Here is a 57,671-nt window from a genome sequence, read left to right as displayed (position 1 = left end):
GGGCGATCGGGCTGGCCGAGGTGCCCGGCGGCGGCACCGCCCTGCTCGTCCACGCCGACGATGCCCGGCTGCGCCGCCTCGCCGTGCTGGACGCCGTCATCAACAACAGCGACCGCAAGGGCGGCCACCTGCTGACCAGCGCCGACGGCCGCCTCCACGGCATCGACCACGGCGTCACCTTCCACACCGAGGACAAGCTGCGCACCCTGCTCTGGGGCTGGGCCGGCGAACCGCTCCCCGAGGAGGCGGTGGCCGCTCTCGGCCGCCTCGCCGCCGCCCTCGGCGAGGACGCCCCGCTCACCACCCGGCTGGCCGCCCTTCTCACCCCGGCCGAAGTGGCGGCGCTGCGCGACCGGGTGGCCGCCCTGCTGGCCTCCGGCACCCACCCCGTACCCGGCGGGGAGTGGCCCGCGATCCCCTGGCCGCCGGTCTGAGGACGCCGCGACCCGCACAGCGGGGCGGGCCGCGCAAGAGGGCACTCCCGGCCAATCAGCCCCGATCCGGTTCGTATCCGGATGCCACGTCCGGTTAGGCTCAGTCCCATGCATGCCTGGCCCGCTTCCGAGGTCCCCGCCCTTCCCGGCAAGGGTCGCGACCTGAGGATTCACGACACCGTGACCGGGGGGCCGAAGACCCTCACCCCCGGCCCCGTCGCCCGTCTCTACGTCTGCGGCATCACGCCGTACGACGCGACCCACATGGGTCACGCGGCGACCTACAACGCGTTCGACCTCGTTCAGCGCGTGTGGCTCGACACCAAGCGTCAGGTGCACTACGTCCAGAACGTCACGGACGTGGACGACCCCCTCCTGGAGCGCGCCGTGCGCGACGGGGTGGAGTGGACCGGGCTCGCCGAGCGCGAGACGGCCCTCTTCCGCGAGGACATGACCGCGCTCCGGATGATCCCGCCCCGCGACTACATCGGCGCCGTCGAGGCCATACCCCGCATCATCCCGCTGGTCGAGCGGCTGCGGGACGCCGGCGCCGCCTACGAGCTCGAAGGCGACCTCTACTTCTCCGTCGAGGCCGACCCGCACTTCGGCGAGGTCTCCCACCTCGACGCCACCGCCATGCGCCTGCTCTCCGCCGAACGCGGCGGCGACCCCGAGCGCCCGGGCAAGAAGAACCCCCTCGACCCGATGCTGTGGATGGCCGCCCGCGAGGGCGAGCCCAGCTGGGACGGCGGCAGCCTCGGACAGGGCCGCCCCGGCTGGCACATCGAGTGCGTCGCCATCGCCCTGGACCACCTCGGCATGGGCTTCGACCTCCAGGGCGGCGGCTCCGACCTGGTCTTCCCGCACCACGAGATGGGCGCCTCGCACGCCCACGCCGCCACCGGCGAGTACCCCTTCGCGCACTCCTACGTGCACGCCGGGATGGTCGCCCTGGACGGCGAGAAGATGTCCAAGTCCAAGGGGAACCTGGTCTTCGTCTCCGCGCTGCGCCGCGCCGGCGTCGACCCGGCCGCGATCCGCCTCGCCCTCCACGCCCACCACTACCGGGCCGACTGGGAGTGGACCGACGCCACCCTCCAGGAGGCCACCCGGCGCCTCGCCCGCTGGCGCGCCGCCGTCTCCCGCCCCGACGGCCCGGACGCCTCCGCCGTCGTCGAGCAGGTCCGCGCGGCCCTCGCCGACGACCTCGACGCCCCCGCCGCCCTGCGCGCCGTCGACGCCTGGGCCCGGCTCCAGGAGACCGAGGGCGGCACCGACGAGGGCGCCCCGGGCGTCGTCTCCCGCACCGTCGACGCGCTCCTGGGCGTCGCGCTCTGAGCCCACCCGGACGGACGAAGGGCCCCGCCGCGATCACCGTGGCGGGGCCCTTCCGTCTCTTCCGGGTCAGTCCTCGGAGCCGGAGGAGGAGCCCGGCGCCGGGCCGTCCTCGTCCCCGGCGCCCTCGTCCCCGGCGTCCTCGCCGTCGGCCCTGCCGTCCCCGGGGCCGCTCCCCGGGTCCTCGTCCGCAGGCCGGGGCATCTCCCGGCCCAGCGGGCCGTCGGGGGCCGTGCCCGGGAGGGGGCCGGTGCGCTTGGGGTGCGGCGGGCGGGAGCGGTCGGTGCCCTCGCGGAGGAAGGGGCCTTCGCCCTCGGCCGCGCGGCCGCCGTCGGTGGCGTGGCCGGGCGGGCCGCCGCCGTCGCGGCGGCGCAGGTACCGCTCGAACTCGCGGGCGATGGCCTCGCCGGACGCCTCGGGCAGCTCCGCGGTGTCCCGCGCCTCCTCCAGCGACTGGACGTACTCGGCGACCTCGCTGTCCTCGGCGGCCAGCTGGTCCACCCCCAGCTGCCAGGCCCGCGCGTCCTCCGCCAGGTCGCCCAGCGGGATGCGCAGGTCGAGCACGTCCTCCAGGCGGTTCAGCAGGGCCAGCGTCGCCTTCGGGTTGGGCGGCTGCGAGACGTAGTGCGGGACCGCCGCCCACAGGCTCACCGCCGGGATGCCCGCGTGCGTGCACGCCTCCTGGAGGATGCCGACGATGCCGGTGGGGCCCTCGTAGCGGCTCTCCTCCAGGTTCATCGTGCGGGCCAGGTCCGGGTCGGAGGTGACGCCGCTGACCGGGACCGGGCGGGTGTGCGGGGTGTCGCCGAGCAGGGCGCCGAGGACGACGACCATCTCGACGCCGAGTTCGTGGGCGAAGCCCAGGATCTCGTTGCAGAACGAGCGCCAGCGCATGCTGGGCTCGATGCCGCGCACCAGCACCAGGTCGCGCGGCTTCTCGCCGCCGATGCGGATCACCGACAGCCGGGTCGTCGGCCAGGTCACCTTGCGGACCCCGCCGTCCATCCACACCGTGGGGCGGTTGACCTGGAAGTCGTAGTAGTCCTCGGCGTCCAGCGCCGCGAACACCTCGCCCTTCCACTCCTGCTCCAGGTGCGCGACCGCGGTGGAGGCGGCGTCGCCGGCGTCGTTCCAGCCTTCGAACGCGGCCACCATGACCGGGTCGACCAGCTCGGGTACCCCCTCGAGCTCGATCACCCAGCGCCTCCTTCCGACGTGCCCTCGCGTACCGGCCCAACCTTACGGCGTCCGCGGGGGCCTCCCGCAGCCCCCTTGTGGGGCCGCGACGCTCGGAAGACTGCCCCGGACCGGGGCCGCGCACTCCCCCCGTACGGGTCCGAACGCCCGGCCCCGCTCAGCCCCAGAGCGTCGTCGGCGCCTCCCGGCGCACCACCGGCGCGATCTCCTCGGCGAACCGCTCCAGCTGGGCCAGTTGCTCGGCGCGCTCCAGGCCGAACCCGTCGACCGTCACCGACTGGAGGTCGTGGCCGTAGACCGCGTGGTAGCCGAGCAGCTTGTCGATGATCCGTTCGGGGGAGCCGATGAGCTGCGGCCCGTCCGCCATCGCCTCCTCGATCGTGCGGTACGGCGTGTTGTACCCCGCCCGGCCCGCCAGCGCGGGCTTGAAGCTCTGCCGCACCTGCGCCTCGTAGACCTCCTTGTACCGGGCCACCGCCTCCGCGTCGGTGTCGGCGATCAGCAGCCCGCCCGAGCCCGCGCCCACATAGGCACCGGCCGGGTCGTGGCCGTGCGCCTCGAACCGCTCCCGGTACAGGTCGACCAGGGCCGCGTACGCCGCCCTGGGCTGGATGGCGTTGGCGGTGAAGAGGGGGTCGCCGTGGAGCGCGGCCAGTTCGGGGGAGCGGGGGCTGGTGGCCGAGCCGTGCCAGACCCGGGGCGGGCCGGCGTAGGGGCGCGGCACCGTCGTCACGTCCTTCAGCGGCGTGCGGAACTCGCCCGTCCAGTCGACGTGTTCCTCACGCCACAGCCGCCGCAGCAGTTCGTACTTCTCCCGCTGGAGGTCCCACTGCCGCTCCTCGTCCAGGCCGAAGAGGGCGAAGTGGGCGGCGTCCGCGCCCTTGCCGACGACCAGTTCGATCCGGCCGCCGGAGAGCTGGTCGAGGGTGGCGTAGTCCTCGGCGACCCGGACCGGGTCCAGCACGGAGAGGACGGTGACGCCGGTCAGCAGGCGGATGCGGGTGGTGCGGGCGGCGAGCGCGCCGAGGACGGCGACCGGGGCCGAGGAGAGGAACGGGCCGGCGTGCCGCTCGCCGACCGCGAACGCGTCCAGGCCGAGGCGTTCGGCCGCCTCGGCCTGGGCCAGCACGTCGCCGAAGCGGTCGGCGGGGGCGGGGGTCCGTCCGGTGAGCGGGTGCGGGCCGTGGCCGATGAGGGAGAGCACCTGGAATCTCATGGATTCCAGCCTGCGCCCCGGGTGTTGCGGCGGTGTGGCGGGCGTACGAAGCGCCCGCCACACCGGCGTCGGCCGGGTCAGCTCGGGCGGTCCGCCAGAAGCTTGGCCACGTCGTCGCGGACCTCGGTGGTGTCGAGCCCGCGCACGGTGAGCGTGGTGCGGCGGCGCAGCACGTCCTCGGCGGTCTCGGCCCACTCGCGGTCACGGGCGTAGACGATCTGCGCCCGGATCTCGGGCGCGTCCGGGTGGATGCGCTCGGCCAGCGACGGGTCCTCGTTGGCGAGGCGGGCGATGTCGAAGGCGAGCGAGCCGTAGTGGGTCGCCAGGTGGCGGGCGGTGTCCGGGGCCATCCGCGGGCCGGGGGCGGGCCCGTCGACCAGCAGCCGGTGCGCGACCGCCTGCGGGTTGGCGATGCCCGGCAGCGGCATCCGGGGCAGGCTGCGCATCGGCTCCATGTCCTCGGTCAGCGGGCGGCCGGGGAGCTTGGACAGCTTGTCGATGACGGTGCGGCCGATGTGCCGGAAGGTGGTCCACTTGCCGCCGGCCACCGAGAGCATCCCGCCGGGACCCTCGCTGACCACCGTCTCGCGCTTGGCCTTCGAGGTGTCGCCGGGGCCGCCGGGCAGCACCCGCAGCCCGGCGAACGAGTAGGTGATGAGGTCCCGGGAGAGCTGCTGGTCGCGTACGGAGAAGGCGGCCTCGTCGAGGATCTGCGTGACGTCGCTGTCGGTGACCGACACCTCGCGCGGGTCGCCCTCGTACTCCTCGTCGGTGGTGCCGAGCAGGAGCATGTCCTCCCAGGGCAGGGCGAAGGTGATGCGGTACTTGTCGATCGGGGTGGCGAGCGCCGCCTTCCACGGGGAGGTGCGGCGCAGCACCAGGTGGGCGCCCTTGGAGAGGCGGACCGAGGGGGCGGCGGCCTTGTCCTCCATGGCGCGCAGGTGGTCGGTCCACGGGCCGGTGGCGTTGAGGACGAGGCGGGCGTCGATGCCGAACTCGGTGCCGTCGAGGCGGTCGCGCAGTTCGGCGCCGGTGACCCGGCCGCGGGTGAAGCGCAGTCCGGTGACCTCGGCGTGGTTGAGCACCTCGGTACCGGCGTCGACGGCGGCGCGGACCGTCATCAGCGCCATCCGGGCGTCGTTCATCTGGTCGTCGCCGTAGACGGCGACCGCGCGCAGCCCGTCGGTGCGCAGCTCGGGCACGTCGCGGCGGGCCCGCTCGGGGCTGATCACGTGGCCGACGCCGTCGCCGAAGGCGGAGAGCGCGGAGTAGGCGAAGACGCCCGCGCCGAGCTTGGCGGCGCCGTGCGGGCCGCCCTTGTAGACGGGCAGGTAGAAGGTGAGCGGCCGGGCGAGGTGCGGGGCGACCTGCTTGGAGACGGCGCGCCGCTCGAAGTGGTTCTCCGCGACCAGCTTGACCGCGCCGGTCTGCAGGTAGCGCAGGCCGCCGTGGAGCAGCTTGGACGAGGCCGACGAGGTGGCTCCGGCGAAGTCCCCCGCGTCGACCAGGGCGACCCTGAGGCCGGACTGCGCGGCGTGCCAGGCGGTGGAGATGCCCAGGATGCCGCCGCCGATCACCAGGAGGTCGTAGGTCGCCCGGGACAGCTGGTCCCGGGTCTCGGCCCGGCCCGGGTTGGGGCCGGCTGCCGGGTGCGTCCCGAGGGCCGGGACGCTGTGCGGGGTGGTCATGACGTGCTCCTCATCGGTGGGTCCGGGGGGCCGCCGCGCTGGGCGGCCCCCCGGGGTGGTGCGTCAGTTCTCTTCGTCGTCGAGCCAGTCGAAGGTGCGCTCGACGGCCTTGAGCCACTTGCGGTACTCGTGGTCGCGGACCTCGGGGTCCATGTCCGGGGTCCACTCGGCGGCCCGGCGCCAGTTGGCGCGCAGGGTGTCGGTGTCGGGCCAGAAGCCGACGGCGAGGCCGGCCGCGTAGGCGGCGCCCAGGCAGGTGGTCTCGGCCACCATGGGGCGGACCACCGGGGCGTCGACGAAGTTGGCCATGGTCTGCATCAGCAGGTTGTTGGAGGTCATGCCGCCGTCGACCTTGAGCGAGGTCAGCTCGACGCCGGAGTCCTTGGTCATGGCGTCGGTGATCTCACGGGTCTGCCAGGCGGTGGCCTCCAGCACGGCACGGGCGATGTGCGCCTTGGTGACGTACCGGGTCAGCCCCGCGATGACCCCGCGGGCGTCCGGGCGCCAGTACGGGGCGAAGAGCCCGGAGAAGGCGGGGACGAAGTAGGCGCCGCCGTTGTCCTCGACCGAGGAGGCCAGCGTCTCGATCTCGGCGGCGGAGTTGATCAGCCCCATCTGGTCGCGCATCCACTGGACGAGCGAGCCGGTGACGGCGATCGACCCCTCCAGGGCGTAGACCGGGTCCTGGTCGCCGATCCGGTAGCCGACGGTGGTCAGCAGCCCCGAGTAGGAGTTGATGATCTTCTCGCCGGTGTTCATCAGCATGAAGGTGCCGGTGCCGTACGTCGACTTGGCCTCGCCCTCGGCGAAACAGGTCTGGCCGAAGAGGGCGGCCTGCTGGTCGCCGAGGGCCGAGGCGACCGGGATGCCGCCGAGCAGCTCGCCGAGGCGGCCGCCGCTGACCTCGCCGTAGACCTCGGCGGAGGAGCGGATCTCGGGCAGCACCTCGGTGGGGACGCCGATCGAGGCGCAGATCCGCTCGTCCCACTCCATGGTGTGCAGGTTCATCAGCATGGTGCGCGAGGCGTTGGTGACGTCGGTGACGTGGACGCCGCCCTCGGTGCCGCCGGTGAGGTTCCAGATGACCCAGGAGTCCATGGTGCCGAAGAGGATGTCCCCGGCCTCGGCGCGCTCGCGCAGCCCCTCGACGTTGTCGAGCAGCCAGCGGGCCTTGGGCCCGGCGAAGTACGAGGCCAGCGGGAGGCCGGTCTCGCGCCGGAAGCGGTCCTTGCCGACGTTGCGGCCGAGGTCGCGGCAGAGCGCGTCGGTACGGGTGTCCTGCCAGACGATGGCGTTGTGCACGGGCTCGCCGGTGTGCCGGTCCCAGAGCAGCGTCGTCTCGCGCTGGTTGGTGATGCCGATGGCCTTGATGTCCTCGCGGGTGATCCCGGCCTTGGTGACGGCGCCGGCGACCACCTCCTGGACGTTGGTCCAGATCTCGGCGGCATCGTGCTCCACCCAGCCCGGCTTGGGGAAGATCTGCTCGTGTTCCTTCTGGTCCACGGCGACGATCCGGCCGTCCCGGTCGAAGACGATGCAGCGGCTCGACGTGGTCCCCTGGTCGATCGCGGCGATGAACGGGCCTGCGGTGTGTGCGTCGGTCACGGTGTGCTCCTGCTCAGCGAAGTGCGGTGCGGGTCGGTGCGGGCGGCCCGGGCGGCGTGCGGGCCGCCCGGGCCCGCCGGTCAGGCGAACGCCAGCTGGTAGATGCCGCCGGCGAGGGCGCCGCCGATCAGCGGTCCGGCCACCGGAATCCAGGCATACTCCCAGGCGGAGCCGCCCTTGTTCGGCAGCGGCAGCGCCGCGTGCACCAGGCGGGGGCCGAGGTCGCGGACCGGGTTGATCGCGTACCCCGTGGGGCCACCGAGCGACAGGCCGATGCCGACCACGACCAGCGCGGTGATGAGCGCGCCGAGGACGCCGAGGCCGTTGCCCTCGTCGTTGAGCCCCTGGGTCAGGATCGCCAGCACCAGCACGGTGGTGGCGATGATCTCGGTGCCGAGGTTCTGCACGGTGTTGCGGATCTGCGCGGTGGTGGAGAAGACGCCGAGGACCGGGCCGGGCGCGTCCTTCGGGGCGGCGGCCGCCTCCGCGATCACTGCCTCGTCCTTGAGGTGCGCCTGGAAGTGGCCGTAGTACGCCACCCAGACCAGGGCGGCGCCGATCATCGCGCCGAGCAACTGCGAGCCGAGGTAGAGGGGCACGTCCGACCAGGAGGTGCCACCCTCTATCGCCAGGCCTATGGTCACGGCCGGGTTCAGGTGGGCGCCGGAGACGCCCGAGGCGAGGTAGGCGCCGGTGAGGACGGCGAAGCCCCAGCCGAAGGACACCACGAGCCAGCCGGCGTCCTTCGCCTTGGAGCCCTTGAGGGTGACGGCGGCACAGACGCCGACACCGAGCAGGATGAGTACGGCGGTACCGATCGTCTCGCCGATGAAGATGTGGGAGCTGGACACCCGCGACTCCTTCGTCCTTCGTCCAGATGGACACCGCGCGTGCCGCTCCGCCGGGTCCCAGCCGGCCGGACACGTCTGCGGTGCGGGGGCGTGTTCTGGTCGGCGTACTCACACCGTAACGCGTATTTGCCGTTAGGCGTTCGACAATGCCGACCGTGGAACGGCAGTGTTCCGCCCGCGTGCGCACTCAGTCAAGGTCTTGTGCCCGCAAAGCTCCCCACGATTCACCGGCCGGAACCGCGCCGGCGGGCATCAGGTGTGAGGTGGATCTCGCCGGGCGCGTGACAAAAGCCCGGCCGTGGGCGAGAACGCCACGAACCGGCCGGGCGGGAGGTGGTACGGGCGGTGGGGCCGGCCGGGGTTCAGAACCGCCCGGCGCCCAGGTCCCGCGAGACGGCGCGGGCGCAGTCGCGGACCGCCGTCACCAGCTCGGTGCGCGGGGCGCCGTCCGGGCAGAGCCGCTCCACGGGGCCGGTCACGCCGACCGCGCCCACCGGCATCCGCCGCCGGTCGTGGACGGGCGCCGCCAGCGAGGCCACGCCTTCCCAGGTCTCCTCCAGGTCCAGTGCCCAGCCCCGGGCCCGGGTCAGGTCCAGCACCTCCTCGAAGGCGGCCGCCTCGGTCACGGTGCGGCCGGTGAGGGACGCCCGGTCGCCCTCCAGCACCTCGCTGTGGGCCACCGGGTCGAAGGCGGAGATCACCTTGCCGAGCGCCGTGGAGTGCAGCGGGTGCATCGCGCCCACCTCCAGGACCTGCCGCGAGTCGTCCGGCCGGAAGACGTGATGCACGATCAGGACGCCCTGCTGGTGCAGGACTCCGAGGTAGGCCGCCTCCCCGCTGGAGCGGGCGAGGTCGTCCGTCCAGACCAGCGCCCGGGCCCGCAGCTCGTGCACGTCCAGGTAGCTGTTGCCCAGGCGCAGCAGTTCGGCGCCGAGCTGATAGCGGCCCGAGGCCGGTTCCTGCTCGACGAAGCCCTCCGCCTGGAGGGTGCGCAGGATGCCGTGGGCCGTGCCCTTGGCGAGGCCGAGCGTCGAGGCGATGTCGGAGAGCCCGAGCCGCCGCTCACCCCCCGCCAGCAGCCGCAGCATCGCCGCGGCCCGCTCCAGCGACTGGATGTTCCGTGCCATCCGTGGTCCCTTCCTGAGGCCGTGTGCCGATGCGGCCATTCGACAATGCTGAACACTAGCGGCCTTGGCCGACCGTGAGCCAACGTACGGACGCCATGACCACGCTTGCCCCCGGCGATTTTCCGCCATGCCCCGACACGCCCGTGCCCGGCCCGTCCGCGCCGCTCATCTTCACCCCGGCGCCCGCCCCGCCCCGCCACCCGGCGAAGGTCCGGAGCTTGGACGCCCGTCCCGGCGGACGGCCCCGGGGGCTACGCTGACCGCGTGCGCCTTCGGCACCGGAGGCGCAAAGCCGACAGCCGTCGCACTCAGGGAGCATTCTCATGGCCTCGTCGCCGACCCATCGGACCGCACTCTCCGCCGCCGCCCGCGCGGACGCCCTCCGCGAAGCTCTGGCCACCCGGGTGGTGGTCGCGGACGGGGCGATGGGCACGATGCTCCAGGCGCAGGACCCGACCCTCGACGATTTCCAGCAGCTCGAAGGCTGCAACGAGATCCTCAACCTCACCCGCCCGGACATCGTCACCTCGGTGCACGACGCGTACTTCGCGGTGGGGGTCGACTGTGTGGAGACCAACACCTTCGGTGCCAATCACGCGGCGCTGGGGGAGTACGACATTCCTGAGCGGGTCTTCGAGCTTTCCGAGGCGGGTGCCCGGGTCGCGCGGGAGAGCGCCGACCGTTTCACCGTCGAGACGGGGCAGCAGCGGTGGGTGCTCGGCTCGATGGGCCCGGGGACCAAGCTGCCGACCCTGGGCCACGCCCCGTACACCACGCTGCGTGATGCCTATCAGCGGAACGCGGAGGGGATGATCGCGGGCGGCGCGGACGCGTTGCTGGTGGAGACGACCCAGGACCTGCTCCAGACCAAGGCGTCGGTGATCGGTGCCCGCCGCGCCCTGGAGGCGACCGGCGCCAATCTGCCGGTCATCGTCTCGGTCACCGTCGAGACCACCGGCACGATGCTGCTGGGCTCGGAGATCGGCGCTGCGCTCACCGCCCTGGAGCCGCTGGGCATCGACATGATCGGCCTGAACTGCGCGACCGGCCCCGCCGAGATGAGCGAGCACCTGCGCCACCTCGCCCGCCACTCGCGCGTCCCGATCTCCTGCATGCCCAACGCCGGTCTGCCCGTTCTCGGCAAGGACGGCGCGCACTACCCGCTGACCGCCTCCGAGCTGGCCGACGCCCAGGAGGGCTTCGTCCGCGAGTACGGTCTCTCCCTGGTCGGTGGCTGCTGCGGCACCACCCCCGAGCACCTGCGCCAGGTCGTGGAGCGCGTGCGGGGTGCCGTCCCCGGCGAGCGGGACCCGCGCCCCGAGCCGGGCGCCGCCTCGCTCTACCAGACGGTGCCGTTCCGGCAGGACACCTCGTACCTGGCGATCGGCGAGCGGACCAACGCCAACGGCTCGAAGAAGTTCCGCACCGCGATGCTGGAGGGCCGCTGGGACGACTGCGTGGAGATGGCGCGTGAGCAGATCCGTGAGGGCGCTCACCTGCTCGACCTCTGCGTCGACTACGTGGGCCGCGACGGTGTCGCCGACATGACGGAGCTGGCCGGGCGGTTCGCCACCGCCTCCACCCTGCCGCTGGTCCTGGACTCCACCGAGGTCGACGTGCTCCGCGCCGGGCTGGAGAAGCTGGGCGGGCGCGCTGTCATCAACTCCGTCAACTACGAGGACGGGGACGGCCCCGACTCCCGGTTCGCCAAGGTGACCGCGCTGGCCCAGGAGCACGGTGCGGCCCTGATGGCGCTGACCATCGACGAGGAGGGCCAGGCCCGCACCACCGAGCACAAGGTGGCTGTGGCCGAGCGGCTGATCGAGGACCTGACCGGCAACTGGGGCATCCACGAGTCGGACATCCTCATCGACACCCTGACCTTCACGATCTGCACCGGTCAGGAGGAGTCCCGCAGGGACGGCGTGCACACCATCGAGGCGATCCGCGAGCTGAAGCGCCGCCACCCCGACGTGCAGACCACGCTGGGTCTGTCCAACATCTCCTTCGGCCTCAACCCCGCCGCCCGCATCGTGTTGAACTCCGTCTTTCTGGACGAGTGCGTCAAGGCGGGTCTCGACTCGGCGATCGTGCACGCCTCCAAGATCCTGCCGATCGCCCGGCTGGAGGAGGAGCACGTCAAGGTCGCTCTCGACCTCATCCACGACCGCCGCGCCGAGGGGTACGACCCGCTCCAGACCTTCCTGGAGCTCTTCGAGGGCGTCGACACCAAGTCGATGAAGGCGGGCAAGGCCGAGGAACTCCTCGCCCTGCCGCTGGACGAGCGGCTCAAGCGCCGCATCATCGACGGTGAGAAGAACGGCCTGCACGAGGACCTGGACGAGGCGCTGACCGAGCGGCCCGCCCTGGACATCGTCAACGACACCCTGCTGGACGGCATGAAGGTGGTCGGCGAGCTGTTCGGCTCCGGCCAGATGCAGCTGCCCTTCGTCCTGCAGTCCGCCGAGGTCATGAAGGACGCGGTCGCCCACCTGGAACCGCACATGGAGAAGGCCGAGGGCGACGAGGAGGGCAAGGGCACCATCGTGCTCGCCACCGTCCGCGGCGACGTCCACGACATCGGCAAGAACCTCGTCGACATCATCCTCTCCAACAACGGCTACAACGTCGTCAACCTCGGCATCAAGCAGCCCGTCTCCGCCATCCTGGAGGCCGCCGAGGAGCACCGCGCCGACGTCATCGGCATGTCCGGACTCCTCGTCAAGTCCACGGTGATCATGAAGGAGAACCTGGAGGAGCTGAACCAGCGCGGCCTGGCCTCCGGCTACCCCGTCATCCTCGGCGGCGCCGCCCTCACCCGCGCCTACGTCGAACAGGACCTCCACGAGATCTACGAGGGAGAGGTCCGCTACGCCCGCGACGCCTTCGAGGGCCTGCGCCTGATGGACGCCCTCATCGCCGTCAAGCGCGGCGTCCCCGGCGCCACCCTCCCCGAACTGAAGCAGCGCAGGGTGCGGGCCACCGCCTCCGCCACGGTGACCGAGGAGCGCGAGGAGGGCCCGGTCCGCTCCGAGACCGCCACCGACAACCCGGTCCCCACCCCGCCGTTCTGGGGCACCCGCGTCGCCAAGGGCATCCCGCTCAAGGACTACGCCTCCTGGCTCGACGAGGGCGCCCTCTTCAAGGGCCAGTGGGGCCTGAAGCAGAACCGCGCCGGCGACGGCCCCAGCTACGAGGAACTGGTCGAGACCGAGGGCCGCCCCCGGCTGCGCGGCTGGCTGGACGAGCTGCACACCAGGAACCTCCTCGAAGCCGCCGTCATCCACGGCTACTTCCCCTGCGTCAGCAAGGGCGACGACCTCATCGTGCTGGACGACGCGGGCAACGAGCGGACCCGCTTCAGCTTCCCCCGCCAGCGCCGGGGCAAGCGGCTCTGCCTCGCCGACTTCTTCCGCCCGGAGGAGTCCGGCGAGACCGATGTGGTCGGCTTCCAGGTCGTCACCGTCGGCTCCCGCATCGGCGAGGCCACCGCCGAGCTGTTCGCCGCCAACTCCTACCGCGACTACCTCGAACTCCACGGCCTGTCCGTGCAGCTCGCCGAGGCCCTCGCCGAGTACTGGCACGCCCGCGTCCGCGCCGAGCTGGGCTTCGGCGGGGAGGACCCGGTCGACGTCGAGGACATGTTCGCCCTGAAGTACCGTGGCGCCCGCTTCTCGCTCGGCTACGGCGCCTGCCCGAACCTGGAGGACCGCGCCAAGATCGCCGACCTGCTCCAGCCCGAGCGGATCGGCGTGCACCTCTCGGAGGAGTTCCAGCTCCACCCCGAGCAGTCCACCGACGCCATCGTCATCCACCACCCCGAGGCCAAGTACTTCAACGCGCGCTGAGGCCTTCCGGCCCACCGGTTCGCCCCGTCCTGAGGCGGCGGGGCGCCCGGAGCCGTACACTGGTCGGCCCTGTTCAGGCCGGGTGAGAGCCGCCCGCCGCGTCGCCCTCGGGCGCCCGGCGGACGGCCCGCACCCGGCCTTCGAGTCCCTTAGGAGGTACGCAGGTGACCAGTACGGTTCCCCGCAGCGGTACCCGTTCGGCCGAAGGCTCCACGTTGCAGGCCGTCCTCCTGGACATGGACGGCACCCTCGTCGACACCGAGGGCTTCTGGTGGGAGGCCGAGGTCGAGGTCTTCGCCTCCCTCGGGCACCGGCTGGAGGAGTCCTGGCGGCACGTCGTGGTCGGCGGGCCGATGAGCCGCAGCGCCGGCTTCCTCATCGACGCCACCGGCGCCGACATCACCCTGGAGGAGGTCAGCCTGCTGCTCAACGACCGCTTCGAGCGCCGGCTCGGCTCCACCCTGCCGCTCATGCCCGGAGCCGCCCGCCTGCTGAAGGCACTGGCCCACCACGGCGTCCCGGCCGCCCTGGTCTCCGCCTCGCACCGGCGCATCATCGACCGGGTCCTCACCTCGCTGGGCCACGAGCACTTCGCGCTCACCGTCGCGGGGGACGAGGTCGAGCGGACCAAGCCGCACCCGGACCCGTACCTGCTCGCCGCTCGCGGGCTGGGGGTCGACCCGGCCCGCTGCGCCGTGGTGGAGGACACCGAGACCGGCGTCACCGCCGGGGAGGCGGCGGGCTGCCAGGTCATCGCCGTGCCCTCGGTGGCGCCCGTGCGGGCCATGCCCGGCCGACGGATCGTCACCACCCTCGAAGAGATCGACATGCCCTTTCTGCACGGCATGATGACGGGAATCCACTGACCGGAAACCGCCGTCCGTGGAAATGCCCGACCGCACGGGAAAGGGGTTCCGGCGTGAATTCCCCGGCCGGAAAGGCGAATTCACGCCGGTACCTGTGAGGCGGTCACGCTCCGTATCCCTACCGGTGAGGACCGGTACCCGCCGGCCGCCCGACCGGGCGGCGGCCGTGCCCGATCTCACCCGGTTCAGGTGACCTTTCTCACGCGTGTCGCTGTCGACGCCGTGGAGAACCTGTGTGGACGTCCGTTTTCTTCCCGGTCGCGTGATGCCCATGTGTCCCGATTGGTGGACCCGTGCGGAAAAGCTTCCCCGCAGTGGGAATTCGGTGCGTCCGCACCCGGTTCCACAGCGTGATTGTTCCCAACTCCGGCCGCATTCTGAGGTACTGGCACAAGCGGTCTAATGTCGTCGCGAGAACATCGCCATACCCCCCTCGCGCCGGCCCGGCCCCACCCCTCAGCCGCGGACAGGCGTGGGATCGACTGCTGTGGAGAACTGCGCGCATGAACCGCAAGACATTGGTGCTGCCGGCCGTCGTCGGCCTGCTCGCCCCCGTACTCGCTGCCTGCGGCGGATCGGACGGCGCGGACCAGGGCGGCGACGCCATCGTCGTCGGCACCACCGACCGGTTCGCCGCCTCCCAGGAAGCCCCCGCCCCCCTCGACCCGGCCTCCGCCTACGACGCCGGTGCCTGGAACGTGCTCCGCCAGACCATCCAGACCCTGGTGACCCTGCCCCGCGGCGGCGGCGAGCCGGTGCCCGAGGCGGCCGAGACCTGCTCCTTCACCGACGCCGGGAACGAGCGGTACAGCTGCAAGCTCCGCGAGGGCCTGACCTTCTCCAACGGCGACGAGCTGACCGCCGAGGACGTCAAGTTCTCGATCGACCGCACGATGCGCATCAAGGACAGCAACGGTCCGGTCGGTCTGCTGGCCAACATCGACACCGTCGAGACCCGGGGCGAGCGCGAGGTCGTCTTCCACCTCCACAGCCCCGACGCGACCTTCCCCTACAAGCTCGCCACCCCCGCCGCCGGCATCGTCAACGAGGCCGACTACCCGGGCGACAAGGTCCGCAAGGGCTTCGACGTCTCCGGCTCGGGCCCGTACAGCGTGCAGACCGAGGTCGAGGACAACCAGGTCGTCAAGCTCAACTTCAGCGCCAACTCCGACTACAAGGGCAGCCTGAAGCTGAAGAACGAGAAGGTCGTGATGCGCTCCTTCGCCGACCCCGACACCATGGGGAAGGCGCTGGAGAGCGGCGAGGTCGACCTGATGACCCGTACGATCTCGCCGCAGCAGATCAAGAAGTACACCGGCGACCAGGTCGAGAAGATCCGCCTCGTCGAGATGCCCGGTCTGGAGATCCGCTACCTGGGCTTCAACACCGACGACCCCAAGGCCGACAAGGCGATACGCCAGGCCATGGGCTACCTCATAGACCGGGGCACCCTCACCTCCAAGGTCTACGGCACCGCGGCCGAGCCGCTCTACTCGCTGGTGCCCACCACGATCACCGGGCACACCAACTCGTTCTTCAACCAGTACGGCGAGCAGCCCGACCCGGCCAAGGCCAAGGCCGCGCTCCAGCAGGCGGGCATAGACACCCCCGTCGAGCTGACGCTGAACTACACCACGGACCACTACGGCCAGGGCACCGAGGCCGAGTTCAAGGAGATCAGCCGCCAGCTCGACGCGAGCGGCCTCTTCAAGACCGACGTCAAGGGCACCGGCTGGGACAAGTACCGCGCCGCGCAGGTCAAGGGCGAGTACCCGGTCTTCGGGATGGGCTGGTTCCCCGACTTCCCGGACGCCGACAACTTCCTCGCGCCCTTCCTCGACAAGGACAACTTCCTGTCCTCGCCGTACAGCAACAAGAACATCCAGAACAAGCTGATCCCCGCCTCGCGCCGGGAGGCCGACCGCTCCGCGGCCGCCGACCCGATCAAGCAGATGCAGGACATCGTCGCCCAGGACGTCCCGGTCCTCCCGCTCTGGCAGGGCAAGCAGTACGTCGCCGCCCGCGACGACATCATCGGCGTCGAGTGGGCCCTCGACTCCTCCTCCAACATCCAGCTCTGGGAGCTGGACCGCGGCGTCAGCAGCTGACCCGCGCCCCACGCACGACGGCGGCCGCCCGACCCCTCCCAGGGGCGGGCGGCCGCCGTCGTCGTACGAGGCGCGGAGGCGGCTACTGCCCGGCCGCGCCCGGCCGCACCAGACCGCTCTCGTACGCGTAGACCGCCGCCTGGACGCGGTCGCGCAGGCCGAGCTTGTTCAGCACGTGGCCCACGTGGGTCTTGACGGTCGTCTCGCTGACGAACAGGTCCGCCGCGATCTCCGCGTTGGACAGCCCCCGCGCCACCAGCTTGAGCACCTCCACCTCGCGGTCGGTGAGGGTGTGCAGCGTGTCCGGCACCGGCTCGTCGCCCGAGGGCAGGTGCTCGGCGTACTTGTCGAGCAGACGGCGCGTCACACTCGGCGCCAGCATCGCCTCGCCCGAGGCCACCACGCGGATCGCCTGCACCAGTTCGTGCGCGGGCGCGTCCTTCAGCAGAAAGCCGCTGGCCCCCGCCCGCAGCGCCTCCACCACGTACTCGTCGAGGTCGAAGGTGGTCAGCACCAGCACCTTGGCCGGCCCGTCCCGCTCCGGCCCGGTGATCTGCCGGGTCGCCTCCACCCCGTCCATCCGGGGCATCCGGATGTCCATCAGCACCACGTCGGGCTGGAGCGCCCGTACCTGGTCGAGGGCCTGGAGGCCGTCACCGGCCTCCCCGACGACCGCGACATCCTGCTCGGCCTCCAGAATCATCCGGAATCCGGTGCGCAGCAGTGGCTGGTCGTCCACCAGCAGGACGCGAATGGCCACGTGATCTCCCCTTCGGCTAGGAGGGGCTCATTCTGCCCTGCCCGGGCTCGCGCGACCCGGGCAGGTGCACCTGCAAGGGATACGGCGGGGGAGTCCCGCCGAATTCCGGACAGACCGCCTGGTGGTCGCACCAGCCGCACAGCTTCGACGGCTTCGGGCGCCAGTCGCCCGTCCTGGTCGCCTCCTGGATCGCCTCCCAGAGCGCCAGCAGCTTGCGCTCCACCCGCTCCAGGTCCGCCATCACCGGGTCGTAGCTCCGCACCTCGCCGCTGCCCAGGTAGACCAGTTGCAGCCGACGGGGCAGCACGCCCTTCAGCCGCCACACCACCAGCGCGTAGAAGGTCATCTGGAAGAGCGCGCCCTCGGCGTACTGCGGGCGCGGGGCCTTGCCCGTCTTGTAGTCCACGATGCGCACCTCGCCGGTGGGCGCCACGTCGACCCGGTCGATGATGCCGCGCAGCCGCAGCCCCGACTCCAGCTCCGCCTCGACGAACAGCTCCCGCTCGGCCGGCTCCAGCCGTGTCGGGTCCTCCAGCGTGAACCACCGCTCGACCAGCCGCTCCGCCTCGCCGAGCCACCGCTCCAGCCGCTCGCCGGGGGTGGACTCGCCCTCCTCGCCGGAGAACAGCTCCGCCAGCTCCGGGCGCTCGGCCAGCAGCCGCTCCCACTCGCCCGGCAGCAGCCCCGTGGCGCGCGGCGCCGTCCGCTCGGCGGCCGGGGCGTCGAAGAGCCGCTCCAGCACCGCGTGGACCAGCGTGCCCCGGGTCGCCGCCGGACTGGGCTTCTCCGGCAGCCGGTCGATCACCCGGAAGCGGTACAGCAGCGGGCACTGCATGAAGTCACTCGCCCGCGAGGGCGACAGCGACACCGGCGGCCTGCGCCGCTCGCCGGGCGCCGCCCCGGCCTGCTCCGCGCCGGTCACCGGCGGCTCGGCACCCGCCTCGCCCGCCGTGCCCACCGGTTCCGCGTCCGTCCTCGTCTCCATGACCCCCGACCCTACGGCCCCGGGCCGACGGCGCGGACCCGCCGGGGGCCGCCGCGAGCGGGGAGAGGCGCAGCCCACGGGCACCTTCCCTCCGCTTACCATCGACGCCAGACCCTCCCGCCCTGCATGATCGGAACCATCCGGCCGTCGTCCAGGGGGACACCGGGAGAGACGGAACGCACAAGGGGACTGAGGGATCACCGTGGACGAAAGCGGCGGCCAGAAGCGCCGGCCCGAAGGCGACGGCCGCCCGGGCGCCCCCGGACCCGGCAAGCCACCCGAACGGCCCCGCGAACCGGGCGGCGGCCTGCTCATGGGCCGCTTCTTCGGCGTACCGATCTACGTCGCCCCCAGCTGGTTCCTGGTCGCCGCCCTCATCACCTGGGTCTTCGGCGGCCAGCTCGACCGGGTCCTGCCCGAACTGGGCGGCGCCCGCTACCTGGTCTCCCTCTTCTTCGCCGTCGCCTTCTACGCCTCGGTCCTCGTCCACGAGCTGGCCCACACCGTCGTCGCCCTGCGCCAGAAGCTGCCGGTGCGCCGCATCCAGCTCCAGTTCTTCGGCGGCGTCTCCGAGATCGAGAAGGAGAGCGAGACCCCCGGCCGGGAGTTCCTCCTCGCCTTCGTCGGCCCGCTGCTCTCCCTCGTCCTCGGCGGCGCCTTCTACCTCGCCCTCGACCTGGTCGAACCCGGCACCGTCCCCGGCGTCCTGATCGCCGGCCTCACCATCTCCAACCTCCTGGTCGCCGTCTTCAACCTGCTGCCCGGCCTGCCTCTGGACGGCGGCCGGATGCTGCGCGCCGTCGTCTGGAAGCTCACCGGCAAGCCCATGAGCGGCACCGTCGCCGCCGCCTGGGTCGGCCGGGCGCTCGCCGTCGCCGTCCTCATCGGCCTGCCGCTGCTGACCCACACCGGCACCCTCGGCGGCGCCGGCCAGGAGGTCGACGGCATGGACACGGTGATGGACGCGCTCCTCGCCGCCATCCTCGCCGCCATCATCTGGACCGGCGCCGGCAACAGCCTGCGCGTCGCCCGCCTCCGCGAGCACCTGCCCGACCTGTGCGCCCGCGCCCTGACCCGGCGCGCCGTCCCCGTCGAGGAGGCCACCCCGCTCTCCGAGGCGCTGCGCCGGGCCAACGAGGCCGGAGCCCGGGCCCTGGTCGTCGTCGACCCGCACGGCGACCCGGTCTCCCTGGTCCGCGAGGCCGCCATCGTCGGCGTCCCCGAGCACCGCAGGCCCTGGGTGGCGGTCGGCGGCCTCGCCCAGGAGATCACCGAGGGCACCCGGGTCCCGGCCGAGCTGGCCGGCGAGGAACTGCTGGAACGACTCCGCGCCCACCCCGCCAGCGAGTACCTGGTCGTCGAGGAGGACGGCGCCGTCTACGGGGTGCTGGCCGCCTCCGACGTCGAGCGCGCCTTCGTCAAGGCGATGGCCCGGCCCGGCCGCTGACCCCCGGCGGCCGGCCCCGGGGGCGTGGTCCGGGGCCCCGCCCCACGCCCGGTAGGCTGGTCACATGTCCGAACCGACCGGTGCCGCCCGCCGTCGCGGGCCCTTCGAAGTCGGGGACCAGGTCCAGCTCACCGACCCCAAGGGACGCCACTACACCTTCACGCTCGAAGCAGGGAAGAACTTCCACACCCACAAGGGTTCCTTCCCCCACGACGAGCTGATCGGTGCTCCCGAGGGCAGCGTTGTCCGCACCACGGGAAACGTCGCCTACCTCGCTCTGCGCCCCCTGCTCCCCGATTACGTCCTGTCCATGCCCCGCGGCGCCGCCGTGGTCTACCCGAAGGACGCGGGCCAGATCCTCGCCTTCGCCGACATCTTCGCCGGCGCCCGCGTCGTCGAGGCCGGTGTCGGCTCCGGCTCCCTCAGCAGCTTCCTGCTGCGCGCCATCGGCGACCAGGGCATGCTCCACAGCTACGAGCGCCGCGCCGACTTCGCCGACATCGCCCGGCAGAACGTCGAGCGGTACTTCGGCGGACCGCACCCCGCCTGGCAGCTCACCGTGGGCGACCTCCAGGACAACCTCTCCGACACCGAGGTCGACCGGGTCATCCTCGACATGCTCGCCCCCTGGGAGTGCCTGGACGTCGTCTCCAAGGCCCTGGTCCCCGGCGGCATCCTCTGCTGCTACGTGGCGACCACGACCCAGCTGGCCCGCACCGTCGAGTCCATCCGGGAGATCGGCTGCTTCAACGAGCCGACCGCCTGGGAGTCGATGATCCGCAACTGGCACATCGAGGGGCTCGCCGTCCGCCCGGACCACCGGATGATCGGCCACACCGGCTTCCTCCTCACCGCCCGCCGCCTCGCCGACGGGGTCGAGCCCCCGATGCGCAGGCGCCGCCCCGCCAAGGGCGCCTACGGCGAGGACTACTCCGGCCCCAACGCCGACGGCGGCACCCCGCGCTGACCCGCCGCCCCACCCCGTACGCCGCCGCCCGGTACGCACCCCGCGTACCGGGCGGCGGCGTCACGCGTACGGATGGTCCCGGCGCCTCACCCGGACGGCCCCGTCCGCCCTCCCGACGGGGCGTCACCCGGACGGCCCCGCCGTAACCGTCGTGACCCCGCCGTTCCCAGGCCGTGTGACGTGTGGCACCATGCCGACAACCCCACCGGCACAGCCCTCACGGGAGATCCTCCTAGTGCAGCACCCCGCCGTCCCGGAACTGGCCCACACGCGCGCCCGGCCCCTCCACTGGGTCGCCACGGCCGCCGCCGTCTCCGCCGTCGTCGCCCTGACCGGCCTCCTCCAGCCCGGACCGGCCACCGCGCAGCCCGCGGCCCAGGCCGCGCCCGCCGACCCCGGTCCCGCGAAGGAGTCCCGCCCCGCGCCCCCGCCAACCGCCCCGGGCACCGAGGGCGCCGAGTTCCCCCTCGACTGCGGTCCCGCCGACGCGGTCGTCCAGGACGAGGCCGAGGGCGACCTCGACGGCGACCGCGCCCCCGAGACCGTCGCGGTCGTGCACTGCGACGCCGGCTCGGGAACCCCGCCGCGCGCCGTCTACGTCCTCACCGCCGGCCAGGACCCGAAGGCGCCGCCCCGCGTCGTCGCCACCCTCCTCGACCCGCTCGAACAGCGGAGCATAGACAACTTCACCATCCGCGACGGCGTGGTCCGCGCCACCCTGCTCGGCTACTCCTCGGTGGACATACCCCGGTGCTGCCCCGACACCGAGGAGAACGTCACCTGGCGGTGGAGCGGCAAGGCGTTCCTCCGCTCCGATCCCGCCCGGTCGGCCGGCGCCTGAGCACGCCTCACCCACCACGCCGCACCCACGCGAAGGGCCCGCCCCCACCAGCCGGTGGAAGCGGGCCCGTTCCCGTACCGGGACCGCCGGGCTACGACGCCTCGGGTCCGTAGACCTCCACCCGGTCGGCGACCCGGCGGACGTGGATGCAGTCGCCCGGGCACTCCTTGGCCGAGTCGGCCACGTCGCGCAGCAGCGGCAGCGGCACCGGGGTGGTCGCCCCGGGCTGCTGGAGCAGTTCGTCGTCGGCGCTCTTCACGTACGCCAGGCCGTCGATGTCCAGTTCGAACACCTCGGGCGCGTACTGCACACAGATGCCGTCACCGGTACAAAGGTCCTGGTCGATCCAGACCTCCAGCGCCTCGCCCGCGCCGGGCCCGGCCTCCTCCTGCACCGTCATCTCTCCTGCCGTTTCCCGGCGCCGGACCCGTCCCGGCCGGGACAGGCGAAAGGGCGCCGACGGGTGTTGAACAACCCGACGATACAACCGGCGGCTTCCTCCGGCCCGAGGGTGGGTATGGCCTTGACGTGAGGGAGAGCGCAAGGGTGAAGATCGGACACACCCCGAGGTCTTTGTGATCTAGGGGTTTCAACCGACACCCGCCCAGGTAGGGTCTGGAAGCGTCCAGCTCCCCTTGGAGGAGGTGAGGACCGTGGCAGCCCACGACGACGACACCAACCGCGGCATCCGCCCGGGACGAGGGTCCGACGACCCGGCCGGGCAGATCGCCTATCTTGAGCAGGAAATCGCCGTCCTGCGCCGCAAGCTCGCCGACTCTCCGCGCCAAACGAGGATTCTCGAAGAGCGGATCGTCGAGCTGCAGACCAATCTCGCCGGCGTGTCCGCACAGAACGAGCGGCTCGCCAGCACTCTCCGCGAGGCCCGCGACCAGATCGTGGCCCTCAAGGAAGAAGTCGACCGGCTCGCACAGCCGCCGGCCGGCTTCGGTGTCTTCCTCACGGCGAATGAGGACGGCACCGCCGACATCTTCACCGGCGGCCGCAAACTGAGGGTCAACGTCAGCCCCGGCGTCGAACTCGAAGAGTTGCGGCGCGGCCAGGAAGTGATGCTCAACGAGGCGCTCAACGTGGTCGAGGCCATGACCTTCGAGAGCGTCGGCGAGATCGTCACCCTCAAGGAGATCCTGGAGGACGGCGACCGCGCCCTGGTCCTCGGCCACACCGACGAGGAGCGCGTGGTCCGGCTCGCCGAACCGCTCCTGGGCGTCACCATCCGCCCGGGCGACGCCCTCCTGCTCGAACCCCGCTCGGGATACGTCTACGAGGTCATCCCCAAGAGCGAGGTCGAGGAGCTGGTCCTCGAAGAGGTCCCGGACATCGACTACACCCGGATCGGCGGTCTCGGCAGCCAGATCGAGACGATCCAGGACGCGGTCGAGCTGCCGTACCTCTACCCGGACCTCTTCAAGGAGCACGAGCTGCGCCCGCCCAAGGGCGTCCTGCTCTACGGCCCGCCCGGCTGCGGCAAGACGCTCATCGCCAAGGCCGTGGCCAACTCCCTCGCCAAGAAGGTGGCGGAGGCGACCGGGCAGCCCGCGGGGAAGAGCTTCTTCCTCAACATCAAGGGCCCCGAACTCCTCAACAAGTACGTCGGTGAGACCGAGCGGCACATCCGCCTGGTCTTCCAGCGGGCCCGTGAGAAGGCCAGCGAAGGCACTCCCGTCATCGTCTTCTTCGACGAGATGGAATCGCTCTTCCGCACCCGCGGCTCCGGCGTCAGCTCCGATGTCGAGAACACCATCGTCCCCCAGCTCCTCGCCGAGATCGACGGCGTCGAGGGCCTGGAGAACGTCATCGTCATCGGCGCCTCCAACCGCGAGGACATGATCGACCCGGCGATCCTGCGCCCCGGCCGCCTCGATGTGAAGATCAAGATCGAGCGTCCGGACGCCGAGGCCGCCAAGGACATCTTCGCCAAGTACCTCAAGTCCAGCCTGCCGCTGCACACCGACGACCTCGCCGAGCACGGCAGCGACCGGGACGCCACCGTCCACGGCATGATCCAGACCGTGGTCGAGCAGATGTACGCCGAGTCCGAGGAGAACCGCTTCCTCGAAGTCACGTACGCCAACGGCGACAAGGAAGTCCTCTACTTCAAGGACTTCAACTCCGGCGCCATGATCGAGAACATCGTCGGCCGCGCCAAGAAGATGGCCATCAAGGCCTTCCTCGAACAGCAGCAGAAGGGCCTGCGCGTCTCCCACCTCATCCAGGCTTGCGTGGACGAGTTCAAGGAGAACGAGGACCTGCCGAACACCACCAACCCGGACGACTGGGCCCGCATCTCCGGCAAGAAGGGCGAGCGGATCGTCTACATCCGCACGCTCGTCACCGGCAAGCAGGGCGCGGACACCGGACGCTCCATCGACACGGTGGCCAACACCGGTCAGTACCTGTAAGGCAGTACCTGTAAGGCACCCTGAGCACCACGGGCCGGCTGCGGACGTCCATCCGGGCGTCCGCAGCCGCCTGCTTTCCCCGCCGCCACCGCGGCACACCCCGAGCAAACCCCGCGATCACTCCCCACCAGCGCAAAGGCGTTCTAGGCTCGTCGGTACCACCGAGGTCGCGCGGCGCGGGGACGGCACCGCACGCGCACCCGCGAGCACCCGCGGAACTTGAGCGCCGCCCCCGCCCGGGGGCGCCGCAGGGCAAGGAGGGCCGCATGACCGTACGGCGAGTAATGGGCATCGAGACGGAGTACGGGATCTCCGTCCCCGGCCATCCCAACGCCAATGCCATGCTCACCTCGTCCCAGATCGTCAACGCCTACGCGGCGGCGATGCACCGGGCGCGCCGCGCCCGCTGGGACTTCGAGGAGGAGAACCCGCTGCGCGACGCGCGAGGCTTCGACCTCGCCCGGGACAACGCCGACGCCAGCCAGCTCACCGACGAGGACATCGGCCTGGCCAACGTCATCCTCACCAACGGCGCACGGCTCTACGTCGACCACGCGCACCCCGAGTACAGCTCGCCCGAGCTGACCAACCCGCGCGACGCCGTCCTCTGGGACAAGGCTGGCGAGCGCATCATGGCCGAGGCCGCCGAGCGGGCCGCCGGCCTGCCGGGCGCCCAGCCCATCCACCTGTACAAGAACAACACCGACAACAAGGGCGCCTCGTACGGCACGCACGAGAACTACCTGATGAAGCGGGACACCCCCTTCGCGGACATCGTGCGCCACCTGACGCCCTTTTTCGTCTCGCGCCAGGTCGTCACCGGCGCCGGCCGCGTCGGGCTCGGCCAGGACGGCTCGGACCACGGCTTCCAGCTCAGCCAGCGCGCCGACTACTTCGAGGTCGAGGTGGGCCTGGAGACGACACTCAAGCGGCCCATCATCAACACCCGGGACGAGCCGCACGCCGACGCCGAGCGCTGGCGCCGCCTCCATGTGATCATCGGCGACGCCAACCTCTCGGAGATCTCCACCTACCTCAAGCTCGGCACCACCGCGCTGGTCCTCTCGATGATCGAGGACGGCTTCATCGCCGTGGACCTCGCCGTCGACCAACCGGTCCGCACCCTGCACAAGGTCTCCCACGACCCCTCCCTCAAGCAGCTCATCACCCTGCGCAGCGGCCGCACCCTCACCGCCGTCCAGCTCCAGATGGAGTACTTCGAGCTGGCCCGCAAGTACGTCGAGGAGCGGTACGGCGCCGACGCCGACGAGCAGACCCGGGACGTGCTGGCCCGCTGGGAGGACGTCCTCGGCAGGCTGGAGAGCGACCCGATGAGCCTCGCCGACCAGCTCGACTGGGTGGCCAAGCGCCAGCTGATGGAGGGGTACCGGCGCCGCGACCAGCTGGAGTGGGACGCGCCCCGCCTCCACCTGGTCGACCTCCAGTACGCGGACGTGCGCCAGGACAAGGGGCTGTACAACCGCCTCGTCGCCCGGGGGCGGATGCAGCGGCTGCTGGACGAGCGGGACGTCACCGAGGCGCAGATCAGGCCCCCGGAGGACACCCGCGCCTACTTCCGCGGCCGCTGCCTGGAGCAGTACGCCGACGACGTGGCGGCGGCCTCGTGGGACTCGGTCATCTTCGACCTGCCGGGACGCGACTCGCTCCAGCGGGTGCCCACCCTGGAGCCGCTGCGCGGCACCCGGGAGCACGTCGGGCAGCTCCTGGACCGGTGCCGTACCGCACAGGAACTTGTTCAGGCCCTCTCGGGCGGCTGAAACCGCCGCTGACCGGGAATGATCCTTCCGGGGCCCGCGGGCCCCGGGCCGGCCGGACTTAAGGACGCGCCGGATCAGGGCCCGACTTGTAGGGTCTGATCAAGTACATCGAGTACATCGAACCGAGCGGGGTGAGGTACGGATGGCGGCCAAGGACAGCGACGGCGGACAGCAGAAGGCGAATCGTCCGGCGGAAACGACCGAGGAGCAGACCGAGGACGCAACGGTCTCGGAGGAGCTCAAGGAGCGCCAGGAGGCGCTGAGCGACGACGTCGACTCCGTTCTCGACGAGATCGACGACGTCCTGGAGGAGAACGCCGAGGACTTCGTCCGCGGATTCGTGCAGAAGGGCGGCGAGTAGCCCCCTCGGGGGCCTCGGCCCTCACCGGCGCGCGGGCGGCGTCCAGGACGCCGCCCGCCGCTGCGTGACGGCGGCTCCCGTGAGCCGTCCGCCTTCTCCCGTATCCCAGGTGGATCACCGCCCCCGGGCGGGTAGGGTCCCTGGCGTAACGTGCTTCACCTGCTATTCGGCCACCGGCACGTCGGGCACCGCCCGGCGCTCGGGTCAGGCCGCCGCCTATCCGGAAGGAAACGTGTGGAAGCCATCACTCGTAGCACCGGGCGTCTGCCGGCTGCCTTCCTGACGCCCGGGTCCTCGTCGTTCGTGGACTTCCTGTCGGAGCATCAGCCCGAGATGCTGCCGGGCAACCGCCAGCTCCCGCCCGTCCAGGGCGTGGTCCAGGCCCCGCACGGCACGACCATCGTCGCGAGCACCTTCCCCGGCGGGGTCGTCCTCGCCGGCGACCGGCGCGCCACGATGGGGAACGTCATCGCCCAGCGCGACATCGAGAAGGTCTTCCCGGCCGACGAGCACTCGGCCGTGGGCATCGCCGGGACCGCCGGTCTCGCGGTGGAGATGGTCAAGCTCTTCCAGCTGGAGCTGGAGCACTTCGAGAAGGTCGAAGGCGCCGCGCTCTCCCTGGAGGGCAAGGCCAACCGCCTCTCCACGATGATCCGCTCCAACCTCGGCATGGCCATGCAGGGCCTCGCCGTGGTCCCCCTCTTCGTCGGGTACGACGTGGACCGCGAGCGCGGCCGCATCTTCTCCTACGACGTCACCGGCGGCCGCTCCGAGGAGCACGGGTACGCGGCGACGGGCTCCGGCTCGACCTTCGCCCGCGGCTCCATGAAGAAGCTCTACCGCGACGACCTGACGGAGGAGCAGGCCACCACGCTGGTCGTCCAGGCGCTCTACGACGCCGCGGACGACGACTCGGCGACCGGCGGCCCGGACGTCGCCCGGCGGATCTACCCGATCGTCACCGTGATCACCGACGACGGCTTCCGGCGGCTGACGGAGGAGCAGATCTCCGACGTCGCGCGGGCGGTGCTGGAGCGGCGCATGGAGGAGCCGGACGGGCCGCGTGCGGCACTGCTGTAGGGCGCGGCTCGTGCCGCCTGGATTGTTTGGGTCACCGACAGAAAGGGACGGATAGCCGGTGTCGACGCCGTTCTATGTCTCACCACAGCAGGCCATGGCCGACCGGGCGGAATACGCCCGCAAGGGCATCGCCCGCGGACGGAGCCTCGTGGTGCTCCAGTACACCGACGGCATTGTGTTCGTCGGTGAGAATCCGTCCCGCGCACTGCACAAGTTCAGCGAGATCTACGACCGGATCGGGTTCGCCGCCGCCGGTAAGTACAACGAATACGAGAATCTCCGGATCGGCGGCGTGCGCTACGCCGATCTGCGCGGATACACCTATGACCGCGACGACGTGACGGCGCGCGGCCTGGCCAATGTGTACGCGCAGACTCTCGGCACCATCTTCTCCAGCAACGGCGAGAAGCCGTACGAGGTGGAGCTGGTCGTCGCCGAGGTCGGCGAGGACGCCTCGGGCGACCAGATCTACCGCCTGCCGCACGACGGCTCGATCGTCGACGAGCACGGCTCGGTCGCGGTCGGCGGCAACGCCGAGCAGATCAGCTCCTACCTGGACCAGCGCCACGAGGACTCGATGACGCTCGCCCAGGCCCTGCGCCTGGCGGTCAGCGCCCTCTCCCGCGACACCAACGGCAGCGAGCGCGAGATCCCCGCCGAGCGGCTCGAGGTCGCGGTGCTCGACCGCACCCGGCCGCAGCGGCGCAAGTTCAAGCGGATCGTCGGCACCCGCCTCGCCCGCCTCCTGGAGGAGGGCTCGGGCACCTCTTCGTCCTCCTCCGCCTCCTCGGCGGCGGACGAGGACGAGGAGCTGGACCTCCCCGACCTGCCGGGCGACGACGGCCCGTCGGGCTCCGGTTCGCCGAGCTGAACCCTGCGGTGGCCCGCACCCGCCCTCACCGGGGCCGGGTGCGGGCCACCGTCATGTCCGGGCGGGCGCCGGGCCGGTGGAGCCGCGGACGGTGAGGGTGACGGGGAGTTCCTCGTCCGCCGGGGTGCCGCCGTCCACCGCGGTGAGCAGGGCGGCCATGCCCCGGGCGCCGAACTCCTCGGCCGGCAGGGTGACGGTGGTCAGCTCCGGCTCGATCGCCGTGGCCAGGGTCAGGTCGTCGAACCCGGTGACGGACAGCTCCCCGGGGACCCGTACCCCCAGCCGCCGGGCCGCCTTGCAGGCCCCCGCGGCCAGCAGGTCGTCGTCGCAGACCAGGGCGGTCGGACGCTCCCCGGGGGCGGTGAGCAGGGCGGTCACCGCCGCCTGTGCCTCGGCCACCCCGAGCGCGCACCGACGCGTTCGGAGCCGGGCGCCGGGCACGGCGGCCACCGAGGCGGCGAGGGCGGCCGCGCGGACCTCGAAGGTCCAGGAGTCCACGCCGGCGGCGAGGTGGACGAGGTCGCGGTGGCCGAGCCCCAGCAGGTGCCCGGCGGCCTGGCGCATGCCGTCGGCGATGGCGAGGTTCACGGTGGCGGTGCCCGGCCCCGTCGCCGGGTCGCTGTCGAGCATCACCAGCGGCAGGGCCCCCGCGCCGATCCCGCTGAGCGCCTGGGCCGCCATCGAGGAGGCGAGAACGCCGTCGAGGGCGGCCGGCGCGGAGGCGAACGGGTCGGTGGCCGGTCCGGTGCCCTCCGGCGAGGGGTAGAGGAGGACGCCGAAGCCGTGCGCGGCGGCGACGGAGGCGGCCCCCGCGTGGACCCGGGCGAAGAACTCGTTGGTGAGCGCGGGCACCACCAGCAGGGCCGTGCGGGTCCGTCCGGTCCTGAGGTCGCGGGCGGCGAGATTCGGGCGGTAGCCCAGGGACCGGGCCGCCTCCCGGACGCGCTCGGCGGTGGCCGCCGAGACCCGGCCCGGCCACTTGCCGCCGAGGACCAGGGAGACGGCGGCCTGCGAGACCCCGGCGGCGCGGGCGACGTCCTTGCTGGTGGGCCGGGAAGCGGCGGACAAAGCGGCGGGGTCCTCTCCAGAGGGCGGAATCCGGTGCGACCGGCGGGCGGGGGCCGACGGCGGACCCGCGCGCCCCGGCGGGCGTCGGCCGGGACCGTCCCCCCGCCCCCGCGTCACCTGGACCCCGGCTGCCCGCACATGGTACGTATGACGCCGACGTTATACGTAACACTTGAGGTGAGGGGCTGCCGATGGCGGCGGGATACGGGGAACTGCTGCGCTCGCGGCACGCGGCGCGGCTGCTCTGCGGCACGCTGGTCGGCCGCCTCCCCAGCGCGACCGGGCACATCGCGATCGTGCTCTTCGTCCGCGCGGAGGGCGGGGGATATGCGCTGGCCGGCGCCCTCGCGGCGGTCTACGGGCTGGCCACCGCCGTGGGCCAGCCGCTGCTGGGCCGCGCCGTCGACCTGTACGGGCAGCCGAGGGTGATGCTCCCGGCCGCCGTGCTGTCCGGGGCCGGCATGGCGGCGCTGGCCGTCGTCGGCATCGACCCGCTGCCGCCCGCCTACGCGGCCGTCGTGATGGCCGGAATCTTCACCCCGCCGCTGGAGGGCGGGCTGCGGGCCCTGTGGCCGAGCGTGCTCGGACGGGCGGACCGGGTGCACGCGGCGTACGCGCTGGACGCGGTGGCGCAGGAGGTCATGTTCACCGCGGGGCCGCTGCTGGTGACGCTCTTCGTCGCCTGGTGGTCGCCGGGGGCCGCGCTGCTGGTGATCAACGTCCTCGGGGTGCTCGGCGCTCTCTCCGTCGTCGTCTCCGCGCCCTCCCGGCGCTGGCGCTCGGCCCCGCGCGAGGCGCACTGGCTGGGCGCGCTGCGCTCGCCCGGGCTGCTGGCCCTGCTCGGCTCCTTCCTCTTCGTCGGCGTCGCCCTCGGCTCGATCACCGTGGCCGCCGTCGCCTACGCCGACGACCACGGCCGGGAGTCGGTCTACGGCTGGCTGATGGCGGCGCTCGGCCTCGGCGCCCTGATCGGCGGCGTGGTCTACGGCGCCCGGCAGTGGGCGGGGGAGCCCGAGCGGCGGCTGCGCCTCCTGGTGGGGCTGCTGGCCCTCGGCTACCTCCCGCTGGCGCTCACCCCCGGGGTGGCCGCGATGACCGGCCTCGCCGTGGTCTCCGGTCTCTTCCTGGCGCCCGCGCTCGCCTGCGCCTTCGTGGTGGTGGACCGGCACGCGCCCCGGGGAACGGTGACCGAGGCGTTCTCCTGGCTCGTCACCGTCTTCGGCGTCGGCGCGGCGCTGGGGACCGGGGCCGCGGGGCCGGCCGTCGAATGGGGCGGCACCGCCCCCGGGTTCTGGGTCGCGGGGGCCGGGGGAGTGGCCGCCCTGCTGGTGCTGCTGGCCACCACGCGGGTGCTGAACGGGCGGGGCCGGGGCGGCGATCCGGTGGTCTCTTCGGAAAATGATCGAAACGGGGCCGCCGAACCCGGTTTCAGTGCGGGGCATCAGGCGTAATGTTCAGTCATGGACCGCCGCATTTTCGGGCTGGAGAACGAGTACGGCGTCACGTGCACCTTCAGGGGACAGCGCCGTCTGTCGCCTGACGAGGTGGCGCGCTACCTCTTCCGCCGCGTTGTGTCATGGGGCCGCAGCAGCAATGTCTTTCTGCGGAACGGTGCCCGCCTCTATCTCGATGTGGGTTCGCATCCGGAATACGCCACACCGGAATGCGACAACGTCACCGAACTGGTGACCCACGACAAGTCCGGCGAACGCATCCTCGAAGGGCTGCTCGTCGACGCCGAACGCCGCCTGCACGAGGAGGGCATCGCGGGCGACGTCTATCTCTTCAAGAACAACACCGACTCCGCCGGGAACTCCTACGGCTGCCACGAGAACTACCTCGTGGCCCGGCACGGGGAGTTCTCCCGCCTCGCGGACATCCTCATCCCCTTCCTCGTGACCCGGCAGCTCCTCTGCGGGGCCGGCAAGGTGCTCCAGACCCCCCGGGGCGCGGTGTACTGCGTCAGCCAGCGCGCCGAGCACATCTGGGAGGGCGTCAGCTCCGCGACGACCCGCTCCCGCCCGATCATCAACACCCGCGACGAACCGCACGCGGACGCCGAGCGCTACCGCCGCCTGCACGTCATCGTCGGCGACTCGAACATGTCCGAGACGACCATGCTCCTCAAGGTCGGCGCCACCGACCTGGTGCTCCGCATGATCGAGGCCGGCACCGTGATGCGCGACCTCACCCTGGAGAACCCGATCCGGGCCATCCGCGAGGTCAGCCACGACACCACCGGCCGCCGCAAGGTCCGCCTGGCCAGCGGCCGCGAGGCCTCCGCCCTGGAGGTCCAGCGGGAGTACTACGAGAAGGCCGTGGACTTCGTGGACCGCCGGGGCATCCGCACCGGCACCGTCGAGCAGGTCCTGGAGCTCTGGGGCCGCACCCTCGACGCGATCGAGGAGGAGGACCTCGACCGGGTCGCCACCGAGATCGACTGGGTCATGAAGTACAAGCTCCTGGAGCGGTACCGGGCCAAGCACAACATGACCATGTCCCACCCCCGGGTCGCCCAGATAGACCTCGCCTACCACGACATCCACCGCAGGCGCGGCCTCTACTACCTCCTGGAGAAGAACGGCCAGGCCGCCCGGATCTGCAACGACCTGAAGATCTTCGAAGGCAAGTCCGTCCCGCCGCAGACCACCCGGGCCCGGCTGCGCGGCGACTTCATCCGCAGGGCGCAGGAGCAGCGCCGCGACTTCACCGTCGACTGGGTCCACCTCAAGCTCAACGACCAGGCGCAGCGGACCGTGCTGTGCAAGGACCCCTTCCGGTCGGTGGACGACCGGGTGGAGAAGCTCATCGCCGGCATGTGACGGCACCGGAATGTGACACACCGCTCCTCCCCGCCGTGGACCGGCGGTGACCAGGGCCCCTCGTCCGTGTGACGAGGGGCCCGTTCCATGCCGTACGGGAGCAGTGGGGCGGCTGGGCCGTAGAGTGGCGGGACCGACGTTTCCCGTATCCGCCAACCCCCCGAGGTCCTCTGTGCGACGCCGATTTGCCGCCTTGTTCATCGTTCCGGCTCTGCTGCTGACCGCCTGCGGGGGTGAGGAGGCCGAGAAGAAGGACGACGCGGCGGCCTCCGAGAAGCCCGCGGCGGCCCCCAAGGCCCCCAAGCCGGTCGATTCGGCCGACCCCATGCCGGAGGTCTCCGGCGAGCCGGGCAAGAAGGCCACCATCAAGCTCCCCAAGGGCGACCCGAGCGACAAGTTCGTGGTCCACTCCCTCTCGGCCGGTGACGGACCCGAGGTCAAGAAGGACGACCTGGTGATGGCCAACTTCACCGGCAAGGTCTGGAAGGGCGGCAAGGACCTCGGCTCCAGCTACGACAAGGGCGGCGCGCCCCAGATGATCACCGCGGGCGCGGAGACGATCATCCCGGCGTTCAGCCAGTCGGTGCTGGGCCAGAAGGTCGGCAGCCGCGTCCTGGTCGTCGCGCCGCCGGCCGCCGCCTTCGGCGAGGCCGGCCAGGAGCAGCTGGGCGTCACGGGCAAGGACACCCTGGTCTTCGCCCTGGACATCAAGGACGTCGTGCCGAACATGGCCGAGGGCGAGCAGGCGGAGATCCCCTCCGACCTGCCCCAGGTCAAGGCCGACAAGCCGGAGCCGGCCACCATCGCGGTGCCGAAGAACGACCCGCCGAAGAAGCTGACCAGCAAGACGCTGATCAAGGGTGACGGCGAGGAGATCAAGAAGGGCCAGACGGTGTACATGCAGTACAGCGGCGCGGCCTGGAAGCCGAACGAGGGCAAGGAGAAGGCCAAGCTCTTCGACTCCTCCTGGAACACCGGCTCGCCCTTCGCCACTCAGATCGGCGTCGGCCAGGTCGTCGAGGGCTGGGACAAGGGCCTCGTCGGCACCCACGTCGGCGACCGCGTGATGCTGGTGATTCCGCCGGAGCAGGGCTACAAGGACGAGGACAAGGGCGAGGACCTGCCCGCCAACTCGACCATGGTCTTCGTCGTGGACGTGCTCGCCGCGATGTGAGCCTGACCCGGGGCGGGGGGTGTGCGCGCCGCCCGCCCCGCGGTGGCAGACTGTCCCGGTTGCCCGAAAGTACAGAAGCAGGAGTCTTACGTGAGCATCGACAAGCCCGAGGTCGACTTCCCAGGTGGCGAGCCCCCGGCGGACCTGGAGATCAAGGACATCTGGGAGGGCGACGGCCCGGTCGCCAAGGCCGGCGACACCGTCCAGGTCCACTACGTGGGCGTGGCCTTCTCCACCGGTGAGGAGTTCGACGCGAGCTGGAACCGCGGCACGCCGCTCGGCTTCCAGCTCGGTGCCGGACAGGTCATCGCCGGCTGGGACCAGGGCGTCCAGGGCATGAAGGTCGGCGGCCGCCGCCAGCTGACCATCCCCGCCCACCTCGCCTACGGCGACCGTGGCGCGGGTGGCGGGCGGATCGCCCCCGGCGAGACGCTGATCTTCGTCTGCGACCTGGTCGCGGTCTGATCCCAAGCGGTCAACTCCAGGGCCCATGCCGTCAGGCATGGGCCCTCCGCTTTGGCCGCGACACCCCGGGGCGGTACGGTCGTCCGTCGAAGGACCACCAGAAAGGGCGTCGATGGCGATTGCCAAGGCCGAGCGGCTGATGAACCTGGCACTGTGTCTGCTCGGGACCCGGCGCCCCCTGTCCAAACGAGAGCTCCGGGGCTCCATCGAGGCGTACCTCGAAGCGGGCAACGACGACTCCTTCAACCGCATGTTCGAGCGGGACAAGGACGACCTGCGCGAGCTCGGACTGGTCATCGAGACTGTGGACAACATCGACGGCGAGGTCGGCTACCACGCCCGCCGCGACTCCAACCGCCTCCCGCCGCTCACCCTCGACGCCGAGGAGGCCGCAGCCCTCGGCCTCGCCGCCAAGGTCTGGCAGCAGGCCCGGCTGGCCGGCGCCGCCAGCGGCGCGCTCCACAAGCTGCGCGCGGCCGGGCTCCCCGACGACGCGGACCCCTTCGCCGGGAACTCCGCCCTCGAACCGCACATCCCGGTCCACGAGTCCGCCTTCGAACCGCTGATGCTGGCCTGCCGCGACCGCCGCCCGGTCGTCTTCGACTACCGCAAGGCCAACGCGGTGCAGCCCGCCCCCCGCCAGGTCGAGCCCTGGGCGCTGGAGTGCTGGCGCGGCCACTGGTACCTGGCCGGCTTCGACCGGGACCGTGGCGCCGAGCGCGTCTTCCGGCTCTCCCGCATCACCGGCAAGGTCCGCACCCGCTCCGGCGGCTTCACCGCCGACGTGCCCGACGTCGTCACCGTCCGCGAGACCGTGGCGGGCTGGGCCGGGGAGAGCGCCGAGGGCACCGCCGTCATCCGGCTGCGCTCCGGCGCCGGGTACCCGTTGCGCGCCAAGGCCCGCTCGGTGACGCCGCTCGGCGAGGGCTGGGACGAGCTGGAGATCCCCTACGGCCACGGGCTGGACGCCTCGCTCGTCGAGTACGGGCCCGACGTGGTGGTGCAGGAACCGGCCGAACTGCGGGCCGACGTGATCGACCGGCTCCGTGCCGTGGCGAAGGACTGAGGGAGTAACCATGGCGGCCCAGGCCAATGCCATCGACCGGACGCGGCGGATGCTGTCGCTCGTCACCTACCTGCGCGAGCGCCCCGGCGCCCACGTCGCCGACGTGGCGCGGGCCTTCGGCGTCAGCGAGGCGGAGCTGATCTCCGACCTCGACGTGCTGCCGCTGTGCGGCACCAGCTTCCGCGGCGGCGACCTGCTCGACATCGACACCGACGGCGACCGCATCTGGTGGCACAACCCGGACGACGTGGCGGCCCCCCTGCGGCTCGCCGCCGACGAGGCCACCGCCCTGCTGGTGGCGGCGCGGGCCGTCTCCACCCTGCCGGGCCTGCGCGAGGGCGACCGGCAGGCCCTGCTGCGGGTGACCGCCAAGCTGGAGGCCGCCGCCGGCGAGGCCGCCGCCTCCAGCTCCCGCCTCTCGGTCACCTTCGAGGCCGAGGGCGGCGTCTTCGCCGACGTGGACCGGGCCATCTCCGAGCGCCGCCGCCTGTGGCTGCGGTACTACTCGCCCGCCCGCGACGAGCTGACCGAGCGCGAGGTGGACCCGATCCGCCTCTTCACCGTCGGCCACACCTACATGGAAGCCTGGTGCCGCCTCTCCGAGGACCGGCGCACCTTCCGCCTCGACCGGGTCGCCGAGATCCGCGTCCTCGACGAGGTCTCCGCCCCGCCCGAGATCGAGGTCCGCGACCTCTCCGCCGGCCTGGTCCAGCCCTCCGCCGACGACCCCGAGGTCGTCATCGAGGTCGGGCCGGGCGGCCGCTGGGTCGCCGAGTACTACCCGCACGACAGCGCCGAGGAGCTGCCCGACGGCGGCCTGCGCATCACGCTGCGCACCCCCGACCCCGCCTCGCTGCGCCGCCTCGCCCTGCGGCTCGGCCGCGACGGGCGGATCACCGCCCCCGCCGGCCTCGCCGACAGCGCCCGCGCCGCCGCCCGCGACGCCCTCGCCGCCTACGAGGCCCAGCCGTGAGCGGGGTCCTCTTCAAGGCCGCCTGCCCGGACTGCCGCTCCCGCTTCGAGCTGGCCGCCGGCGCGCTGCGGCTGGCCATCGGCGGCAGCCGCCGCACCACCTTCTACTCCTTCACCTGCCCGGCCTGCGACAGCGCCGTCCGCAAGCCGGCGGGGGAGCGGATCGTGGAACTGCTGACCCGGGGCGGCGTGCGGACGCTGCGGCTGGCCGCGGGCGCGCCGCAGCCGCAGACGCCGGTGAGGAACTGATGCGGGGATGACGGACATGGTCTGGCCGATGGTGGCGGTGGTGCTCGGGTTCGCCGGACTCGCGGTCCTCGGGGTGCTCGCGGTACGCGTCTTCCTGGAGGTGCGACGGCTCGCCCGGCAGGTCGCGGAGACCTCCGCGCGGATCAACACGGCCGCCGAGGAGCTGGAACGGGCCGCCACGCGCCTGCCCCCACCCCGCTGAGCTCGCGTTTTCCCGTACCCCAACGCCCTCTGCTCCCGCAAACGGGCAGGGAGTACGCTGAGACGGCGGCGGCCGGGCCCGAGGCACCCGGCCGCGACCTGGTGTCTGCACGGGCATTGCCCCGCGTTTACCCACGCGGGTTACGATCGCTGCGCGCGACGGCCGGACCCCGTCCAGCCGTGTGCGGCAGCTCCACCCCCCAGCCGCCTCGGTGAGAAGGAATCGCAATGATCGGCAACCTGAAGCCCCTAGAGATCCTCCTGATCGTCGTCGTCATCCTGCTCCTCTTCGGAGCCAAGAAGCTTCCCGACATGGCGCGTTCCCTCGGCAAGTCCGCCCGCATCCTCAAGAGCGAGGCGAAGGCGATGAAGAAGGACGGCTCCCAGGAGGGCCAGGCCGAGGCCGCCGCCGCTCCGGACGCCCAGACCCCGCAGTCGACGACGGCCCGCACCATCCAGGCCGCGCCGGGCGACGTCTCCAGCTCCCGCCCGGTCAACGAGCAGAACCGCACCCCGCAGAGCTGACGCCATCACCACGGCGGGCCGCCGGCTCCGCCTGTTCGTAACGAGACGAGGGACGTGGGTTGCTCGGGTCTGCCCGCAAGCCGAAGCAGGAGAAGGACACCGAGGGGCGGATGCCCCTCGCCGAACACCTGCGCGAGCTGCGTAACCGTCTGCTGAAGTCCGTCCTGGCGATCATCGTCATCACGATCGCGGCCGCGTTCTTCTACACCGAACTGATCGAGTTGCTGCTGAGGCCGGTCCAGGAGTCGGTGGGCTGCCTCGACGGATCGCCGACGCAGGACAACGGCAATCCGTGCGCCGACATGACCTTCAACGGTCTGGTGGCGCCCTTCACGATCGCCCTGAAGGTCTCGCTGGTCGCCGGCGTGGTCCTCGCGAGCCCCTTCTGGCTCTTCCAGCTCTGGGCCTTCCTCGCCCCGGGCCTGCACAGCAACGAGAAGAAGTACGCCCTCTCGTTCGTCGGCATCGGCGTCCCGCTCTTCGTCGGCGGCGCCTTCCTCGCCTACACGGTGCTGCCGCAGACGGCGACGATCCTCCTCGACTTCACCCCCGAGAACGTCCTCAACCTCCTCCCGGTCGACGACTACCTCGACCTGGTGATGCGGATGGTGATCGTCTTCGGCCTCGCCTTCGAGCTGCCGCTGGTCCTCGTCCTCCTCAACATCACCGGCGTGCTCTCCGCCAAGCGCCTCGGCTCCTGGTGGCGCGGGATGGTCCTCGGCATCACCATCTTCGCCGCCGTGGCCACCCCGACCGGGGACCCGGGCAGCATGCTGATGCTGGCCGCGCCCATCTGCCTGCTGTACTTCCTCGCCCTCGGCATCTGCGTCCTCAACGACCGCAGGCGGGCGCGTGGCAACCCCGACGCGGAACTCGACGACGACGAGGCGTCCGAGATCGACCTCACCCCCGAGCCGGTCGACGCCATCGAGCCGGTCGGCGCCCCGCCGGTCCTGCCCGAGCAGACGAACCGCGGCGAACTGGGACGAGGCGACGGCCGCAAGGAACTCGGCGGTTACGACGACGCGACCTGACCTGTAGGGTCCCGCCGTGACCAGCGAGATCATCCTTTTCGTCAACCCCACGGCGGGCCGCGGACGCGGCGCCCGGGCGGCCCTGCCCGCCTCCCGGGTGCTGCGGGACGCCGGCTACCGGGTCAGGACCGTCCTCGGCACCGACGCCGACGACGCGGCCGGCCGGCTCCGTGAGGCCCTCGCCTCCCGGCCCGCCGCGGTACTGGCGGTCGGCGGCGACGGGCTCGCCGGGCTCGCCCTCCAGGCGCTGGCCGGGACCGGCACCCCGCTCGGCCTGGTCGCCGTCGGCACCGGCAACGACTTCGCCCGCACCCTGGGCCTGCCGGTCCGCGACCCCGAGGCCGCCGCGCGGTTCGCGGTGCGGACGCTGGAAGGGCCGGGCCCGCGCCCCCTCGACCTCGGCCAGGTGGGCGACCGCTGGTTCGGCACCGTCCTCGCCGCGGGCTTCGACTCCCGGGTCAACGACCGGGGCAACCGGATGCGGCTGCCGGCCGGCCGCTTCAAGTACGACCTTGCGATCCTCGCCGAGCTGGCCGCCTTCCGGCCCGTCCCGTTCAAGCTGGCCCTGGACGACGGGCCCGTCCTCGACCTGGACGCCACCCTCGTGGCCGTCGGCAACGGCACCTCGTACGGCGGCGGCCTGCGGATGTGTGCCGGGGCGCGGCTCGACGACGGGTTCTTCGACGTGGTGGTGGTGGGCGAGGTGAGCCGCGCCGAGCTGGTGCGGGTCTTCCCCAAGGTCTACAAGGGCACCCATCTGAGCCACCCCGCCGTCACCGTCCACCGCGCCCGCTCGGTCACCGTCGAGGCGCCGGACATCACCGGCTACGCCGACGGTGAGCCGCTGGGCGCGCTGCCGCTCACCGCCCGCTGTGTCCCCGGGGCCGTCCGGATGCTCGCGCCCTGAGGCGGGGGTCCCGGCCGGGCGGGTGGTGATTATCGATCGTCCGCTGTCGGAGTCGGCGGGTAGGCTCGGATCACGATGACAGAGGACCTCTCCCCGGCCGAGCGGTACGCGGCGGCGCGGCGGCGCGCCGTCGAGGAGGCGACCGCGCTCGCCTCCTTCCGCGAGATGTACGACTTCGGCCTCGACCCTTTCCAGCTCGACGCCTGCCGCTCCCTGGAGGAGGGCAAGGGCGTCCTGGTGGCCGCGCCCACCGGTTCCGGCAAGACGATCGTCGGCGAGTTCGCCGTCCACCTGGCACTCGGCCAGTCCAAGAAGTGCTTCTACACCACCCCGATCAAGGCGCTCTCCAACCAGAAGTACGCCGACCTCGCCAAGCGGTACGGCGCGGACAAGGTCGGCCTGCTCACCGGTGACAACAGCGTCAACCCGGACGCCCCCGTCGTGGTCATGACCACCGAGGTCCTGCGGAACATGCTGTACGCGGGCTCCCAGACCCTCACGGGCCTCGGGTACGTGGTCATGGACGAGGTGCACTACCTCTCCGACCGGTTCCGGGGCGCCGTCTGGGAAGAGGTGATCATCCACCTGCCCCCGTCGGTGACGCTCGTCTCGCTCTCGGCCACCGTCTCCAACGCCGAGGAGTTCGGCGACTGGCTCGACACCGTCCGCGGTGACACCGACGTCATCGTCTCCGAGCACCGCCCGGTCCCGCTCTTCCAGCACGTCCTGGCCGGACGCCGGATGTACGACCTCTTCGAGGAGGGCGAGGGAGCCAAGAAGGCGGTCAACCCGGACCTGCTGCGGATGGCCCGGCTGGAGTCCAGCCGCCCCACCGGCCCGAAGGACCGCCGCCGCGGCCGGAACATGCGCGAGGCCGACCGGGAACGCGAGCGCCGGCAGCGCTCGCGCACCTGGACGCCGAGCAGGCCCGAGGTGATCGAGCGGCTCGACGCGGAGAACCTCCTGCCCGCCATCACCTTCATCTTCAGCCGGGCCGGCTGCGAGGCCGCCGTCCAGCAGTGCCTCTACGCCGGGCTGAGGCTCAACGACGACGCGGCCCGCTCCGCCGTCCGCGAGATCGTCGAGGAGCGCACCGCCGCCATCCCCGACGAGGACCTGCACGTCCTCGGCTACTTCGAGTGGCTGGAAGGGCTGGAGCGCGGCATCGCCGCCCACCACGCGGGGATGCTCCCCACCTTCAAGGAGGTGGTCGAGGAGCTGTTCCTGCGCGGACTGGTCAAGGCCGTCTTCGCCACCGAGACGCTCGCGCTGGGCATCAACATGCCGGCCCGCTCGGTCGTCCTGGAGAAGCTCGTCAAGTGGAACGGCGAGCAGCACGCCGACATCACCCCCGGCGAGTACACCCAGCTCACCGGCCGTGCCGGGCGCCGCGGCATCGACGTCGAGGGCCACGCCGTGGTCCTGTGGCAGCGCGCCATGAACCCGGAGCACCTGGCCGGCCTGGCCGGGACGCGCACGTATCCGCTCCGCTCCAGCTTCAAGCCGTCGTACAACATGGCGGTCAACCTGGTGCACCAGTTCGGGCGGCACCGCTCGCGCGAGCTGCTGGAGACCTCCTTCGCCCAGTTCCAGGCCGACCGCTCGGTGGTCGGCATCTCCCGCCAGGTCCAGCGGAACGAAGAGGGCCTGGAGGGGTACGCGGCCTCGATGACCTGCCACCTCGGTGACTTCGAGGAGTACGGCAGGCTGCGCCGGGAGCTGAAGGACCGCGAGACGGAGCTGGCCCGGCAGGGCGCCGGCCAGCGCCGCGCGGAGGCCGCCGGGGCGCTGGAGAAGCTCCGGCCCGGCGACATCATCCACGTCCCCACCGGCAAGTACGCGGGGCTCGCCCTGGTCCTCGACCCGGGGCTGCCCGCCGGCCGCAGCAACGGCCACCGCGGCTTCGACCATCACGACGGGCCCCGCCCGCTGGTGCTCACCGCCGAGCGGCAGGTCAAGCGGCTGGCCGCGATGGACTTCCCGGTCCCGGTGGAAGCCCTGGACCGGATGCGCGTGCCCAAGTCGTTCAACGCCAGGTCGCCGCAGTCCCGCCGCGACCTGGCCTCGGCGCTGCGCACCCGCGCCGGGCACCTGGAGCCCAAGCGGCACCGCAAGGGGCGCTCGGCCGCCGCCGACGACCGCGAGATCGCCCGGCTGCGCACCGCCATCCGCGCCCACCCCTGCCACGGCTGCGACGAGCGCGAGGACCACGCACGGTGGGCCGAGCGCTACCACCGGCTGAAGCGGGACACCCGGCAGCTGGAGCGCCGGATCGAGGGCCGCACCAACACCATCGCCCGCACCTTCGACCGCATCGTCAACCTCCTCACCGAACTCGGCTACCTCCGGGGCAACGAGGTCACCGAGGACGGGCGGCGGCTGAGCCGGCTCTACGGCGAGCTGGACCTGCTCGCCTCCGAGTGCCTGCGTGAGGGCGTCTGGGAGGGGCTCGGCCCGGCCGAGCTGGCCGCCTGTGTCTCCGCCCTGGTCTTCGAGGCCCGGCAGGCGGACGACGCGGTGGTGCCGAAGCTGCCCTCCGGCGCGGCCAAGTCGGCGCTCGGCGAGATGGTGCGCATCTGGGGCCGGCTCGACGCCCTGGAGGAGCAGCACGGCATCAGCCAGACCGAGGGCGTCGGCCAGCGCGAGCCGGACCTCGGCTTCGCCTGGGCCGCCTACATGTGGGCCTCCGGCAAGGGGCTGGACGCGGTGCTGCGGGAGGCGGAGATGCCGGCCGGCGACTTCGTCCGCTGGTGCAAGCAGGTCATCGACGTGCTCGGCCAGATCGCGGCCGCCGCCCCCGAGGGCTCGACCGTGGCGCGCAGCGCCCGCAAGGCCGTCGACGCGGTGCGCCGGGGCGTCGTCGCGTACTCCTCGGTGGGCTGAGCCTCCCCTCCGCGCCCGTCGTGTGCCGCCGCCTCCGCAACGGGGGCGGCGGCACCGTGCTGAGGGGCGCCGGTGCGGGGGAGAGCGGCGGCCGGGCCGATCCGGACCAGTTGCTTTCGGTTCCGGTCAACTCCCTTACGCGACGCGGTCGTTGTTGATCTCTCCGTGGTCGGGCGTGGCAGAATGCGCCGCGAGCCGCCGGTGTCCGGCCGGCGCGCCGCCGGGAGGGGAGTGCGCGAGATGTCCGCAGACACCGGAGCCAGGGAGCAGGGCCGCCAGGGGGAGGTCCCGGTCGTCGTACCGGGGCCCAAGGGGGTGCCGCTGCTGGGGAGTCTGCCGGAGTTCGGCAAGGACCCGCTCGCCTTCTTCGAGCGGCTGCGCGGCCACGGTGACGTGGTGAGCTGGAACTTCGGCGGCAAGCCCAGCCTCTTCATCGGCGCCCCCGACCTCGTCGGCGAACTGCTGCGCGAGGTGGAGTCCACCTTCGACCAGCCCGATCTGGGCGTCGCCTTCCGCGCCGTCCTCGGCAACGGGGTCACCGTGGCGCGCGGCCGCGACTGGCGCCGCAAACGCTCCCTGGTCCAGCCCTCGGTCCGCCCCAAGCAGGTCAAGTCGTACGCGGCGACCATGGCCTCCTGCGCGGTGGACACCGCCGACGGCTGGCGGGACGGACAGCGGATCGACATCAAGCGCGAGATGGCCGCCCTCACCCAGCGGATCGCGGTCCGCACCATCTTCGGCACCGACGCCGAGGGCGACGTCGAGGCGATCGGGCGGGCCATGGACATCGCCCAGCGCGAGATCGGGGCCGAGTTCAGCGGCATCGGCGCCGTCCTGCCCGACTGGGTGCCGACCCCGGGGCGGCGCCGGGTGCAGAAGGCCGCCGCCGTCATCGACCGGGAGGTGGGCCGGGTCGTCGCCGCCCACCGCGAGGACGGCGAACGGCCGGACCTGCTCAGTCGGCTCCTCACCGCGCAGGACGAGACCGGCAACCGCCTCTCCGAGGAGGAGATCCGCGACGAGACGGTCACGCTCTACATCGGCGGCCACGAGACCACCAGCAGCACCCTGGTGTGGGCCTGGTACCTGCTCGCCCGCAACCCCCGGGTGCGGGCCGCGCTCGACGAGGAGCTGGACCGGGTGCTCGGCGACCGCGAGCCCGGCTTCGACGACTTCGCCCGGCTGCCCTACGCCCAGGCGGTGGTCCAGGAGACGCTGCGCCTCTACCCGATCCTCTGGCTGCTGACCGGCATCGCCAAGGAGGGCGCCTCCCTCGGCGGGCTGCCCGTCGCGCCGGGCACCCGGGTGTGGACCAGCCAGTGGGCGGTCCACCGGGACCCGCGCTGGTACGGGGACGCCGAGGTGTTCCGCCCGGAGCGCTGGCTGGAGGGCGCGGAGGAGTCGATCCCCGAGTACGCCTGGTTCCCGTTCGGGGGCGGCCCCCGGGTCTGCATCGGCGCGCGCTTCGCCACGGTGGAGGCGGTGCTGATCCTCGCCGTGCTGGGCCGCCGGTACGACCTGGACGTCGATCCCGGCGAGATCCGGCCGATGACCACGCTCACCCTCCAGCCCGACCGCGACATGCTCGCCACCGTCCGGGCCCGGGGCGGCGGGGCCTGAGCCACCCGGTGTCCGCACGGCGGGGCCGCACTCCTGAAAGGGGTGCGGCCCCGCGTCGTACCGGCCAATGCCACCCGTCCGGGTGAAGTCGAAAAACTGTGCGTCATACGGGAGTTGAAGGAAGAAAGTATTTCGCGGCGGTCCGGAGGCGCGGTCCGGGGGAGGCCCGGGATCGAGAGAACGGGGCGTCGTCCGAGGTCACGGCGGCGCGCCGTGGAAGGTGCGCCTCCGGTCTTCCGTGAGGCGGCGGAGTCTCGCCCCAGAGCGTCACTCTGTGTGTCCGGGTGGAGGCGTACTGTGCAAAAGGGTTCGAGTGTAGGGCCTGGAAAGGGCCGATGTGCGGCCTTGGGGAATATGCCGCACGGCGGTTTCCCCCGGCACTAAGCTCGCCCGCAGCGCACCGAGTTGAGAACTTCCTGTGCGTTCATCCCCTATCTCCCCCATGGTTCGCACAACTCCCGAGCCGATTGTTCTGAGGGCAATACATGGTGAGTGTCCAATCGCCTCCCGGTGGCCGAGAGACGTCATTCGCACGCGTGCTGCTGCTGCCCGCCGTGCTGATGGCGGCCGCCACCGGAGCCGCCGCGGCCCTGGTCGCCGAGCCCGCCCGGATACCGGTCGCCGTCACCGGAGCCGCCGCCACCCTCGTGGTGATCGCCGTCGCGGCCGAGGCGGTCCGCCGGGGCCGCGCCGCCGCGGCCCTGAGGCTCCAGCACGCCCGCGAGATCGCCCAGCTCGAGCAGCGGCTCGCCGCGCACGACGACGACATCCTGCACCTCGCCCAGGAGCTCATGCCGGCCTGCGTCCGGCGGCTCCAGGTGCACAACCAGTCCCCGTCCGAGGTCATGCGCGCCATGATCGACGGCAGCGAGGTCTACCGCGGACTGCCGCACCCCCAGCGGGTCCTGCTGCGCAACGTGCTGCGCATCGTCGACCGCGAGGAGGCCATGCGTGACTCCGCGCAGCGCGCCTTCGTCAACGTCGCGCGCCGCGTGCAGACCATCGTGCACAAGCAGTCCGCCGACCTGCGCGACATGGAAGAGGACCACGGCCGTACCCCGGAGGTCTTCGACGACCTGCTGCGGATCGACCACGGCACGGCCCTCATCGGCCGTCTCGCCGACAGCATCGCCGTCCTCGGCGGCGCCCGGCCGAGCCGTAAGTGGCCCAAGCCGGTGCCGCTCTTCAGCGTCCTGCGCGGCGCCATGTCGCGGATCATGGACTTCCCCCGCATCGACCTGCACTCGGTCGCCAAGGTCAACGTCGACGGCATCTCCGTCGAGCCGCTCATCCACGCCTGTGCCGAGCTGTTCGACAACGCGACCCGCTACTCGCCGCCGCACACCCGCGTCCACGTCACCGCCCACGAGGTGCAGACCGGCGTCGCCATCGAGATCGAGGACGCGGGCATCAGCCTCAACGACGTCGTCCGCGAGCGGGTCGAACGCAAGCTGGAGGAGGCCAAGGCCGGCATCGACGTGGACGACCTCGGGGAGACGCCCCGCCTCGGCCTCGCCGTCGTCGGCCGCCTGTCGCGGATGTACGACATGCAGATCGCGCTCCGCCAGTCCGCCTACGGCGGCGTCCGCGCGGTCCTCATCGTCCCGCGCGACATGCTCACCGACGAGCCCGCCCCGGCCGTCGCCCACGGCATCGGCGCCGCGGCCGTGCAGCGCGTCGACGACGACGGCAACCTCATCGCCGACGAGCGGCCCTACCGCAAGCGCCGCCCCACCTCCGGCCCGCCGCTGCACTCCTCCCGCTCGATGTCCCCGCCGCCCGAGGACGACGTACCCGTCGTCACGGAGTGGACCCCCGAGGGCCTGCCGCAGCGGCGCAGCCGTGTCCGCGGCGGCTTCCCGCACACCGTCCCGGCGCCCGCACCCGCCGCCGACGACTGGCGGCAGGCGGCACCCACGCCCCAGAAGAAGAAGGAGGAGCCCCAGCCCGGCATCTGGCTGGAGGCCTTCACGAAGGCAGCCAACGGTGTGGACGTCGACTCCGGTACCGCCGCCGGGGACAACGGCCAGCCCTCCCACGGACACCAGGACAACGAAGGGGACCGGACGTGATCCAGCAACGTGCCAACTTTGACTGGATGCTCAAGGAACTGGACGAGGGCGTCCCCGGGGTCCAGCAGATCGTGGTGCTCTCCGCCGACGGCCTGCGGATCGCCCGGTACGGCGGCGACCCGGACGGTGCCGACCGCATCGCCGCCGCCTGCGCCGGGCTCCAGAGCCTGGCGGCGGCGGTCGCCAGTGAGATCCCGGACTCCGACGGCCGGATGCGGATGGTCGTCATCGAGATCGACGGCGGCTTCTTCTACCTGATGGCCGCCGGCGCCGGCGCCTACCTCGCGGTGCTCACCGACGAGACCGTCGACGCGGGGCTCATCGGCAACCGCATGCGCGACCTGGTCATCCGTATCGGCTCCCACCTCACCAGCCCACCGCGCCACGGCGGGTCGGCCGGATGAGCCCTCCCCAGCGCGAGCGCAGGAAGCAGGAGCCGGAAGGCTCCAACCCCGAGCGGCTGTACGTCCTCACCGGCGGTACCGGGGGCGCAGAGCGCGCCCCGATCGACCTGGTCACGCTCATCGTGGCCAGGTCGGGGCCGCCGCCCCCGACCGCCCAGCCCGAACAGGCCGCGGTCCTGCGGCTCTGCCGCCGGCCGCTCTCCGTGGCCGAGCTCTCGGCCTACCTCGCCCTGCCCTTCAGTGTGGTGACGATCCTGCTCACCGATCTGCTCTCCGCCGAGCTGATCGAGTCCCGGGCGCCGATCACCCGCGCGACGCTCCCGGACCGTTCCCTCCTCGAAGCGGTGATGCATGGACTTCAAAAGCTCTGACACGATCACAGGACCCCGGAGCGAGGACGTCCTGCCCGACACGGCCACCGCCGCCGTCAAGGTCGTGATCGTCGGGGGATTCGGCGTCGGGAAGACCACCATGGTCGGCTCGGTCAGCGAGATCCGCCCGCTGACCACCGAGGAGACGATGACGCAGGCCGGTGTCGGCGTCGACGACAACCGGGGCGTCGAGTCCAAGACCGCGACCACCGTCGCGATGGACTTCGGCCGCATCTCCATCACCGACCAGCTCGTCCTCTACCTGTTCGGCACCCCCGGCCAGGAGCGGTTCTGGTTCCTGTGGAACGGCCTCTTCGAAGGCGCGCTCGGCGCCGTCGTCCTGGTCGACACCCGGCGGCTCGAAGTGAGCTTCGACGTCATCGGACGGCTGGAGGAACGCGGCGTCCCCTTCGTCGTCGCGATCAACAGCTTCCCCGAGGCGCCCCGCCACAACCTGGACGACCGGGGGGGGGGGGCGGGGGGGCCCCCCCCCCCCCGGGCGGGGCCCGGCCCCCCCGCCGTGCCCCGCCCGCCGCCCCGCACCGCCCGACCCTTCATCGGAGCATCCACCGTGACGACCCCCAAGGCCCCTCACTCCTTCCCCGGCACCCCCGCCGGGCCGCCCCCCGGCTGCCCCGCCCACGGCGCGGACCCGGTCGGACCGTTCGGAGCCGGCGGGCTGCGCCGGCTCTACGGACCCGAGGCCGAGCGCGACGCCCCCGGGCTCTTCGAGAAGCTCCGCGCCGAGCACGGCCCGGTCGCCCCCGCCCTGCTCCACGACGACGTGCCGATCTGGGTGGTCCTCGGTCACAGCGAGAACCTCCACATGCTCCGCACCCACTCGGTCTACACCCGCAACTCCCGCCGCTGGCGGCTGGTCCAGGACGGCACGCTCGGCCCCGACTACCCGCTCACCCCGCTCTTCGCCTGGCAGCCCATCTGCTCCTTCGCCGAGGGCGCCGAGCGCGAGCGGCTGCGCGGCGCCGTCAACAACGCGATGCAGCAGATCGACTACCGGGGTGTCCGCCGCGCCATCAACCGGCACAGCAACCGCCTGGTCAACGAGTTCGGCCAGGACGGGCGCGCCGACCTGGTCAGCCAGTTCACCGACCACCTGCCGATGCTGGTGATGCTCGACGTCCTCGGCCTGCCCGAGGAGTACAACGAGCAGATGGTCGACGCCGCCCGCGACATGCTCCAGGGCACCGAGACCGCCAACGCCTCCAACGCCGCCATCATGGGCATCCTGGAGCGCCACGTGGCCCGCCGCCGGGCCCAGCCGGACGACGACTTCACCAGCAGCCTCCTGGAGGACGAGGCCCGCCTCACCGACGACGAGGTCGCCCAGCACCTGCGCCTGGTCCTCATCGCCGCCTACGAGGCCACCTCCAACCTCACCGCCAACGTGCTGCGGATGGTCCTCACCGACCCGCGCTTCCGCGCCCAGCTCAACGGCGGCCAGATGACCGTGCCCGAGGCGGTGGAGCAGACCCTCTGGGACCAGCCGCCGTTCAGCAACATGCTCGGCTACTTCGCGGTCCAGGACGCCGAACTGGGCGGCCAGCAGATCCGGAAGGGCGACGCGCTGCTGCTCAACATCGCCGCGGCCAACGTCGACCCGGTGGTCCGCCCCGACCTGGAGGCGAACATGCAGGGCAACCGCGCCCACCTCGCCTTCGGCGGCGGCGTCTACGAGTGCCCCGGCGACGACCTCGGCCGGGCCATCGCCGACACCGGGGTGGACGCGCTGCTGATGCGGCTGCCCGACGTGGAACTCGCCGTCCCCGAGACCGACCTGCACTGGACCAACTCGCTGATCAGCAGCCACCTGAAGGAACTCCCGGTGGTCTTCAGCCCCCGCCAGCCGCTGGAACTCAGCAGCAGCCCCGGCCAGACCGGCGCCTCCCGCACCGACTGGGAGATCTCCTCGCCCGCCCCGCGGCCCCCGGCCGCCGGGCCGGTCCCGCCGCAGGCCGCCCCGCACGTCCCGGCGCCGCCCGCCGCGGACGGGCCCGTGGCCACCGTGCCCGCGCAGCGCCGGGGCGCCTGGCGCCGGCTCGTGGAGTGGGTGCGCGGCGGCTGACCCGGTGCCGTGCGACGGCGGGTGAGGGACCCGGGGTGACCGGTCCCTCACCCGCCGTTCCGTCTGTCGCGCGAGGTCAGGCCGGATCGGGCACGCCCCGCGCCCACCGGTCGTACGCGGTCCACGCGGTCAGTTGGCGGGTGCTGGTGAAGTGGCGTGCGGCGCCTGTCACCGGGTCGGTGAACTCGACGGTGCGGGCGAGGAGTTGCAGGGGGCGGCGGAAGTCGTCCGGGGCCGGGTCGGTGAGGTGGGGGTAGACGGGGTCGCCGAGGATCGGCACGCCCAGGGAGTTCAGGTGGACCCGCAGCTGGTGGGTGCGGCCGGTGTGCGGCAGCAGGCGGTAGTGGCCGAGGGTGCCCCGGTGGGCGAGGAGTTCGACGCGGGTCTCGGCGTTGGCCTCGCCCGGGACCTCCTGGGCGGCGATCACCCCGCGCTCCTTGACGATGCGGCTGCGGACCGTGCGGGGGAGGGCCAGCCCGGGGTCGTACCCGGCCACCGCCTCGTACTCCTTGCGGACCAGGCGGTCGCTGAAGAGGCGCTGGTAGGCGGCGCGTTCGGCGGGGCGCACGGTGAGCAGGACCAGGCCGGCGGTGAGGCGGTCCAGGCGGTGGGCGGGGCTCAGCTCCGGCAGCTCCAGGCGGGTGCGCAGCAGCGCCAGGGCGGTCTGCGTGACATGGCGGCCGCGTGGGGTGGTGGCGAGGAAGTGCGGCTTGTCGACCACCACGAGGTGCTCGTCGCGGAAGAGCACCACCGGCGGGTACGGGGCCGGGACCTCCGGGGCGCGCCGGCGGTGGAACCAGACCTGCCCGCCCGGCACGTACGGCGCGTCGGCCGCGACCGGCCGCCCGTCGCCGGTGACCACCTCGCCCCCGGCGAAGAGCGCGTCGACCTCGGCCGCCGCCACCGGCAGCCGCTCCACCAGATGGTCCCGGACCGTCGCCCACGGCCCCTCCAGCGGCAGCCGCACCCGGACGGGCCCGATGCCGTCGCGCTGCGGCAGCGGAGCGGGCGTACGGCGGGATCTTCGGCTCATCCGGCCAGCCTACGAGAGGCCGGCGGACGGCGGCGCGCGGAAGGGCGGAGGGTGCCCCGGGCACCCTCCGCCCTCACTCCACCCCGGGTCAGCCGGCCTTCGGCATCAGGACGGTGTCGACGATGTAGACGGTGGCGTTGGCGGTCGGCACGTTGCCGCAGACGACCTTGGAGTTGTCGTTGACGGTGTAGTCCGTGCCGGAGCCCATGGTGGTGAGCTTACTCTTCTCCAGCGTCTCGAAGGAGCCGTCCTCCAGCTGCTTCGGGGTCAGCTTCTGGCCCACCACGTGGTAGGTGAGGACCTTGGTCAGCCCCTCCTTGTCGGCGAGGAGCTTGTCGAGGTCGGCCTTGGGGATCTTGGCGAAGGCGTCGTTGGTCGGCGCGAAGACCGTGATGTTCTCGGCGTTGTTCAGGGTGTCGACCAGACCGGCCTTCTTCACCGCGGTGACCAGGGTGGACAGCTCGGGGTTGTTGGAGGCGGCGGTGGCGACCGGGTCCTTGGCCATGCCGTCGAAGCTGCCCGCGCCCTCCTTCGGCACGGAGGAACAGGCCGGACCGAAGGGCTCGTTCGAGGTCTGGTCCTTGTCCATCCCCTCGGACTTCTCCGGGCTCTGCTGCGAGGCGGCCGACGACGGCGCCTCGGCCGCCTTGTCACCGCTCTCGGAGGAGCAGGCCGCGAGGCTGACGGGAAGGATCGCGGCGGCGGCGACGGCGACGGCGGTACGGCGGATACGGGTGGTGAACATGGTGGTGCTCCTTGTCGGTGAACCGCTGGGCGGCTCGTCGGTACTGCGGAAAACGGACGGACCCTTGTCGGACGGGTTCCGGGGGGTCCTCGGGAAAGGCCCTCACAGGCCCCGGGAGGTGGCCGGCGGAAGTCAGTCCACGCTGACCACCACCGAATGGAGGCCGGTCGCGCCGTCGGGCACGGTGCCCTGACGGCGGGAGGTCTGTACGGCGCCGGTGGCGTCGGTGGCCCGCACGTGAAGGGTGTGGCTGCCCTCGGTGGCGGGCCAGTCCCAGACCCACTGGCGCCAGGTGTCGAGGTTCGCCTCGGCGGCGAGCCGGGCGTCCTGCCACGGGCCGTCGTCGACGCGTATCTCGACCCGGCGGATGCCCCGGTGCTGCGCCCAGGCCACCCCGGCGACGCGCACGGTTCCGGCGCGGAGCCGGGCGAAGGGGCGCGGGGTGTCGATCCGCGACTGCGTCTTGATGGGCGCCTCGCGGGCCCAGTCGCGCCGGACCCAGTACGGGTCGAAGGCGTCGAAGGTGGTCAGCTCCAGCTCCTGGAGCCACTTGCAGGCGGAGACGTAGCCGTACAGGCCGGGCACCACCATGCGGACCGGGAAGCCGTGCCGGAAGGGCAGCGGTTCGCCGTTCATGCCGACCGCGAGGATCGCGTCCCGGCCGTCCATGACGGTGTCGACCGGGGTGCCGAGGGACATGCCGTCGACCGAGCGGGAGACCAGCTGGTCGGCGGGGCCGCCCCGGGACGGCGGACGGACCCCGGCCTCCTCCAGCAGTGGCGCCAGCGGCACGCCGAGCCAGCGGGCGCTGCTCACGTACGGGCCGCCGACCTCGTTGGAGACGCAGGTCAGGGTGATGTCCCGCTCGATCATGTCGCGGCGCAGCAACTGGTCGAAGTCCAGCTCCAGGGGGCGCCGGACGCCCTCGCCGTGCACCTTCAGCCGCCAGCTCCCGGCGTCGACCCGGGGGACGACCAGGGCGGTGTCGACGCGGTAGAAGTCGCGGTTGGGGGTGGTGAAGGGGCTCAGGCCCTCGACACGGGGCCGGGCCTGGGCCGGGATCGGCCGCGCGGGCGAGGACGGCCTCGGCAGCCGCACCGCGGCCCGGGACGCCTCGGCGTCGGCGGCGCCCGAGGCACCCAGCCGGCGCCCGGCGAACCCGGCCCCGGCGGAGACGGCGACCGAGGCGCCGGCCGCGAGGACGAAGCCGCGCCGGTCGAGGGCGGCCCGCTCGCGGGACACCTCCTCCGTACCCCGGCCGGCGCCCGTCAGGCGGCCGATGAGCAGCCAGAGCACACCGGCACCGGCCAGCGCCCCGGCCGCCGAGGGCAGGGCGTCCAGCGGGCCGGAGCCGGGGCGGCTGAGGGCGGCGGCGACACCGATCACGCCGAACACCAGGACTCCGGCGACGCCCGCCCGGCGGTTGCGGCGGGCCACCAGCCCCACGGCGGCGGCGAAGAGGGTGAGCAGGACGAGGATGCCGCCCAGCAGGACCACCTTGTCGTCCTCGCCGAAGGTGCGGATCGCCCAGTCCTTGACCTCCACGGGGGTCCTGTCGATGACGGCGCCGCCCACGGCGGTGACGGGGCTCGACTCGGGACGTACCGCCGCCGAGAGCAGCTCACCCGCGGCGAGCGCCGCGAAGGCGGCGATCACTCCGGACAGGGCGGCGAGCGCGGCCCGGGCCGTCCGGGTGCGCCTGCGGGGTGCGGTGCTCGTCTCTTCGGTCACACCAGCTATTCGGCGCCACCGGGGTGAGGGATTGGTCTGTCACTCGATGGAGTGAGGACTTCTTTCCAGGGATAGTTCTGAGCTGGTCTTTTGTCAGGCGGTCCGGTGTGCGCGGGAGTTGACGGGCTGACAAAGGAGAGCCGCCCCCGTCCACCGGGACAGCGGGTGGACGAGGGCGGCGGCGGGGGCTGCCGGCGGGTCAGGCCGGCAGGTTCAGCAGCCCGACCGGGTCGGAGGTCGGCTGCTCGGAGCCGCCCGGCGGTTCGACGGTGATGCCGACCCCGGACGCCTCGCCGACCCCGCCCTCCAGGCGGACGGCCTCCACACCGTCGCCGCGCGAGGGCGGCATCAGGCCGGCGGAGCGCATGGTGCCGCCGTCGTCGAACCAGAGCTGGTACACCTTCCCCTCCGGAGGCGCGGGCATGTCCGCCGCGAGGAGCACCGCCTCGTCCAGCGAGGCCGAGACGACGACCGTGGCGCGCGTCCCCTCGCCCAGCCGGGCAGACTCCGAGCGGGCGTCGGGCGCGGCCAGCACCCGGGCCACCGAGGCCGCCTGGCGCTCCGCCGCCTCGGCCCGCTGCCGCGCCTGCTCGGCCTCCTGGTGCTGCCAGACGGCTACCCCGCCGAGCCCGGCGACGGCCGCGAGGCAGGCGGCGAGCGCGAAGCCGGTGAAGCGGCGGGCCCGCCCGGCGCGGGGCGTGGTGGTGGCGGCCGCGGTGCGGGGCGGCTCCTGCCGTACCTCGCCGATGCGGCGCAGGACCTGGTCCTTCATCGCGGGCGGCGGCACCGCGGCCTCGGCCAGACCGAGGCGGGCCGCGGTGGCCGTGAGTTCGGCGACCTCGGTGGTGCACGCCGGGCAGTCCGCGAGGTGGCGGTCGAAGGCGTCGCGTTCCTCCTCGGAGAGGGCGTGCAGCGCGTAGGCGCCGGTCAGCGTGTGGAGTTCGGCGGTGGTCATGCGCTCACCCCCAGGCAGTCGCGCAGCCGGATGAGGCCGTCGCGCAGGCGGGTCTTCACCGTGCCGAGCGGCACGCTGAGCAGTTCGGCGACCTCGCGGTAGGCGAGGCCGCGGTAGTAGGCGAGGCTGACCGACTCGCGCTGCAGCTCGGTGAGGGTGCGCAGGCAGCGGCGGACCTGCTCGCGCTCCAGCCGGGTCTCGACCTGCTCGGCGACCTCGTCGAAGGCGGGGGTGCGGTCGAGCAGGGCGGCCCGCTCCTCGCGGTCGGCGGCGGCCTGGGCGGAACGGACCCGATCGACGGCGCGCCGGTGCGCCAGCGTCATCACCCAGGTCATGACGGTCCCCTTGGCGGGCCGGTAGCGCGCGGCGGTGCGCCAGACCTCGACCAGCACCTCCTGGGCCACCTCCTCGGACTGCGCCGGGTCGCGGAGCACGCGGCGGACCAGACCGAGGACGGGTCCGGCCACGGTGTCGTACACGGTGGTGAAGGCATCCCGGTCGCCGACGGCGACCTGGCCCATCAACGCCTCCAGGTCGGGCACCGCCGACGGGGGCGGGCCGATGCGGACGGGTTCCTTCACACGTACTCCTTCGCCGGGTCCGGGCGCAGTATGACCACTGCTCGGGGGATTCGGCGCGGAGCGGCGGACGGATTGGCCCGGCCGGGAGGTTTTGCCGTTCCGTGACCTCCGGGCGTGGCGGCGCCCCGGGCCGGGGGCTCTGGCATGCCCCGGCCCGGGGCGCGCGGGCCCGTCCCTCACCTGTCTCCGGCCGACTCCGGAGGCAGGCGGGGAGGGCGGGCCCGGGGTACGGACGGCTCTGGTGCCCGTACCCCGGGAGTCGGGGTCAGGCCGCGGTGGCGGCCCCGGCCTGCTCCTGCTCGGCCTCGACCTGGGCGTTCCAGTCGCGCTTGGAGGCCTGCCAGCCGTCCTCGTCGTGACCCAGGCGCCAGTAGCCGGAGATGGAGAGCTGCTCGCGGGCGATGCCGCGCTCCATCCGCAGATGGCGGCGGAGGTCCTTGACGAAGCCGGCCTCGCCGTGGACGAAGGCCAGCACCTCGCCCTCGGGGAACTCCAGCGAGCGGACGGCCTCGGTGACCAGGGAGCCGACCGGCGCGTCGCCCCGGTGCAGCCAGACCACGTTCTTGCCCTGCGGCCCGTCGATCTCCTGCTCCTCCTCCGGACCGGAGATCTCGACGTAGGCGCGGACCTCGGCGTCGGCCGGGAGCGCCTCCAGGGCGGCGGCGATGGCCGGCAGGGCGCTCTCGTCCCCGGCCAGCAGGTGCCAGTCGGCCTGGTCGCCGGGGGCGTAGGCGCCGCCCGGGCCGAGCAGGCGGATCTCGTCGCCGGGGACGGCGGCGGAGGCCCAGGGGCCTGCCAGCCCGCTGTCGCCGTGGACGACGAAGTCCACCGTGATCTCCCGCGCCTCGGCGTCCCAGCGGCGGACCGTGTACGTACGCGTCACCGGCCACTGGTCGCGCGGCAGCTCGGCGCGGATCGCCGCGATGTCGAAGGGCTCCGGGTAGGTGACGCCCTTCGGCGGGAAGAGCACCTTCACGTAGTGGTCGGTGAACTCGTCGGCCGAGAAGTGGGCCAGGCCCTCGCCGCCGAGGACGATCCGCTGCATGTGGGGGGTGAGCCGTTCCGTCCGCACCACCCGCGCGAGATGGGTCTGCGGAGCCTTGCGTGCCGGACGGTCCGCCATGGAGGGGCCTCCCTGATCGGGTGTGGTTAGGTGAGCCTAAGTTAACACCCGGACCGGTAGGTGTGGCGAGGGCGCCTTCCGCGCGCCCGCGCGCTCAGGCGCGCAACACCGCCAGCAGCCGCTCCAGCGAGCCTCCCAGGTTCCACCGCTCCGCCAGGGCGGCCAGCGCCTCGGGGTCGCGCGGCGTGCTCGGCAGAGTGGGGTCGAACGGGGCCAGCTCGACGTCGGTGGCGACGCGGACCACCTTCGGGGCCACCGCCAGGTACGGGCGGGCCTCCAGGAGCCGCTTGCGCTGGGCGGGGGTCACCTTGGAGCGGGGGTCCTCGGCGGCGGCGACGATGCCGGCCACGTCGCCGTAGGCGGCGAGCAGCTTGGCGGCCGTCTTCTCGCCGACGCCCGGGACGCCGGGGAGGCCGTCGCTCGGGTCGCCGCGCAGCAGGGCCAGCTCGGCGTAGCCCGCGCCGTCGACGCCGTACTTCTCCCTCAGGAGTTCCTCGTCGGTGAGCTGGAGGGTGCCGACGCCCTTGAGGGGATAGAGGACGCGCACGCCCCGCGCGTCGTCGACCAGCTGGTAGAGGTCGCGGTCGCCGGTGACGATGTCGACCGGGCCCTCGGCGGCGGTGGCCAGGGTGCCGATGACGTCGTCGGCCTCGTAGCCGGCCGCCTCGGCGCGGGCGATGCCCAGCGCGTCGAGCACGGCCTCGATCACCGGCACCTGCGGCGAGAGGGTGTCCGGGGTCTCCTCCACGTCCGGTCCCTCGGGGGTCTCCTCCGCCACCCGGTGGGCCTTGTACGTCGGGATCAGCTCGACCCGCCAGGCCGGGCGCCAGTCGGCGTCCATGCAGGCGACCAGGGTGTCCGGGCGGTGGTCCTGGACCAGCCGGGCGATGAAGTCGAGCAGGCCTCGGACGGCGTTGACCGGGGTGCCGTCGGGGGCCCGGACCGTGTCGGGGACGCCGAAGTAGGCCCGGAAGTACAGGGAGGCGGTGTCCAGGAGCATGAGGCGCGGTGTTGGCTGAGTCACCCCGGCATCATCGCGCACCGGTGGGCCGGACGCGGTGGACGTGCGGGAGGCGGCGGGCGGGTCGGGCCGCCGGGGGAGTGGCTGAAAGAGAGGGCTTCACGCGCCCGGATTCGTCACGTAGAGTAACCGGAAGGCGTCGGTGGGCGAGATTCGTGCACGGAAAGTGAACTGGCTCACGTCTTTGTTTGAATTTTTTAAGTCCGGGCAGGCGCGCAGCCGGAGCGGACCCGGGCGCGGCGCCAACACGCCAATTTCCCGGGGCACGGGCGGAACCGTGCTGCTCCGCGGCCCGCCGGCGGGGGAGGCGGGCCGTCGTCGTGACAAATCGAGAGGTGTATGTGTCCAGGCTGCAAGCCGAGCACTTGTACAAAGTGTTCGGAAGACGACCCGATGAAGCAGTGCAACGACTGGAGAAGGGAGTCGACCGCGACGAGCTGCGTGCCGAAGGCACCACGGCCGCGGTGATCGACGCCTCCTTCTCCGTCGAGCCGGGCCAGATCTTCGTCGTCATGGGGCTCTCCGGCTCCGGCAAGTCGACGCTGCTGCGCATGCTGAACGGGCTCCTCGAGCCCACCGCCGGGCACGTCCGCTTCGATGGCCAGGACCTGACCGAACTGGCCCCCGCGGACCTGCGCGCCGTCCGCTCGCAGAAGATCAGCATGGTCTTCCAGCACTTCGCGCTCTTCCCGCACCGCAGCGTGCTGGAGAACGCCGGATACGGCCTGGAGGTCCAGGGTGTGCCGCGCGCCGAGCGTGAGCGCCGCGCCCTGGAGGCGCTGGAGCTGGCCGGGCTCGCCGGCTGGGAGAAGTCCTGGCCCGACGAGCTCTCCGGCGGCATGCAGCAGCGTGTGGGCCTGGCTCGCGCGCTGGCCACCGACGCCGACCTGCTGCTGATGGACGAGTCGTTCAGCGCCCTCGACCCGCTGATCCGCCGCGACATGCAGGACCAGCTCCTGGAGCTGCAGAAGCGGCTGAAGAAGACCATCGTCTTCATCACCCACGACCTCAACGAGGCGATGCGCCTCGGCGACCGCATCGCCGTCATGCGCGACGGCCGCATCGTGCAGATCGGGACCTCCGAGGACATCCTCGTCACCCCGGCCAACGACTACGTCGCCTCCTTCACCCAGGACGTCGACCGCTCCCGCGTGCTGACCGCCGGGGCGATCATGGCGGACGCGGACACCGTGACGGCCGCCCCCGCAGCCAAGGAGTCCGGCGGGAAGAGCCTCGGCAAGGCCGCCCGCACCGAGCGCGAGATCCTCGACGCCGCCCCCGCCGTGGTCGGCGAGGACACGCCGATCATCGAGCTGTTCACCCCCTGCGCCACCAGCACCGAGCCGGTCGCCGTGACCGATGCCGCCGGAAAGCTGGTCGGTGTCGTGCCGCGCGAGCGGCTCCTCGCCGTGCTCGGCGAGCCGATGTCCCCCTCGGCGCCGCGTGACGCCGCCGACGAGGACGAGGGCAAGGTGAGCGCCCATGCCTAGGCTGCCCTTCGGTGAGTGGGTCGACTCCGGTGTCGACTGGCTCCAGAACAACCTCGCCTGGCTCTTCGACGCGATCAGCGCCGTCGTCAAGGGCCTGGACACCGGCATCAACGCGGTTCTCACCGCCCCCGAGCCGCTGCTGCTCGCCGGTATCTTCGCCGTCATCGCCTGGTGGCTGCGCGGCCTGCTGGCCGGCGTCCTGAGCTTCGTCGGATTCGGCCTCATCATCTCGATGGAGCTGTGGGACGACGCGATGGCCACGCTGTCGCTGGTGCTGGTCGCCACCCTGGTCGCGATCGTGCTGTCCGTGCCGCTCGGTATATGGGCGGCCCGCTCCCGCACGGTGAGCGCCGTGCTGCGACCTGTCCTGGACTTCATGCAGACCATGCCCGGCATGGTCTACCTGCTGCCGGCCGTCATCTTCTTCGGCCTCGGCGCCGCCCCCGGCATCGTCGCCACCATCATCTTCGCGATGCCCCCGGGCGTCCGGATGACCGAGCTGGGCATCCGCCAGGTCGACAAGGAGCTGGTGGAGGCGGCCGAAGCCTTCGGTACGACGCCCCGCAACACCCTGTTGCGGGTGCAGCTGCCGCTGGCGCTCTCCACGATCATGGCCGGTGTCAACCAGGTCATCATGCTGGGCCTGTCGATGGTCGTCATCGCGGGCATGGTCGGCGCCGCCGGCCTCGGCAGCTCGGTCTACGAGGGCATCAGCCAGCTGAACATCGGCCTCGGTTTCGAAGCCGGTGTCTCCATCGTGATCCTCGCGATCTACCTGGACCGCCTCACCAGCGGCCTGGGCCAGCAGGTCTCGCCGGTCGGCCGCCGTGCCATCGCCAAGGCCCGCACCGCCGCCGCCGGCGGCAAGAAGATCTGGAGCTACCGGCCGCAGACCGCCGTCGCCATGGTCGGCGTCGTCGTCCTCGCCCTGATCGCGGGCGGCATGGGTGCCCTCGGCTCCTCGGACAACGAGGCCCAGGCCGACTCCGGCAACGTGGGCCAGGGCCGCGAGATCAACATCGGCTACATCCCCTGGGACGAAGGCATCGCCTCCACCTACCTGTGGAAGGAGATGCTGGAGCAGCGCGGATTCAAGGTCAACGCCCAGCAGTACGAGGCGGGTGCCTTGTACACGGGTATGGCCAACGGTGAGATCGACTTCGAGACCGATTCCTGGCTCCCGACCACGCACGAGTCGTACTGGAAGAAGTACGGCGACAAGCTGGAGGACATGGGTTCGTGGTACGGCCCGACCTCTCTGGAGATCGCGGTTCCCTCGTATGTGAAGGGG

49 protein-coding genes and 1 pseudogene (1 of these 50 running past the window's edge) are annotated in these 57,671 nt (G+C 72.4%); 33 read left to right on the top strand and 17 right to left on the bottom strand.

Going from position 1 to position 57,671, the window contains the following annotated elements:
• Together IF45_RS0123620 and mshC are read left to right on the top strand one after the other, a co-directional pair.
• Nucleotides 1-434 carry the 3' portion of an SCO1664 family protein gene (locus IF45_RS0123620; RefSeq protein ID WP_030309403.1) on the top strand. It extends 493 nt beyond the left edge of the window, so 434 of the gene's 927 nt are visible here — the last part of the coding sequence; the start codon falls outside the window, past its left edge; it ends in the stop codon at nucleotides 432-434.
• Nucleotides 435-542: 108 nt separating this feature from the next.
• Entirely contained in the window at nucleotides 543-1,772 is a 1,230-nt protein-coding gene (gene mshC / locus IF45_RS0123615; protein WP_008409515.1) for a cysteine--1-D-myo-inosityl 2-amino-2-deoxy-alpha-D-glucopyranoside ligase, read from the top strand.
• 66 nt (nucleotides 1,773-1,838) lie between these two features.
• Here the strand turns inward: mshC and IF45_RS0123610 are convergent, their stop codons facing one another.
• The 6 genes from IF45_RS0123610 to IF45_RS0123585 all read right to left on the bottom strand — a co-directional run bounded on the left by IF45_RS0123610 (nucleotide 1,839) and on the right by IF45_RS0123585 (nucleotide 9,453).
• A complete protein-coding gene (locus IF45_RS0123610) occupies nucleotides 1,839-2,966 on the bottom strand; it encodes a PAC2 family protein (RefSeq protein WP_078842916.1) in 1,128 nt (375 codons plus the stop codon).
• A 157-nt stretch (nucleotides 2,967-3,123) separates the two neighbouring features.
• The gene (locus IF45_RS0123605; protein WP_030309399.1) at nucleotides 3,124-4,182 is read right to left on the bottom strand and encodes an LLM class flavin-dependent oxidoreductase; all 1,059 of its coding nucleotides are present in this window, start codon (nucleotides 4,180-4,182) and stop codon (nucleotides 3,124-3,126) included.
• 77 nt (nucleotides 4,183-4,259) lie between these two features.
• Nucleotides 4,260-5,870, bottom strand: coding sequence for a glycerol-3-phosphate dehydrogenase/oxidase (locus IF45_RS0123600; protein WP_030309397.1), 1,611 nt, complete (start codon nucleotides 5,868-5,870; stop codon nucleotides 4,260-4,262).
• A gap of 63 nt (nucleotides 5,871-5,933) precedes the next feature.
• Nucleotides 5,934-7,475, bottom strand: coding sequence for a glycerol kinase GlpK (gene glpK, locus IF45_RS0123595; protein ID WP_003947218.1), 1,542 nt, complete (start codon nucleotides 7,473-7,475; stop codon nucleotides 5,934-5,936).
• 80 nt (nucleotides 7,476-7,555) lie between these two features.
• A complete protein-coding gene (locus tag IF45_RS0123590; protein ID WP_003947217.1) occupies nucleotides 7,556-8,326 on the bottom strand; it encodes an MIP/aquaporin family protein in 771 nt (256 codons plus the stop codon).
• 362 nt (nucleotides 8,327-8,688) lie between these two features.
• Nucleotides 8,689-9,453: an IclR family transcriptional regulator gene (locus tag IF45_RS0123585; RefSeq protein WP_003947216.1), complete on the bottom strand. Its 765-nt coding sequence runs from the start codon at nucleotides 9,451-9,453 to the stop codon at nucleotides 8,689-8,691.
• A 323-nt stretch (nucleotides 9,454-9,776) separates the two neighbouring features.
• On the opposite strand from IF45_RS0123585, the gene metH reads away from it, so the two are divergent.
• The 3 genes from metH to IF45_RS0123570 all read left to right on the top strand — a co-directional run bounded on the left by metH (nucleotide 9,777) and on the right by IF45_RS0123570 (nucleotide 16,275).
• A complete protein-coding gene (gene metH / locus IF45_RS0123580) occupies nucleotides 9,777-13,301 on the top strand; it encodes a methionine synthase (RefSeq protein ID WP_008409505.1) in 3,525 nt (1,174 codons plus the stop codon).
• 164 nt (nucleotides 13,302-13,465) lie between these two features.
• Nucleotides 13,466-14,167: an HAD family hydrolase gene (locus IF45_RS0123575; RefSeq protein WP_003947214.1), complete on the top strand. Its 702-nt coding sequence runs from the start codon at nucleotides 13,466-13,468 to the stop codon at nucleotides 14,165-14,167.
• A 503-nt stretch (nucleotides 14,168-14,670) separates the two neighbouring features.
• Nucleotides 14,671-16,275 carry an ABC transporter substrate-binding protein gene (locus tag IF45_RS0123570; RefSeq protein ID WP_030309394.1) on the top strand — a complete coding sequence of 535 codons (1,605 nt, stop codon included), beginning with the start codon at nucleotides 14,671-14,673 and terminating at the stop codon, nucleotides 16,273-16,275.
• An 82-nt stretch (nucleotides 16,276-16,357) separates the two neighbouring features.
• Here the strand turns inward: IF45_RS0123570 and IF45_RS0123565 are convergent, their stop codons facing one another.
• Both IF45_RS0123565 and IF45_RS0123560 read right to left on the bottom strand, forming a co-directional pair.
• Entirely contained in the window at nucleotides 16,358-17,035 is a 678-nt protein-coding gene (locus tag IF45_RS0123565) for a response regulator (RefSeq protein ID WP_003947212.1), read from the bottom strand.
• A 16-nt stretch (nucleotides 17,036-17,051) separates the two neighbouring features.
• Nucleotides 17,052-18,020, bottom strand: a complete 969-nt coding sequence (locus IF45_RS0123560) for a RecB family exonuclease (protein ID WP_008409500.1) — start codon at nucleotides 18,018-18,020, stop codon at nucleotides 17,052-17,054.
• Nucleotides 18,021-18,222: 202 nt separating this feature from the next.
• Here IF45_RS0123560 and IF45_RS0123555 point away from each other — a divergent pair, with 202 nt between their 5' ends.
• The 3 genes from IF45_RS0123555 to IF45_RS0123545 all read left to right on the top strand — a co-directional run bounded on the left by IF45_RS0123555 (nucleotide 18,223) and on the right by IF45_RS0123545 (nucleotide 21,275).
• Complete coding sequence (locus tag IF45_RS0123555) at nucleotides 18,223-19,467, top strand: site-2 protease family protein (protein ID WP_008409498.1); 1,245 nt, start codon at nucleotides 18,223-18,225, stop codon at nucleotides 19,465-19,467.
• A gap of 64 nt (nucleotides 19,468-19,531) precedes the next feature.
• A complete protein-coding gene (locus IF45_RS0123550; protein ID WP_003947209.1) occupies nucleotides 19,532-20,434 on the top strand; it encodes a tRNA (adenine-N1)-methyltransferase in 903 nt (300 codons plus the stop codon).
• A gap of 235 nt (nucleotides 20,435-20,669) precedes the next feature.
• The gene (locus IF45_RS0123545) at nucleotides 20,670-21,275 is read left to right on the top strand and encodes a hypothetical protein (protein WP_030309390.1); all 606 of its coding nucleotides are present in this window, start codon (nucleotides 20,670-20,672) and stop codon (nucleotides 21,273-21,275) included.
• Between the two features lie 91 nt (nucleotides 21,276-21,366).
• Here IF45_RS0123545 and IF45_RS0123540 read toward each other — a convergent pair whose 3' ends face one another.
• A complete protein-coding gene (locus tag IF45_RS0123540; protein ID WP_010636670.1) occupies nucleotides 21,367-21,675 on the bottom strand; it encodes a ferredoxin in 309 nt (102 codons plus the stop codon).
• A gap of 253 nt (nucleotides 21,676-21,928) precedes the next feature.
• Here IF45_RS0123540 and arc point away from each other — a divergent pair, with 253 nt between their 5' ends.
• The 5 genes from arc (at nucleotide 21,929) to prcA (ending at nucleotide 27,785) form a co-directional block, all read left to right on the top strand.
• Nucleotides 21,929-23,695 carry a proteasome ATPase gene (gene arc, locus IF45_RS0123535; RefSeq protein ID WP_003947206.1) on the top strand — a complete coding sequence of 589 codons (1,767 nt, stop codon included), beginning with the start codon at nucleotides 21,929-21,931 and terminating at the stop codon, nucleotides 23,693-23,695.
• 266 nt (nucleotides 23,696-23,961) lie between these two features.
• On the top strand, nucleotides 23,962-25,473 hold the full coding sequence (dop, locus tag IF45_RS0123530; RefSeq protein ID WP_008409490.1) for a depupylase/deamidase Dop: 1,512 nt from the start codon (nucleotides 23,962-23,964) through the stop codon (nucleotides 25,471-25,473).
• 142 nt (nucleotides 25,474-25,615) lie between these two features.
• Nucleotides 25,616-25,834: a ubiquitin-like protein Pup gene (locus tag IF45_RS0123525; protein WP_003947204.1), complete on the top strand. Its 219-nt coding sequence runs from the start codon at nucleotides 25,616-25,618 to the stop codon at nucleotides 25,832-25,834.
• 234 nt (nucleotides 25,835-26,068) lie between these two features.
• Entirely contained in the window at nucleotides 26,069-26,914 is an 846-nt protein-coding gene (prcB, locus tag IF45_RS0123520) for a proteasome subunit beta (RefSeq protein ID WP_003947203.1), read from the top strand.
• A gap of 58 nt (nucleotides 26,915-26,972) precedes the next feature.
• On the top strand, nucleotides 26,973-27,785 hold the full coding sequence (prcA, locus tag IF45_RS0123515) for a proteasome subunit alpha (protein WP_015508128.1): 813 nt from the start codon (nucleotides 26,973-26,975) through the stop codon (nucleotides 27,783-27,785).
• 51 nt (nucleotides 27,786-27,836) lie between these two features.
• On the opposite strand, the gene IF45_RS0123510 is transcribed toward prcA, so the two are convergent.
• Entirely contained in the window at nucleotides 27,837-28,853 is a 1,017-nt protein-coding gene (locus tag IF45_RS0123510) for a LacI family DNA-binding transcriptional regulator (RefSeq protein WP_030309388.1), read from the bottom strand.
• Between the two features lie 191 nt (nucleotides 28,854-29,044).
• On the opposite strand from IF45_RS0123510, the gene IF45_RS0123505 reads away from it, so the two are divergent.
• The 18 genes and pseudogenes from IF45_RS0123505 to IF45_RS0123425 all read left to right on the top strand — a co-directional run bounded on the left by IF45_RS0123505 (nucleotide 29,045) and on the right by IF45_RS0123425 (nucleotide 47,701).
• Nucleotides 29,045-30,304, top strand: a complete 1,260-nt coding sequence (locus tag IF45_RS0123505; protein ID WP_003947200.1) for an MFS transporter — start codon at nucleotides 29,045-29,047, stop codon at nucleotides 30,302-30,304.
• A 9-nt stretch (nucleotides 30,305-30,313) separates the two neighbouring features.
• Nucleotides 30,314-31,675 carry a Pup--protein ligase gene (gene pafA, locus IF45_RS0123500; protein ID WP_003947199.1) on the top strand — a complete coding sequence of 454 codons (1,362 nt, stop codon included), beginning with the start codon at nucleotides 30,314-30,316 and terminating at the stop codon, nucleotides 31,673-31,675.
• Between the two features lie 193 nt (nucleotides 31,676-31,868).
• Complete coding sequence (locus tag IF45_RS0123495) at nucleotides 31,869-32,849, top strand: FKBP-type peptidyl-prolyl cis-trans isomerase (RefSeq protein WP_018469189.1); 981 nt, start codon at nucleotides 31,869-31,871, stop codon at nucleotides 32,847-32,849.
• A 90-nt stretch (nucleotides 32,850-32,939) separates the two neighbouring features.
• On the top strand, nucleotides 32,940-33,314 hold the full coding sequence (locus tag IF45_RS0123490) for an FKBP-type peptidyl-prolyl cis-trans isomerase (RefSeq protein ID WP_003947197.1): 375 nt from the start codon (nucleotides 32,940-32,942) through the stop codon (nucleotides 33,312-33,314).
• Nucleotides 33,315-33,426: 112 nt separating this feature from the next.
• The gene (locus IF45_RS0123485; protein ID WP_008408825.1) at nucleotides 33,427-34,380 is read left to right on the top strand and encodes a helix-turn-helix transcriptional regulator; all 954 of its coding nucleotides are present in this window, start codon (nucleotides 33,427-33,429) and stop codon (nucleotides 34,378-34,380) included.
• 10 nt (nucleotides 34,381-34,390) lie between these two features.
• Nucleotides 34,391-35,353 carry a helix-turn-helix transcriptional regulator gene (locus IF45_RS0123480; protein ID WP_008408824.1) on the top strand — a complete coding sequence of 321 codons (963 nt, stop codon included), beginning with the start codon at nucleotides 34,391-34,393 and terminating at the stop codon, nucleotides 35,351-35,353.
• A complete protein-coding gene (locus IF45_RS0123475) occupies nucleotides 35,350-35,601 on the top strand; it encodes a hypothetical protein (RefSeq protein WP_003947194.1) in 252 nt (83 codons plus the stop codon). The genes IF45_RS0123480 and IF45_RS0123475 overlap by 4 nt, the downstream gene beginning before the upstream one ends.
• 16 nt (nucleotides 35,602-35,617) lie before the next feature.
• Nucleotides 35,618-35,803: a hypothetical protein gene (locus tag IF45_RS0123470; protein ID WP_008408822.1), complete on the top strand. Its 186-nt coding sequence runs from the start codon at nucleotides 35,618-35,620 to the stop codon at nucleotides 35,801-35,803.
• Nucleotides 35,804-36,030: 227 nt separating this feature from the next.
• Entirely contained in the window at nucleotides 36,031-36,327 is a 297-nt protein-coding gene (tatA, locus tag IF45_RS0123465; protein ID WP_003947192.1) for a Sec-independent protein translocase subunit TatA, read from the top strand.
• A gap of 59 nt (nucleotides 36,328-36,386) precedes the next feature.
• Nucleotides 36,387-37,361, top strand: coding sequence for a twin-arginine translocase subunit TatC (tatC, locus tag IF45_RS0123460; protein ID WP_008408819.1), 975 nt, complete (start codon nucleotides 36,387-36,389; stop codon nucleotides 37,359-37,361).
• A 16-nt stretch (nucleotides 37,362-37,377) separates the two neighbouring features.
• Nucleotides 37,378-38,268 carry a YegS/Rv2252/BmrU family lipid kinase gene (locus tag IF45_RS0123455; RefSeq protein WP_003947190.1) on the top strand — a complete coding sequence of 297 codons (891 nt, stop codon included), beginning with the start codon at nucleotides 37,378-37,380 and terminating at the stop codon, nucleotides 38,266-38,268.
• Between the two features lie 75 nt (nucleotides 38,269-38,343).
• Nucleotides 38,344-41,151: a DEAD/DEAH box helicase gene (locus tag IF45_RS0123450; RefSeq protein ID WP_003947189.1), complete on the top strand. Its 2,808-nt coding sequence runs from the start codon at nucleotides 38,344-38,346 to the stop codon at nucleotides 41,149-41,151.
• A gap of 240 nt (nucleotides 41,152-41,391) precedes the next feature.
• Nucleotides 41,392-42,771, top strand: coding sequence for a cytochrome P450 (locus IF45_RS0123445; RefSeq protein ID WP_030309381.1), 1,380 nt, complete (start codon nucleotides 41,392-41,394; stop codon nucleotides 42,769-42,771).
• A gap of 485 nt (nucleotides 42,772-43,256) precedes the next feature.
• Nucleotides 43,257-44,843: a sensor histidine kinase gene (locus tag IF45_RS0123440; protein WP_003947187.1), complete on the top strand. Its 1,587-nt coding sequence runs from the start codon at nucleotides 43,257-43,259 to the stop codon at nucleotides 44,841-44,843.
• On the top strand, nucleotides 44,840-45,247 hold the full coding sequence (locus IF45_RS0123435) for a roadblock/LC7 domain-containing protein (RefSeq protein WP_003947186.1): 408 nt from the start codon (nucleotides 44,840-44,842) through the stop codon (nucleotides 45,245-45,247). Before IF45_RS0123440 ends, IF45_RS0123435 begins: the two co-directional genes overlap by 4 nt.
• Complete coding sequence (locus tag IF45_RS0123430) at nucleotides 45,244-45,618, top strand: DUF742 domain-containing protein (protein ID WP_003947185.1); 375 nt, start codon at nucleotides 45,244-45,246, stop codon at nucleotides 45,616-45,618. Before IF45_RS0123435 ends, IF45_RS0123430 begins: the two co-directional genes overlap by 4 nt.
• Nucleotides 45,599-46,039: pseudogene (locus tag IF45_RS34450) on the top strand (GTP-binding protein); the annotation flags it as partial. The gene IF45_RS0123430 and the pseudogene IF45_RS34450, both read left to right, overlap by 20 nt.
• A gap of 150 nt (nucleotides 46,040-46,189) precedes the next feature.
• On the top strand, nucleotides 46,190-47,701 hold the full coding sequence (locus IF45_RS0123425) for a cytochrome P450 (protein WP_010636656.1): 1,512 nt from the start codon (nucleotides 46,190-46,192) through the stop codon (nucleotides 47,699-47,701).
• A 76-nt stretch (nucleotides 47,702-47,777) separates the two neighbouring features.
• Here IF45_RS0123425 and IF45_RS0123420 read toward each other — a convergent pair whose 3' ends face one another.
• The 7 genes from IF45_RS0123420 to IF45_RS0123390 form a co-directional block, all read right to left on the bottom strand.
• Nucleotides 47,778-48,734, bottom strand: a complete 957-nt coding sequence (locus IF45_RS0123420; RefSeq protein WP_030309378.1) for a pseudouridine synthase — start codon at nucleotides 48,732-48,734, stop codon at nucleotides 47,778-47,780.
• Nucleotides 48,735-48,822: 88 nt separating this feature from the next.
• A complete protein-coding gene (locus tag IF45_RS0123415) occupies nucleotides 48,823-49,479 on the bottom strand; it encodes a fasciclin domain-containing protein (RefSeq protein WP_008414761.1) in 657 nt (218 codons plus the stop codon).
• 132 nt (nucleotides 49,480-49,611) lie between these two features.
• Entirely contained in the window at nucleotides 49,612-51,210 is a 1,599-nt protein-coding gene (locus IF45_RS0123410; protein ID WP_030309375.1) for a molybdopterin-dependent oxidoreductase, read from the bottom strand.
• 199 nt (nucleotides 51,211-51,409) lie between these two features.
• The gene (locus IF45_RS0123405; protein WP_003947179.1) at nucleotides 51,410-52,165 is read right to left on the bottom strand and encodes an anti-sigma factor; all 756 of its coding nucleotides are present in this window, start codon (nucleotides 52,163-52,165) and stop codon (nucleotides 51,410-51,412) included.
• Complete coding sequence (locus IF45_RS0123400) at nucleotides 52,162-52,746, bottom strand: sigma-70 family RNA polymerase sigma factor (protein ID WP_010636651.1); 585 nt, start codon at nucleotides 52,744-52,746, stop codon at nucleotides 52,162-52,164. The genes IF45_RS0123405 and IF45_RS0123400 overlap by 4 nt, the downstream gene beginning before the upstream one ends.
• A gap of 265 nt (nucleotides 52,747-53,011) precedes the next feature.
• Nucleotides 53,012-53,869: a siderophore-interacting protein gene (locus tag IF45_RS0123395; protein ID WP_003947177.1), complete on the bottom strand. Its 858-nt coding sequence runs from the start codon at nucleotides 53,867-53,869 to the stop codon at nucleotides 53,012-53,014.
• 94 nt (nucleotides 53,870-53,963) lie between these two features.
• A complete protein-coding gene (locus IF45_RS0123390) occupies nucleotides 53,964-54,869 on the bottom strand; it encodes a 5'-3' exonuclease (RefSeq protein WP_018895466.1) in 906 nt (301 codons plus the stop codon).
• Nucleotides 54,870-55,231: 362 nt separating this feature from the next.
• Between IF45_RS0123390 and IF45_RS0123385 the strand changes: the two genes are divergently transcribed.
• Together IF45_RS0123385 and IF45_RS0123380 are read left to right on the top strand one after the other, a co-directional pair.
• Nucleotides 55,232-56,380 (top strand): quaternary amine ABC transporter ATP-binding protein, encoded by a 1,149-nt coding sequence (locus IF45_RS0123385; protein WP_174905225.1) that lies wholly within the window; start codon nucleotides 55,232-55,234, stop codon nucleotides 56,378-56,380.
• On the top strand, nucleotides 56,373-57,671 hold a 1,299-nt coding region (locus IF45_RS0123380; protein WP_030309367.1), incomplete at its 3' end, for an ABC transporter permease subunit. The genes IF45_RS0123385 and IF45_RS0123380, both read left to right, overlap by 8 nt.

The organism is Streptomyces albidoflavus (assembly GCF_000719955.1).
GTDB classification, from domain to species: Bacteria; Actinomycetota; Actinomycetes; order Streptomycetales; family Streptomycetaceae; genus Streptomyces; species Streptomyces albidoflavus.
The sequence above is the reverse complement of the archived record's forward strand: the minus strand, read 5'-3'. Positions and strand labels throughout refer to the sequence as shown.

Excerpts from the sequence above, each read along its gene's own strand:
- mshC (WP_008409515.1), top strand. The coding sequence starts at position 543 with ATGCATGCCTGGCCCGCTTCCGAGGTCCCCGCCCTTCCCGGCAAGGGT.
- IF45_RS0123605 (WP_030309399.1), bottom strand. The coding sequence starts at position 4,182 with ATGAGATTCCAGGTGCTCTCCCTCATCGGCCACGGCCCGCACCCGCTC.
- IF45_RS0123600 (WP_030309397.1), bottom strand. The coding sequence starts at position 5,870 with ATGACCACCCCGCACAGCGTCCCGGCCCTCGGGACGCACCCGGCAGCC.
- IF45_RS0123585 (WP_003947216.1), bottom strand. The coding sequence starts at position 9,453 with ATGGCACGGAACATCCAGTCGCTGGAGCGGGCCGCGGCGATGCTGCGG.
- metH (WP_008409505.1), top strand. The coding sequence starts at position 9,777 with ATGGCCTCGTCGCCGACCCATCGGACCGCACTCTCCGCCGCCGCCCGC.
- IF45_RS0123570 (WP_030309394.1), top strand. The coding sequence starts at position 14,671 with ATGAACCGCAAGACATTGGTGCTGCCGGCCGTCGTCGGCCTGCTCGCC.
- IF45_RS0123560 (WP_008409500.1), bottom strand. The coding sequence starts at position 18,020 with ATGGAGACGAGGACGGACGCGGAACCGGTGGGCACGGCGGGCGAGGCG.
- IF45_RS0123550 (WP_003947209.1), top strand. The coding sequence starts at position 19,532 with ATGTCCGAACCGACCGGTGCCGCCCGCCGTCGCGGGCCCTTCGAAGTC.
- IF45_RS0123540 (WP_010636670.1), bottom strand. The coding sequence starts at position 21,675 with ATGACGGTGCAGGAGGAGGCCGGGCCCGGCGCGGGCGAGGCGCTGGAG.
- dop (WP_008409490.1), top strand. The coding sequence starts at position 23,962 with ATGACCGTACGGCGAGTAATGGGCATCGAGACGGAGTACGGGATCTCC.
- IF45_RS0123525 (WP_003947204.1), top strand. The coding sequence starts at position 25,616 with ATGGCGGCCAAGGACAGCGACGGCGGACAGCAGAAGGCGAATCGTCCG.
- IF45_RS0123505 (WP_003947200.1), top strand. The coding sequence starts at position 29,045 with ATGGCGGCGGGATACGGGGAACTGCTGCGCTCGCGGCACGCGGCGCGG.
- pafA (WP_003947199.1), top strand. The coding sequence starts at position 30,314 with ATGGACCGCCGCATTTTCGGGCTGGAGAACGAGTACGGCGTCACGTGC.
- IF45_RS0123485 (WP_008408825.1), top strand. The coding sequence starts at position 33,427 with ATGGCGATTGCCAAGGCCGAGCGGCTGATGAACCTGGCACTGTGTCTG.
- IF45_RS0123480 (WP_008408824.1), top strand. The coding sequence starts at position 34,391 with ATGGCGGCCCAGGCCAATGCCATCGACCGGACGCGGCGGATGCTGTCG.
- IF45_RS0123470 (WP_008408822.1), top strand. The coding sequence starts at position 35,618 with ATGGTCTGGCCGATGGTGGCGGTGGTGCTCGGGTTCGCCGGACTCGCG.
- tatA (WP_003947192.1), top strand. The coding sequence starts at position 36,031 with ATGATCGGCAACCTGAAGCCCCTAGAGATCCTCCTGATCGTCGTCGTC.
- IF45_RS0123450 (WP_003947189.1), top strand. The coding sequence starts at position 38,344 with ATGACAGAGGACCTCTCCCCGGCCGAGCGGTACGCGGCGGCGCGGCGG.
- IF45_RS0123445 (WP_030309381.1), top strand. The coding sequence starts at position 41,392 with ATGTCCGCAGACACCGGAGCCAGGGAGCAGGGCCGCCAGGGGGAGGTC.
- IF45_RS0123440 (WP_003947187.1), top strand. The coding sequence starts at position 43,257 with ATGGTGAGTGTCCAATCGCCTCCCGGTGGCCGAGAGACGTCATTCGCA.
- IF45_RS0123430 (WP_003947185.1), top strand. The coding sequence starts at position 45,244 with ATGAGCCCTCCCCAGCGCGAGCGCAGGAAGCAGGAGCCGGAAGGCTCC.
- IF45_RS0123420 (WP_030309378.1), bottom strand. The coding sequence starts at position 48,734 with ATGAGCCGAAGATCCCGCCGTACGCCCGCTCCGCTGCCGCAGCGCGAC.
- IF45_RS0123415 (WP_008414761.1), bottom strand. The coding sequence starts at position 49,479 with ATGTTCACCACCCGTATCCGCCGTACCGCCGTCGCCGTCGCCGCCGCC.
- IF45_RS0123405 (WP_003947179.1), bottom strand. The coding sequence starts at position 52,165 with ATGACCACCGCCGAACTCCACACGCTGACCGGCGCCTACGCGCTGCAC.
- IF45_RS0123395 (WP_003947177.1), bottom strand. The coding sequence starts at position 53,869 with ATGGCGGACCGTCCGGCACGCAAGGCTCCGCAGACCCATCTCGCGCGG.
- IF45_RS0123390 (WP_018895466.1), bottom strand. The coding sequence starts at position 54,869 with ATGCTCCTGGACACCGCCTCCCTGTACTTCCGGGCCTACTTCGGCGTC.